The 57,447-nt window shown below is 70.4% G+C and carries 49 protein-coding genes (2 of these 49 running past the window's edge); 26 read left to right on the top strand and 23 right to left on the bottom strand.

The features are described from left to right. Positions 1–85, bottom strand: partial view of a hypothetical protein gene (locus MOTC310_RS13655; RefSeq protein WP_331293366.1) — the beginning only. 251 nt of this gene lie to the left of the window's left edge; only the first 85 of its 336 coding nucleotides appear in the window; its start codon is at positions 83–85; its stop codon lies beyond the left edge, outside the window. 131 nt (positions 86–216) lie between these two features. Beyond that, entirely contained in the window at positions 217–705 is a 489-nt protein-coding gene (locus MOTC310_RS13650) for a phasin (protein WP_331293367.1), read from the bottom strand. Positions 706–964: 259 nt separating this feature from the next. Here MOTC310_RS13650 and MOTC310_RS13645 point away from each other — a divergent pair, with 259 nt between their 5' ends. From MOTC310_RS13645 to MOTC310_RS13620, 6 genes are all read left to right on the top strand, one after another. Further along, complete coding sequence (locus MOTC310_RS13645) at positions 965–3,421, top strand: PAS domain-containing protein (protein ID WP_331302137.1); 2,457 nt, start codon at positions 965–967, stop codon at positions 3,419–3,421. Between the two features lie 309 nt (positions 3,422–3,730). Beyond that, positions 3,731–5,677: an acetate--CoA ligase gene (gene acs, locus MOTC310_RS13640; RefSeq protein WP_331302136.1), complete on the top strand. Its 1,947-nt coding sequence runs from the start codon at positions 3,731–3,733 to the stop codon at positions 5,675–5,677. Positions 5,678–5,813: 136 nt separating this feature from the next. Beyond that, entirely contained in the window at positions 5,814–6,185 is a 372-nt protein-coding gene (locus MOTC310_RS13635) for a DUF485 domain-containing protein (RefSeq protein WP_331293370.1), read from the top strand. Next, entirely contained in the window at positions 6,182–7,864 is a 1,683-nt protein-coding gene (locus tag MOTC310_RS13630; protein WP_331302135.1) for a cation acetate symporter, read from the top strand. The genes MOTC310_RS13635 and MOTC310_RS13630 overlap by 4 nt, the downstream gene beginning before the upstream one ends. Before the next feature lie 294 nt (positions 7,865–8,158). After that, positions 8,159–9,793, top strand: coding sequence for an MFS transporter (locus tag MOTC310_RS13625; protein ID WP_331293372.1), 1,635 nt, complete (start codon positions 8,159–8,161; stop codon positions 9,791–9,793). Between the two features lie 455 nt (positions 9,794–10,248). Continuing rightward, positions 10,249–10,389: a hypothetical protein gene (locus MOTC310_RS13620; RefSeq protein WP_331293373.1), complete on the top strand. Its 141-nt coding sequence runs from the start codon at positions 10,249–10,251 to the stop codon at positions 10,387–10,389. 6 nt (positions 10,390–10,395) lie between these two features. Here MOTC310_RS13620 and MOTC310_RS13615 read toward each other — a convergent pair whose 3' ends face one another. From MOTC310_RS13615 to MOTC310_RS13600, 4 genes are all read right to left on the bottom strand, one after another. Beyond that, on the bottom strand, positions 10,396–10,635 hold the full coding sequence (locus MOTC310_RS13615) for a hypothetical protein (RefSeq protein WP_331293374.1): 240 nt from the start codon (positions 10,633–10,635) through the stop codon (positions 10,396–10,398). A gap of 398 nt (positions 10,636–11,033) precedes the next feature. Further along, positions 11,034–12,632: a bifunctional phosphoribosylaminoimidazolecarboxamide formyltransferase/IMP cyclohydrolase gene (gene purH / locus MOTC310_RS13610; RefSeq protein ID WP_331302134.1), complete on the bottom strand. Its 1,599-nt coding sequence runs from the start codon at positions 12,630–12,632 to the stop codon at positions 11,034–11,036. Positions 12,633–12,704: 72 nt separating this feature from the next. After that, on the bottom strand, positions 12,705–14,453 hold the full coding sequence (locus MOTC310_RS13605) for a heparinase II/III family protein (protein ID WP_331302133.1): 1,749 nt from the start codon (positions 14,451–14,453) through the stop codon (positions 12,705–12,707). A gap of 176 nt (positions 14,454–14,629) precedes the next feature. Continuing rightward, on the bottom strand, positions 14,630–15,592 hold the full coding sequence (locus MOTC310_RS13600; RefSeq protein WP_331302132.1) for a metal ABC transporter substrate-binding protein: 963 nt from the start codon (positions 15,590–15,592) through the stop codon (positions 14,630–14,632). A 154-nt stretch (positions 15,593–15,746) separates the two neighbouring features. On the opposite strand from MOTC310_RS13600, the gene MOTC310_RS13595 reads away from it, so the two are divergent. The 7 genes from MOTC310_RS13595 to MOTC310_RS13565 all read left to right on the top strand — a co-directional run bounded on the left by MOTC310_RS13595 (position 15,747) and on the right by MOTC310_RS13565 (position 25,603). After that, positions 15,747–16,292, top strand: a complete 546-nt coding sequence (locus MOTC310_RS13595) for a Spy/CpxP family protein refolding chaperone (protein ID WP_331293378.1) — start codon at positions 15,747–15,749, stop codon at positions 16,290–16,292. Between the two features lie 92 nt (positions 16,293–16,384). After that, positions 16,385–18,145, top strand: coding sequence for an ABC transporter ATP-binding protein (locus MOTC310_RS13590; protein ID WP_331302131.1), 1,761 nt, complete (start codon positions 16,385–16,387; stop codon positions 18,143–18,145). 91 nt (positions 18,146–18,236) lie between these two features. Beyond that, positions 18,237–19,325 (top strand): branched-chain amino acid aminotransferase, encoded by a 1,089-nt coding sequence (locus MOTC310_RS13585; RefSeq protein ID WP_331302130.1) that lies wholly within the window; start codon positions 18,237–18,239, stop codon positions 19,323–19,325. 183 nt (positions 19,326–19,508) lie between these two features. Further along, complete coding sequence (locus MOTC310_RS13580) at positions 19,509–21,314, top strand: DEAD/DEAH box helicase family protein (RefSeq protein WP_331302129.1); 1,806 nt, start codon at positions 19,509–19,511, stop codon at positions 21,312–21,314. Between the two features lie 134 nt (positions 21,315–21,448). Beyond that, a complete protein-coding gene (oxlT, locus tag MOTC310_RS13575; protein WP_331293382.1) occupies positions 21,449–22,735 on the top strand; it encodes an oxalate/formate MFS antiporter in 1,287 nt (428 codons plus the stop codon). A gap of 145 nt (positions 22,736–22,880) precedes the next feature. Beyond that, entirely contained in the window at positions 22,881–24,626 is a 1,746-nt protein-coding gene (oxc, locus tag MOTC310_RS13570) for an oxalyl-CoA decarboxylase (RefSeq protein ID WP_331293383.1), read from the top strand. Positions 24,627–24,907: 281 nt separating this feature from the next. Next, positions 24,908–25,603, top strand: coding sequence for an alpha/beta hydrolase (locus tag MOTC310_RS13565; RefSeq protein WP_331302128.1), 696 nt, complete (start codon positions 24,908–24,910; stop codon positions 25,601–25,603). Between the two features lie 3 nt (positions 25,604–25,606). On the opposite strand, the gene MOTC310_RS13560 is transcribed toward MOTC310_RS13565, so the two are convergent. The 3 genes from MOTC310_RS13560 to MOTC310_RS13550 all read right to left on the bottom strand — a co-directional run bounded on the left by MOTC310_RS13560 (position 25,607) and on the right by MOTC310_RS13550 (position 28,649). After that, positions 25,607–26,785: an HPP family protein gene (locus MOTC310_RS13560; protein ID WP_331302127.1), complete on the bottom strand. Its 1,179-nt coding sequence runs from the start codon at positions 26,783–26,785 to the stop codon at positions 25,607–25,609. Between the two features lie 84 nt (positions 26,786–26,869). Continuing rightward, positions 26,870–28,120 carry a formyl-CoA transferase gene (gene frc / locus MOTC310_RS13555; protein ID WP_331293386.1) on the bottom strand — a complete coding sequence of 417 codons (1,251 nt, stop codon included), beginning with the start codon at positions 28,118–28,120 and terminating at the stop codon, positions 26,870–26,872. Between the two features lie 55 nt (positions 28,121–28,175). Then, positions 28,176–28,649: a PAS domain-containing protein gene (locus tag MOTC310_RS13550; protein ID WP_331302126.1), complete on the bottom strand. Its 474-nt coding sequence runs from the start codon at positions 28,647–28,649 to the stop codon at positions 28,176–28,178. A gap of 396 nt (positions 28,650–29,045) precedes the next feature. Between MOTC310_RS13550 and MOTC310_RS13545 the strand changes: the two genes are divergently transcribed. Then, a complete protein-coding gene (locus MOTC310_RS13545) occupies positions 29,046–29,699 on the top strand; it encodes an ABC transporter ATP-binding protein (RefSeq protein ID WP_331293388.1) in 654 nt (217 codons plus the stop codon). Positions 29,700–29,839: 140 nt separating this feature from the next. After that, positions 29,840–31,081: a KpsE/RkpR family capsule polysaccharide export protein gene (locus MOTC310_RS13540; protein ID WP_331302125.1), complete on the top strand. Its 1,242-nt coding sequence runs from the start codon at positions 29,840–29,842 to the stop codon at positions 31,079–31,081. A gap of 38 nt (positions 31,082–31,119) precedes the next feature. Here MOTC310_RS13540 and MOTC310_RS13535 read toward each other — a convergent pair whose 3' ends face one another. Then, positions 31,120–31,716 (bottom strand): hypothetical protein, encoded by a 597-nt coding sequence (locus MOTC310_RS13535; protein ID WP_331302124.1) that lies wholly within the window; start codon positions 31,714–31,716, stop codon positions 31,120–31,122. A 237-nt stretch (positions 31,717–31,953) separates the two neighbouring features. On the opposite strand from MOTC310_RS13535, the gene flhA reads away from it, so the two are divergent. Next, positions 31,954–34,101 (top strand): flagellar biosynthesis protein FlhA, encoded by a 2,148-nt coding sequence (flhA, locus tag MOTC310_RS13530; protein ID WP_331302123.1) that lies wholly within the window; start codon positions 31,954–31,956, stop codon positions 34,099–34,101. Between the two features lie 205 nt (positions 34,102–34,306). Here flhA and MOTC310_RS13525 read toward each other — a convergent pair whose 3' ends face one another. From MOTC310_RS13525 to fliI, 3 genes are all read right to left on the bottom strand, one after another. Continuing rightward, a complete protein-coding gene (locus MOTC310_RS13525) occupies positions 34,307–35,374 on the bottom strand; it encodes a lysylphosphatidylglycerol synthase domain-containing protein (RefSeq protein WP_331302122.1) in 1,068 nt (355 codons plus the stop codon). 143 nt (positions 35,375–35,517) lie between these two features. Next, positions 35,518–35,925, bottom strand: coding sequence for a flagellar export protein FliJ (fliJ, locus tag MOTC310_RS13520; protein WP_012322462.1), 408 nt, complete (start codon positions 35,923–35,925; stop codon positions 35,518–35,520). 149 nt (positions 35,926–36,074) lie between these two features. Continuing rightward, positions 36,075–37,427 (bottom strand): flagellar protein export ATPase FliI, encoded by a 1,353-nt coding sequence (gene fliI, locus MOTC310_RS13515; RefSeq protein WP_331302121.1) that lies wholly within the window; start codon positions 37,425–37,427, stop codon positions 36,075–36,077. A gap of 419 nt (positions 37,428–37,846) precedes the next feature. Between fliI and ctrA the strand changes: the two genes are divergently transcribed. After that, complete coding sequence (gene ctrA, locus MOTC310_RS13510) at positions 37,847–38,548, top strand: response regulator transcription factor CtrA (RefSeq protein WP_010683835.1); 702 nt, start codon at positions 37,847–37,849, stop codon at positions 38,546–38,548. A gap of 82 nt (positions 38,549–38,630) precedes the next feature. On the opposite strand, the gene MOTC310_RS13505 is transcribed toward ctrA, so the two are convergent. After that, complete coding sequence (locus MOTC310_RS13505) at positions 38,631–39,410, bottom strand: trypsin-like serine protease (RefSeq protein WP_331302120.1); 780 nt, start codon at positions 39,408–39,410, stop codon at positions 38,631–38,633. Between the two features lie 119 nt (positions 39,411–39,529). Continuing rightward, on the bottom strand, positions 39,530–40,927 hold the full coding sequence (gene cysS, locus MOTC310_RS13500; RefSeq protein ID WP_331302119.1) for a cysteine--tRNA ligase: 1,398 nt from the start codon (positions 40,925–40,927) through the stop codon (positions 39,530–39,532). 310 nt (positions 40,928–41,237) lie between these two features. Between cysS and MOTC310_RS13495 the strand changes: the two genes are divergently transcribed. Beyond that, positions 41,238–41,585, top strand: a complete 348-nt coding sequence (locus MOTC310_RS13495; protein WP_331302118.1) for a hypothetical protein — start codon at positions 41,238–41,240, stop codon at positions 41,583–41,585. Positions 41,586–41,647: 62 nt separating this feature from the next. Here MOTC310_RS13495 and MOTC310_RS13490 read toward each other — a convergent pair whose 3' ends face one another. After that, complete coding sequence (locus tag MOTC310_RS13490) at positions 41,648–42,160, bottom strand: CreA family protein (protein WP_331302117.1); 513 nt, start codon at positions 42,158–42,160, stop codon at positions 41,648–41,650. Between the two features lie 159 nt (positions 42,161–42,319). Here MOTC310_RS13490 and MOTC310_RS13485 point away from each other — a divergent pair, with 159 nt between their 5' ends. From MOTC310_RS13485 to MOTC310_RS13470, 4 genes are all read left to right on the top strand, one after another. Then, positions 42,320–43,402, top strand: coding sequence for a DUF2865 domain-containing protein (locus MOTC310_RS13485; protein WP_331302116.1), 1,083 nt, complete (start codon positions 42,320–42,322; stop codon positions 43,400–43,402). Between the two features lie 453 nt (positions 43,403–43,855). After that, positions 43,856–44,791, top strand: a complete 936-nt coding sequence (locus MOTC310_RS13480; protein ID WP_331302115.1) for an OmpA family protein — start codon at positions 43,856–43,858, stop codon at positions 44,789–44,791. Positions 44,792–44,882: 91 nt separating this feature from the next. Then, positions 44,883–46,091 (top strand): MFS transporter, encoded by a 1,209-nt coding sequence (locus MOTC310_RS13475; RefSeq protein WP_331302232.1) that lies wholly within the window; start codon positions 44,883–44,885, stop codon positions 46,089–46,091. A 16-nt stretch (positions 46,092–46,107) separates the two neighbouring features. After that, positions 46,108–46,884, top strand: a complete 777-nt coding sequence (locus MOTC310_RS13470) for a class I SAM-dependent methyltransferase (RefSeq protein WP_331302114.1) — start codon at positions 46,108–46,110, stop codon at positions 46,882–46,884. 4 nt (positions 46,885–46,888) lie between these two features. On the opposite strand, the gene MOTC310_RS13465 is transcribed toward MOTC310_RS13470, so the two are convergent. Beyond that, positions 46,889–48,229: a glutamate--tRNA ligase gene (locus MOTC310_RS13465; protein WP_331302113.1), complete on the bottom strand. Its 1,341-nt coding sequence runs from the start codon at positions 48,227–48,229 to the stop codon at positions 46,889–46,891. A gap of 148 nt (positions 48,230–48,377) precedes the next feature. Between MOTC310_RS13465 and MOTC310_RS13460 the strand changes: the two genes are divergently transcribed. Further along, the gene (locus tag MOTC310_RS13460; RefSeq protein ID WP_331302112.1) at positions 48,378–49,655 is read left to right on the top strand and encodes an NAD(P)/FAD-dependent oxidoreductase; all 1,278 of its coding nucleotides are present in this window, start codon (positions 48,378–48,380) and stop codon (positions 49,653–49,655) included. A gap of 24 nt (positions 49,656–49,679) precedes the next feature. Here the strand turns inward: MOTC310_RS13460 and MOTC310_RS13455 are convergent, their stop codons facing one another. Together MOTC310_RS13455 and MOTC310_RS13450 are read right to left on the bottom strand one after the other, a co-directional pair. Further along, complete coding sequence (locus MOTC310_RS13455) at positions 49,680–50,150, bottom strand: hypothetical protein (RefSeq protein WP_331302111.1); 471 nt, start codon at positions 50,148–50,150, stop codon at positions 49,680–49,682. Then, the gene (locus tag MOTC310_RS13450; RefSeq protein ID WP_331302110.1) at positions 50,147–50,557 is read right to left on the bottom strand and encodes a hypothetical protein; all 411 of its coding nucleotides are present in this window, start codon (positions 50,555–50,557) and stop codon (positions 50,147–50,149) included. The genes MOTC310_RS13455 and MOTC310_RS13450 overlap by 4 nt, the downstream gene beginning before the upstream one ends. A 238-nt stretch (positions 50,558–50,795) precedes the next feature. On the opposite strand from MOTC310_RS13450, the gene MOTC310_RS13445 reads away from it, so the two are divergent. Genes MOTC310_RS13445 through MOTC310_RS13435 form a run of 3 tightly spaced genes read left to right on the top strand, consistent with a single transcriptional unit; the run spans position 50,796 to position 53,729 of the window. Continuing rightward, the gene (locus MOTC310_RS13445) at positions 50,796–51,407 is read left to right on the top strand and encodes a TadE/TadG family type IV pilus assembly protein (RefSeq protein ID WP_331293404.1); all 612 of its coding nucleotides are present in this window, start codon (positions 50,796–50,798) and stop codon (positions 51,405–51,407) included. Then, positions 51,386–52,045, top strand: coding sequence for a TadE/TadG family type IV pilus assembly protein (locus tag MOTC310_RS13440; RefSeq protein WP_331302109.1), 660 nt, complete (start codon positions 51,386–51,388; stop codon positions 52,043–52,045). Before MOTC310_RS13445 ends, MOTC310_RS13440 begins: the two co-directional genes overlap by 22 nt. Beyond that, a complete protein-coding gene (locus MOTC310_RS13435; RefSeq protein ID WP_331293406.1) occupies positions 52,023–53,729 on the top strand; it encodes a TadE/TadG family type IV pilus assembly protein in 1,707 nt (568 codons plus the stop codon). The genes MOTC310_RS13440 and MOTC310_RS13435 overlap by 23 nt, the downstream gene beginning before the upstream one ends. 43 nt (positions 53,730–53,772) lie before the next feature. Here the strand turns inward: MOTC310_RS13435 and dksA are convergent, their stop codons facing one another. From dksA to MOTC310_RS13415, 4 genes are all read right to left on the bottom strand, one after another. Next, complete coding sequence (gene dksA / locus MOTC310_RS13430) at positions 53,773–54,192, bottom strand: RNA polymerase-binding protein DksA (RefSeq protein WP_012322444.1); 420 nt, start codon at positions 54,190–54,192, stop codon at positions 53,773–53,775. 182 nt (positions 54,193–54,374) lie between these two features. Beyond that, complete coding sequence (locus tag MOTC310_RS13425; RefSeq protein WP_331302108.1) at positions 54,375–55,382, bottom strand: hypothetical protein; 1,008 nt, start codon at positions 55,380–55,382, stop codon at positions 54,375–54,377. Between the two features lie 2 nt (positions 55,383–55,384). Then, entirely contained in the window at positions 55,385–56,758 is a 1,374-nt protein-coding gene (locus MOTC310_RS13420) for an MBOAT family O-acyltransferase (RefSeq protein WP_331302107.1), read from the bottom strand. A 149-nt stretch (positions 56,759–56,907) separates the two neighbouring features. Continuing rightward, positions 56,908–57,447, bottom strand: the final stretch of a protein-coding gene (locus MOTC310_RS13415) for an Hsp70 family protein (protein ID WP_331302106.1). Its footprint extends 708 nt past the window's final position; 540 of the gene's 1,248 nt are visible here — the last part of the coding sequence; its start codon lies beyond the right edge, outside the window — the gene reads right to left on this strand; its stop codon occupies positions 56,908–56,910.

Raw genomic sequence — 57,447 nt, 5'->3', positions numbered from 1 at the left:
GAACGACGGCGGCGAGTGCCAGAGCGGCGACGGCCAGACGGAGAGATCCACGCAGGCCGGATCGGCCGGAAACAGTGAGGCGCATCCCTGAACCCTTCACTCGGCGCGGACTAAAACCCGTCCGCCCGGCGGCTCTCGGCGGCAATACCGGCGAAAACGAGACGGCCCGCCCCCGGATACGGGAGCGGGCCGGAGTCCCCTTCGCCGACGCGAGGCTCAGTGCGTCGCGCGCTCGGCGGCGTCCTGGGCGTTCTGGGCCGTCTGCTTCGCGGCGTCCTGGCCCTGCTCCATGGCCTTGCGGGCCTCGTCGGCGCCCTGCTGCATCGCCGACTTGGCGCGCTCGGCGCCCTGCTGCATCGCGCTCTGGGCGAGGCCGCTGAACTCCTTGGCCTGGGCCTGGATGGCGGCGAACTGGCTGCGCACGAATTCGGCCTGGTGCTGCATCGCCTCTTGCATGTCCCTGGAGCGGACGAGCTTCTGGGCGAGGTCGAAGGCCGCGTTCACGTTCTGCTCGGCATATTCGAAGCCGCGCGAGGAGGTTTCCAGCGCGTTCGAGCGGGCCAGTTCGGCCGAACCCTGTACGGTGTCGGCGGTGCGGCGAGCCGCGCCGATGAAGCTGTCGAACGCCTTGCGGGCCTGCTCGACGCTCTTCTCGGCGAAATCGCGCATCTCGGCCGGAACTTCGTAGTTCGGGGGGTTGCTCATACGTCGTCTCCTCTCTTGATTGGCCTGTGGATGGCGCTTTGTGCGGTGCACAATAACCGATTCGCTGCCATATGCCACCCGCGCTCAAGGCGTTAAGGTTGACATAACGTAAACGTGTGACGGATGCGCCCAGAGTCCAGCGTCGCGGCGCGCGGGAGTTTACAATAGGGCTACGGTCGCGGGTGTTTCTCGGGCAGAGCGAGACCGCGGGGCGTCAGGGTCGGGTTTGGGTTCGAGGTCGCGGGCTTTGGAGACGACAGTGACACCGACGGCCGCTGATGCCCGGTCCGGGTTCGCGACCGCCCTGGCGGCCTGGAAGCGACTGCCTGTCCTGGCGGCCGCGCTGGACGCGTGCGACGCCGTGTATCTCGTTGTCGACCCGTCGGACGCGCGGATCCTGCACGCGTCCGAAGCGGCGGCGGATCTCGCAGCCGCGCTGGCAGGCCCCGCTCTCGCCGGGCTGATCCACCAGATCGGGACGGCGGCGGCCGGCGACGCCACGCCCCGCCTCGCCCGCCTGCGCCTGGATGCCCGCCGGATCGCGCCGCCGGTCCTGTGCTGGCTGGCGCGCGGCGACCTGGCCGATGGCCGGCCGGCGATCCTCGTCGTACCGGTCCGGCGCGACGACCGCTTCCTGTGGCGCATCGATGCCGCGGGGGTGCTGACGACCCTCACCGGCCCGGAGGCTCTCGCCGGCCTGGTTGGGCAGCGCTGGCAGGATCTGGCCGCGAGCGGGCGCCTGTCCGGCGCCGACGCCGTGCTGGCGGCCCTGCGCGACCGGCGCACCTTCCGCGGTGAGCCGGCGGTGCTCGATGCCGGCGCCGGGGCGTTCCGAGTCGACCTGTCCGGCGCCCCGCTCGGGCGGGGCGACGCGGCCTTCTCCGGCTTCGGCGGCTTCGGCCTGATCCGAACCATGCCGGCTGAGAGCCACGCGCCCTTCGCGTCGCCGGTCGCGCTGCCCGCCGCATTGCCGGTCTCGTTGCCGGAACCGGCGCCCGAGCCGGCAGCAGGAGAGGAAGACGGGACCGTCCCCGTCCCCTCCGACGCCGCCGCCGCCGCCGCCGGCGATGGCGAGATCCCGACCACCGTCGACGCGGAGCCCGTCGCCGCCACGTTGTCGAACGATGAGCACGCCGCGTTCCGCGAGATCGCCCGGGCACTCGGCGCCCGCTACGCCGGTGACGAGGCCGACTCCGGATCCGGCGCGCCGAAGGCCGAGAGCGGGGCGGTGATGCCGTTCCCCACCCCGCAGGCCAACGCTGCCGAGACCGCCGCGGTCGCCGACGGTGCCGGTTCGGAGACCGGTACCGCGGATCCCGAGCCGCTCGCCGATGCGGGACCGTCTCCCGAGTCCGATCTCCTCGGCGGGTTGCCGCTGCCGGTGCTGGTCCATCGTGGCGGCACGATCCTCGCGGCGAACCGCGCCTTTCTGGACCTGACCGGCCATCCCGACCTGCCGAGCCTCGCGCGCGTCGGGCTCTCGGGATCGCTGCCAGGCCTGACCCTGGGGGCGATGCCGGATTCGTCCGCGCGCCGGACGACCGTCATGACGGCCGACGGCGGCGCCCGTCCCGTGGAGCTGTTGGCGGGTGCGCTCGCCTGGTCGGGAGCGAGCGCCGCGTGCCTGGTCGTGCGGCCGGTCGCGGAAACCGACGTCGCGGATGCGCTCACGGCCGAGCGCCTCGCCCGCGCCGCGCAGACCGAGCGGACGGCCAGCGCCGAGGCGGCCCTGGACGCGCTGGAGACGGGCGTCGTCACGGTAGACGATGCCGGGCGCATCATCGCGCTGAACCGCGCCGCGGCCAGCCTGTTCGGCTGCGATCCGCGCGAGATCGTCGGCAGCAGCCTCGTCGCCCTGTTCGACCGGCAGAGCGTCCTGACGGTCGCCGACGCCCTGCGGGACGCGGTCCCCGGGCGGCGCACCGTGCGCCTCGCCGGCGCGCCCGTGTCGCTGACCGTGGTCGCGGCGCAGGTGCAGGGACGACGCGTGGCCCTGATCGCGCGCGCCGAGAGCGAGGCCGCGGCGCGCGACGCGGATGGCGGCCCGGACCCAGGGCCGGGTCGCGCGGACGCCCTCGGACGGCTCGACAGCGCCGTCCGCGAACCCCTGACCGGGATGATCGACCTCGCCGGCGCGATGCTGAAGGAGCCGTTCGGACCCCTCGGGGACGCGCGCTACAGGGGCTGCCTCGCCGAGATCAAGGCCTCGGGCGAGGCGATGCTGGAGCGCGTCGGGAAGCTGCTGGACCTCGCCGCCGTCGAGGCCGGATCGCTGCACCTGGAACCGCGCGCCCTCGACCTCAACGACGTCGTGGCCGGCTGCGTCGCCCGCCTCCAGGGCGAGGCGGCACGGGGCCGCATCGTCATGCGGACGAGCTTCTCGACCGATATCGGCGACCTGGAGGCCGACGAACGGTCGGTCAGCCGGGCGGCCAGCCTCGTGATCGAGAACGCGATCCGACGGTCGGTCGCCGGCAGCCAGATCATCGTGTCCACCGGCTCCGCGGAGCGTGCGGCGATCGCCGTGCGGGTGCGCGGCACCAGTGCCGGGCACGCTCCGCCGGCAGAGGCTCCGCGGGGCGATGTCGAGGACGGGCTGGCTCTGCCGCGGGCTCTGGTGGAGGCCAATGGCGGGCGCCTGCAGCTCTCGGCCAGGCCGGAAGACGGCACGCTCGTCGAGATCATCATGCCCACCCATCGCGCGGCCAACGGGTAGCGCGCCGGGGCGACCGCGGCCCGGCGCGTCCGGGAAGCGCCGCCCGAGGGGCGACGGTCGTCGCGGGCGGCCGAAACAGAGGGCTGCCGGTGATAGTCGGCCCGGGCGAGCGCGCTTGACAGCGCAGCATCGAAGCCTCAATCAGCTCTTACATTGCGCCCAATCTATTCACGGGAATTGAGCTGCTCAGGCGCGCGCCAAACTGCGATGATATCGTCATCGTAGATTGTCGGCTACGTTACTTTGGAAGTCCTGGCTGCGCGGCGGAGACCGCGATACGATCGGGCACCAAAACAGGGATGGGACGCCATGGAAGGCAGGGTGATCGAGGTGCAATCCGCGTGGCGCGAGGGCGCACACGTCGATGATGCCAAGTATCGGGAGATGTACGCGGCTTCGGTCGCCGATCCCGACGCGTTCTGGGCCGAGCACGGCAAGCGCATCGACTGGATGAAACCGTTCTCCACGGTGAAGAACACCAGCTTCGAGCCGGGCAAGGTCTCTATCAAGTGGTTCGAGGACGGCACGACCAACGTCGCCCATAACTGCATCGATCGCCATCTGGAGACCCGCGGCGACCAGACCGCGATCATCTGGGAGGGCGACAACCCCGACGAGTCCAAGCACATCAGCTACCGCGAGCTGCACGCGCAGGTCTGCCGGATGGCCAACGTCCTGCGCAACCGCGGCGTCGGCAAGGGCGACCGCGTCACGCTCTACATGCCGATGATCCCGGAAGCCGCCTACGCGATGCTCGCCTGCGCGCGGCTCGGCGCGATCCACGCCATCGTGTTCGGCGGCTTCTCGCCGGATTCTCTCGCGTCGCGCATCCAGGGCTGCGGCTCGAAGGTGGTGATCACCGCCGACGAGGGCCTGCGCGGCGGCCGCAAGGTGCCGCTGAAGGCCAATGTCGACGAGGCGATCAAGCGCCTCGGCACCGACCTGGTCGACCACGTGATCGTCGTGCGCCGCACCGGCGGCAGCGTCGCCATGGAGGCGGGTCGTGACGTCTACTACGACGAGGCGGCCGAGCAGGTGACCGACGAGTGCCCCGCCGTGGCGGTGGAGGCCGAGCACCCGCTCTTCATCCTCTACACCTCGGGCTCGACCGGGCAGCCGAAGGGCGTGGTCCACACCACGGGCGGCTATCTGGTCTACGCTTCGATGACGCACGAATACGTCTTCGATTATCGCGAGGGCGACGTGTACTGGTGCACGGCCGATGTCGGCTGGGTCACCGGCCACAGCTACATCGTGTACGGGCCGCTGGCGAATGGCGCCACGACGCTGATGTTCGAGGGAATCCCCACCTATCCCTCGACGTCGCGCTTCTGGGAGGTGGTCGACAAGCACAAGGTCAACATCTTCTACACGGCGCCGACCGCCATCCGCTCGCTGATGGGCGGCGGCGAGGGGCCGGTGAAGAAGACCTCGCGGGCTTCGCTGCGCGTGCTGGGCTCCGTCGGCGAGCCGATCAACCCGGAAGCCTGGGAATGGTACTACAACGTCGTCGGCGACAAGCGCTGCTCGATCGTCGACACGTGGTGGCAGACCGAGACCGGCGGCATCCTGATCTCGCCGCTTCCGGGCGCCACCGCCCTCAAGCCGGGTTCGGCCACCCGTCCGTTCTTCGGCGTGAAGCCCGAGATGGTCGACGCCGAGGGCAAGGTCCTGGAGGGCGCCTGCGAGGGCAACCTCTGCATCGCGGATTCCTGGCCGGGCCAGATGCGCACGGTCTACGGCGACCATGAGCGCTTCGAGCAGACCTACTTCTCGACCTACCCGGGCAAGTACTTCACCGGCGACGGCGCCCGGCGGGATGCCGACGGCTATTACTGGATCACCGGCCGGGTGGACGACGTCATCAACGTCTCGGGCCACCGCATGGGCACCGCCGAGGTCGAGTCGTCGCTGGTCGCGCACCCGAAGGTCGCCGAGGCGGCGGTGGTGGGCTACCCGCACAACGTGAAGGGCCAGGGCATCTACGCCTACGTGACCCTGAACGACGGCGAGGAGGGCGACGACGCCCTGCGCAAGGAGCTCGTGACCTGGGTCCGCAAGGATATCGGGCCGATCGCCTCGCCGGACCTGATCCAGTTCGCGCCCGGCCTGCCCAAGACCCGCTCGGGCAAGATCATGCGCCGGATCCTGCGCAAGATCGCAGAGGACGATTTCGGCTCGCTCGGTGACACCTCGACGCTGGCCGAGCCGACCGTCGTCGACGATCTGATCGAGAACCGGCAGAACCGGGCCTGATCGCACCCGCGCCGCCACGGCGGCGCGGGTCCGGACCGGGGCGGGTGCCGGGGCGGCGCCCGCCTCCAACAAGAACCATCGATTGCAACGCGACGAACCGGGGGGCCGAGAGCATGCCCTCGCGGGAGGAACAGCCATGAGCGGCACGACACTCGACCTGCGAGGGCGCACGGCGCCCCCGGGAACACGCCCACTCGGAACCGACGTCGATCCGCAGGTCGAGCGGATCGTCCGGGCACCGGAATTCCAGCAGCTCGTTCACGAGCGCACCCGGTTCGCCTGGACCCTGACGATCCTGATGCTGGTGGTCTATTTCGGCTTCATCGGCCTAATCGCCTTCGACAAGTCGCTGCTCGCCGTGAAGGTCGGCGGGACCGCCTCCCTCGGCCTGTTCGTGGGCGTGTTCGTGATCCTGTTCGCCTTCGCGCTCACGGGCATCTACGTGGCCCGGGCCAACACGCGCTTCGACGCGCTGAGCGACGCCCTGAAGCGGAGTGTCGCGCGATGAACCGGCTGTTCCTCGGCCTGACGCTCGCCGTGATCGCGGCGAGCGCGGCCTACGCCGCCGGCCCGGATCTCGGCGCCGTGCAGCAATCGGCCACGAACTGGCCGGCCATCCTGATGTTCCTGTTCTTCGTGCTGCTGACGCTCGGCATCACCTACAAGGCCGCCAAGGGCACCAAGTCGGCCGCCGACTTCTACGCGGCGGGCGGCGGCATCTCGGCCGGCACGAACTCGCTGGCGATCGCCGGCGACTACATGTCGGCGGCCTCGTTCCTGGGCATCTCGGGCCTCGTCTACACTTCGGGCTTCGACGGGCTGATCTACTCGACGGGCTTCCTGGTCGGCTGGCCGATCGTGCTGTTCCTGATCGCGGAGCGCCTGCGCAACCTCGGCAAGTTCACCTTCGCCGACGTGGCGAGCTTCCGCCTCGACCAGACCTCGATCCGCATCATCTCGGCGGTCGGTACCCTGGTGGTGGTGGCGTTCTATCTGATCGCCCAGATGGTCGGCGCCGGGAAGCTGATCCAGCTCCTGTTCGGCCTGCCCTACCTCTACGCGGTGATCATCGTCGGCGTCCTGATGATCGTCTACGTCGCCTTCGGCGGCATGAAGGCGACCACCTGGGTGCAGGTGATCAAGGCCTGCCTGCTGCTCGGCGGCGCGACCTTCATGGCCGGCGCGGTGCTGCTGAAGTACGGCTTCAACCCGGAGGTGCTGTTCGCCAGCGCCGTGCAGGTCCACCCGAAGGGCGACGCCATCATGGCGCCGGGCGGCCTCGTGTCGAACCCGGTGGAGGCGATCTCGCTCGGCGTCGGCCTGATGTTTGGCACCGCCGGCTTGCCGCACATCCTGATGCGGTTCTTCACGGTCTCGGACGCCCAGGCCGCGCGCAAGTCGGTGTTCTACGCCACCGGCCTGATCGGCTACTTCTACATCCTGACCTTCATCATCGGCTTCGGCGGCATCGCCCTGCTGATGTCGGATCCGGTCTACTTCAAGCTCGGCCCGGCCGGCGCGTTCGACAAGCTGAAGGACATGATCGGCGGCACCAACATGGTGGCGGTGAACCTCGCCAACGCGGTGGGCGGTCCGTACTTCCTGGGCTTCATCTCCGCCGTGGCCTTCGCGACGATCCTGGCGGTCGTGGCCGGCCTGACGCTCGCCGGCGCCTCGGCGATCAGCCACGACCTCTACGCCCAGGTGATCGCCCGCGGGCGGACGACCGAGAAGCACGAGGTCAACCTGTCGAAGATCTCGGCCGTGGTGATCGGGATCGTAGCGATCTACCTCGGCTACGTGTTCGAGAACCAGAACGTGGCCTTCATGGTCGGCCTCGCCTTCGCGGTGGCGGCGAGCTGCAACTTCCCGGTTCTGGCCATGTCGATCCTGTGGCGCGGCACCACGACCTGGGGCGCGCTCGCCGGCGGCCTCGTCGGCCTGCTGACGGCGGTGGTCATGGTCGTGCTGTCGAAGGCCGTTTGGGTGACGACGCTGGGCAACCCCGCCCCGCTCTTCCCCTACGACAACCCGGCTTTGTTCTCGATGCCGCTCGCCTTCGCGACGATCTGGGTCGTGTCCCTCATGGACAAATCCCGCCGAGCCCAGCGCGAGCGGGCCGCCTTCGAGGCGCAGTACGTGCGCTCCGAGACCGGGATCGGGGCGGCCGGCGCGCACGCGCACTGATCCCGGTCCGGAGCATCGAACAGGTGGAGGGCGCGGCGCGAGCCGCGCCCTTCTTCATTTCCGGCACACCCGCGTAAGCACCCGTGTTGATAGGGTTCTTCACGTTCGCTTTACCGGTTGACCTCCCCGGCCCTTGCGATAACGCATATGTGATCTGCGCTGCGCGCAGGGCCGTCCGCGAGAACGGGCGGTGAAGGGGCGATCCGGGTCCCGGTGCGCCCGCATGCGTCTGGGAGGACCTGTTTCATGGCTGTGGCAACCGCGATCCCGCGGACCGGAGACGCCGCGAGGCCGATGACGTCGGCCGAGAAGCGCGTGATCTTCGCGTCCTCGCTCGGCACCGTGTTCGAGTGGTACGACTTCTATCTCTACGGCTCGCTGGCGGCGATCATCGGCGCGCAGTTCTTCTCGGCCTACCCGCCGGCCACGCGCGACATCTTCGCGTTGCTGGCCTTCGCAGCCGGCTTCATCGTCCGGCCCTTCGGCGCCCTGGTCTTCGGCCGCGTCGGCGATCTCGTCGGCCGCAAGTACACCTTCCTCGTCACGATCCTGATCATGGGCCTGTCGACCTTCATCGTCGGCATCCTGCCCAACGCGGCGACCATCGGCATCGCGGCGCCGATCATCCTGATCGTCCTGCGCCTCGCCCAGGGCCTCGCCCTCGGCGGCGAGTATGGCGGCGCCGCCACCTACGTGGCCGAGCACGCCCCCAACGGCCGGCGCGGCTTCTACACGAGCTGGATCCAGACGACCGCGACGCTGGGCCTGTTCCTGTCCCTCCTCGTTATCCTCGCGACCCGGACCTTCACGGGCGAGGCCGCCTTCGCCGAGTGGGGCTGGCGCATCCCGTTCCTGGTCTCGGTGCTGCTGCTCGGCATCTCGGTCTGGATCCGCCTTCAGCTCTCCGAGTCCCCGGCCTTCCAGAAGATGAAGGACGAGGGCAAGACCTCGAAGGCGCCGCTCACGGAGGCGTTCGGCCAGTGGCGGAACGCCAAATTCGCCGTCATCGCCCTGTTCGGGCTCGTCGCCGGCCAGGGCGTGGTCTGGTACACGGGCCAGTTCTACGCGCTGTTCTTCCTGCAATCGATCCTCAAGGTCGACGGCTACACGGCGAACCTGCTGATCGCGTGGTCGCTGCTCCTCGGCACCGGCTTCTTCGTGGTATTCGGCTGGCTGTCCGACAAGATCGGCCGTAAGGTCATCATCCTGGCGGGCTGCGCCATCGCGGCGGCGACGTTCTTCCCGATCTTCAAGGGCATCACCTCCACGGCGAACCCGAAGCTCGAGGCGGCGATCGAGAACGTGAAGGTGACGGTGACGGCCGATCCGGCCGCCTGCGGAACCCTGTTCAACCCGGTCGGGACCCGGGTATTCACCCAGCCCTGCGACCTCGCCCGCGACTTCCTGTCGAAGTCGTCGGTCCGCTACACGACCGTGCCCGGCGCGGCCGGCCAGCCCGCCACGATCCGGGTCAACGATACCGAGATCGCCTACCCGCAGGGCGGCAACGCCGAGGCCAACAAGGCCACGGCCGCCGCGCTCCAGGCCGCGGGCTACCCGAAGGCTGGCGACCCCGAGATCGTCAAGATGTCGAACCCGTTCGACATCTTCCGGCCGCAGGTCGCGCAGGTGATCGGCCTGCTGTTCATCCTCGTGCTCTTCGTCACGATGGTCTACGGCCCGATCGCCGCCATGCTGGTGGAGCTGTTCCCGACCCGGATCCGCTACACCTCGATGTCGCTACCCTACCATATCGGCAACGGCTGGTTCGGCGGCCTCCTGCCGGCGACCGCCTTCGCCATGGTCGCGCAGACCGGCGACATCTATTTCGGCCTCTGGTACCCGATCGTCATCGCGGTCGCGACGGTGATCATCGGCGTGTTCTTCGTGCCTGAGACCAAGGATCGCGACATCTTCGCCGATACCTGATCGGTCCGTTTCGACCGTACCGCGGTCCGCCCCGCATCACCAGCGCCCAGGCAGCTCACGCTGCCTGGGCGCTGCAGTTCGGAGCCGTGACCCGGCACCGTCCCGCTTGTGTCGAGCCTGCAACGCCGCTGCGAAATAGCGATCCGTGCGGTTCATCACGGATTGCGCTTGGTCCGATCTTATACGGAGGTGGCCAGTATCGAGACCCGGCACAAGCGCGGCTCCATCAGACGGAGCCGCGACGCCAATTGTCTTCGAGCCAATTTTGCACGTTGTATGAGGCGAGTTGTTGCAACTTGAAGTGAATTATCGGGCAAACCCCGACTTTCCGAGGGGCGCGCCAAATGTATCATCCTGTACAAAATTTAACCTGCCGACAATCGGCCCGGTGGAACCCTATGCGGTACAAGGCCGTATCAGATTTCCCTTCGCCACGGGCTTCTGGGATCTCGAACGTGAACAACGTCCTGGCACATCTGCGCCGCAAGCCCGGCACGAAGCCACCGCTTCTATTTGTGATTATCTGGTCTCTCGCCGCCGTCGGGATTTGGATTCTTATCAACAGTCTCGCCGGCCGGCTGGTCTGGTGGTGGTGATGCGGTTCAACTGCTCCGGTTGTCCTCGGGGTGGCCGTTGAGGTAGGCGCCGAGGAGATAGCCCGCCTGATGCGCGGTCAGATATCCCCCCACGATCAGCACGCGCACCAGGTCGAGCCCGTAGACGGCCATGAACATCGTCATGGCGGCGAGCAGGATCACCGATGAGGTCATGCCGACGATGATCACCGAGTAGGATCGGCCGATCAGCCATCCCACGAGAAACAACAGCGCTGCGACCACCATCTCGTCACCGAACCCGGACTTGTTCCAGGAAGTTCTTCACACGAGCTTCCGGCGCATATCCGCGCGATGATGGCGTGCGTTCGAGAGAATTTCAACCCGCACGGCAAATGCCGAACATATTCGCAAAGACGGGAATATTACACCGGCAATAATGCCCAAAAAATAGCATTCCCGGATGTCGGCCATCCATTGCCGAGCTTCCCTCGCACTCGGACCTGTTCACGGCGATGCTGGGCAGAATTGTGCGCAGGCCGGAAAATCGGCCCGGCCGGTACGATCACGGCGGATCGTTAACGGAGCGCGCCGGCGCAACGGCGAGACCTCCGCCGCGTCCCAGCCTATCCGGACGCGGCGGAGGTCTCGTGCCGTCACCGCAACCCGGAAGGCGGCCAGGCGGCTCAGTGTCGGAAGTGGCGGTGCCCCGTCAGGACCATGGCGAGACCGGCCTCGTCTGCGGCCGCGACGACGTCCGCGTCGCGCATCGAGCCGCCGGGCTGGATCACCGCGGTGGCGCCCGCCTCGGCCGCCGCCATCAGACCGTCCGCGAACGGGAAGAACGCGTCCGAGGCCACCACCGAGCCGACCGCGAGGCTCTCGGAGAGCCCGAGACGCTTCGCCCCCTCGGCCGCCTTCCAGGCGGCGATGCGCGAGGAATCGACCCGCGACATCTGACCCGCGCCGATGCCGACCGTGGCGCCCGCCTTCGCGTACACGATGGCGTTCGACTTGACGTGCTTGGCCACCCGGTAGGCGAACCGGAGATCTGCCAGCTCGGCCTCGCTCGGCGCACGCTTGGTCACGACCTTGAGCGGCATGTCGTCGACGACCGCCGCATCCCGGCTCTGGACCAGCAGCCCGCCCGCGAGCGTCCGCACGGTCTCGCCGACGGCCCGCGGGTCGGGCACGCCGCCGGCCAGCAGCAGGCGCAGGTTCTTCTTACCGGACACGATGGCCGCCGCCTCGGGCGTGGCGTCGGGGGCGATGATCACCTCGGTGAAGATCTCGACGATCCGGCGGGCCGCCTCGGCGTCGAGCGTGCGGTTCAGGGCGACGATGCCGCCGAAGGCGGAGGTCGGGTCGCAGCTCAGAGCCCGCTCGTAGGCGTCGAGCAGGCTGGCCCCCTCGGCGACGCCGCAGGGGTTGGCGTGCTTGATGATCGCCACGGCGGCGGTTCGAGCCGGATCGAACTCGGCCACGCACTCGTAGGCGGCGTCCGTGTCGTTGAAGTTATTGTAGGACAGCTCCTTGCCCTGGACCTGGCGGGCGGTGGCCACGCCCGCCCGGACCTTCCCGGGGGCGCGGTAGAAGGCGGCCGACTGGTGGGGGTTCTCCCCGTAGCGCAGCTCCTGGCCCAGGGCGCCGCCGAAGGCCCGGAACCGGGCCGGCGCATCGGCGCCGAAGCGGCCGGCCATCCAGTTGGCGATGGCGGCGTCGTAGGACGCGGTGCGGGCGAACGCCTTCTGGGCCAAGCTCCGACGCAGATCCGCGCCCAGCGCTCCGTCCTGCGCCTCCAGGGCGGCGAGAACGCCGGCATAGTCCGAGACGTCCGTGACGACGGCGACGTCCGCGTGGTTCTTGGCCGCCGCCCGGATCATCGCCGGACCGCCGATATCGATGTTCTCGATGCAGTCCGCATCCGACCGGTCGGCCGCGATGGTGGCCTCGAACGGGTACAGGTTCACCACGAGGAGATCGATGGCGCCGATACCGTGCGCGGCGAGCGCGGCCTGGTGCTCCGGGTTGTCGCGGATGGCGAGCAGGCCGCCGTGGACCGCCGGGTGCAGCGTCTTGACCCGGCCGTCCATCATCTCCGGGAATCCCGTCAGGTCGGCGACCTCGGTCACCGGCAGGCCGGCCTCCTGCAGGGCCCGGTGGGTGCCCCCGGTCGAGACCAGCGCGATGCCGCGGGCGTGGAGCGCCCGGGCGAAGTCGACGAGGCCGGTCTTGTCCGAGACCGAGAGGAGCGCGCGGGAGACCCGCACCTGATCGTGCGCCATAGCTTCGTGCCGAAAGTTCGAGATTTCCCGGCGCGGTAGCATGGAAACGGTGAGCCGGGCCAGTCGGCACGGTCAGGGGGCCACCCCGCGAAGCGGCGCCGAGGCCCGGCGCTCGAAGCTCCACCGGACCTCGACATCGTCGGACACCCGCAGATGGAGGGCGATCTGGTCGGTCCGGCGCGGCCCGGTCAGGCCCGAGAAGTAGACGCTCTCCTCGATGGCGATCTCGGCGTTCTCGGCCCGGAACACCCAGACCTCCCCGAGCGCCGAGGCGAGTTCCAGTCCGTCGGGGATGCTGCGCACCGCGATGCCGGGATGGAGGTGAAAGCGGATCGCCACATCCTGCGGGCGCAGCCGCCGTCCGCGGCTCAGCCCCTTGCCCTGGCGCAGGAAGGCGTCGCGACCCTCCAGGCGCGCCGCCGCGTGGAACAGCTGCCAGCGGCGCTCGTGCACGATGCCGAAATCGGGTCCGTAGCCGTCGTGCCGGGCCGCGAGGACGACGCTGTCGGACTCCTCGGCCCGCTCGGCGGCCACCGCCGACGGACCGCTCAGCACCACCGGCCCGCGCCGGCGGATCAGCCAGTCGGCCAGGAGCCGCTCGCCCCACCACCCGGTGCGCGTGAGGAACCGGCAGGACGAGGCGTGGGCCACCGAGGCCGTGGAATGGGCCGGCGTCGAGCGGGCGAGGAGGCGCAGGTCGGCCCCGCTGGCCGGCAGGCCGCAATTGACCACGATACGCTGCGGCCCGCTCGACATCTCGAAGGCGAGGCATCCCGCGCCGGCATTTACCGAATAGGGCAGCGGCGGGCTCGCGCCGACATCGGCCACGATCACGACCCGGCCGCCCTCCAGGCGTTCGTAGCCCGAATTCGGCGCGTGCATCAGCGGCCGCGCGAGCGCGCCGTCGTAGACGAGCAGGGTCGCCAAGTGGTCCGCGTCCGTGGCGCCCATGCCGTTGAAGTGGCTGAGCGAGGCGTCCGGGTGGCGCAGGAGCCGCAGCAGCGGCAGCATCCGGTCGACCGCGCGCAGGAGCGCGAGCGGCGGCTCGACGCTGCGGCTCAGGTAGCTCTGGCGCAGGGGCAGCAGGTCGAGGAGGAGCTCCATGGCGAAGCGCGGATCGCGGGAGCGGTGGCCGCCGTCGGTCAGGATCTGCCGGTCGAGCTCTCGTGTCAGGATGCGGGTCGCCCGGCGCAGGATCGGCTGGATGCCGTCGCAGCACAGCCCGGCGTAGCAGAGCGCCACCGCGGCGTTCAGGCGCCATTGCGGCGGCACGCCTCGCCGGAGGTCGCGCTCGAGCTGCTGCGCGTTGCGGCCGATCGCCTTCAGGAAGCTCTGGTAGAAGCCGTGGTCGGCGCCCTCCAGCACGAGGGGCGACTGGCACAGGAACGAGATCAGCCGGCGGGCCGCCACCGGTGTCTGCCGAGCGAGCACCGCGTCGCCCCGGCCGGCGATGAAATCCGCCACGAAGGCGCGGGCATTGGCCCGGGCGAGCGCGGTGTCGGCGGCGCGCAGGTGGCGCAGCCAGCCGAATCCGTAGAGTTCGTCGGCCCATTCCGGCGAGGGCGCCGCGTAGTCGAAGGGCGATCCGCCGCTCGCCGCCAGCGACCGGCCGGCGAACACGAACAACCCCGCATAGATGTCGTCCGCGAAGGTCGCGTCGGAGGTGCGCAGGTCCTGCGGCGCGATCACCAGCCCGGCCACGCGCATCCGGGCGAGGATGTCGGGCGGGGCAGTGACTTTGGCCCCGGCGGCGCGGACCGCGCGCGCGGCCTCGCGCGCGACGAGCCGATAGAAGCGCCAGCGGTCAGGCCCCCAAGCCACGCGATCTCCGAGCTACGCGTTCTGACAAGGCCCCAAGGCCTTGAGCCCTCGCGTACGAGGATCGGCTGGCACCCGTTTCGTAAGGCTAGTGGGGGCCTCTTAACCGGCGGTTTACGCTATGTCATGTCCGACGCCGTGAAGGCGAACGGTGCCGGCCGCCCGCCTCCGCGGCGGGGCTAGCCCGGCATCAGCGCGGCGTCGAACGCCCGCAGATTCGACCGCATCAGGTCGAGATAGGTCGGGGCCGGACCGTCAGGCGCCGAGAGCGCGTCGGAATAGACCTTGCCGCCGATTCGGGCGCCGCTCTCGCGGGCGATCTGCTGCATCTGGCGCGGGTCGCTGATGTTCTCGAGGAACACCGCCGGCACGCGCTCCTTCCGGATCTGGCGGATGATCGCGGCCACGTCCCGCGGGCTCGCCTCGCTGTCCGTCGACACGCCCTGCGGCGCGATGAAGCGCAGACCGTAGGCCGCCGCGAAGTAGCCGAAGGCGTCGTGGGTCGTGATGATCCGCCGCCGCTCCGGCGGGATGCGGGCGATCGCCGCCCGGACGTCCCGGTCCAGCGCATCGAGCCCGGCGAGGTAGTCGGCCGCCGCCTCGCGGTAGAAGGCGGCATGGGCCGGATCGACCTTGGCGAGGCCGTCCCGGATGTTCGCCACGTAGATCCGCACGTTGGCGACGTCCTGCCAGGCATGTGGGTCCACGGCGCGGTCTCCGTGCCCATGCCCGTGGTCGCCGTCGCTCCCGCCGTCGCCGTCGCCGTGGGCGTGCTCGTCCTGGGCCGGGATCGGCTTCACGCCCGCGGAGGCCGTCACCACGGGGGCGCGCGTGCCGGAGGCCCGGATCAACCGGTCGAACCAGCCCTCCAGACCGAGGCCGTTGACGAACACGATGTCGGCTTCGGCGAGCTTGCGCGCGTCGGCCGGGGACGGGCTCAGACCGTGGGCGTCGGAGTCCGGACCGACCAGCGTCGCCACCGCCACGTGCGATCCGCCGACCTGCCGGACGAGGTCGCCCAGGATCGAGAAGGTCGCGACCGCCCGGACCGGCGCGGTTTCCGCCGCGACCGCCGCCGGACCCGCGAGGGCGAACCACAGGGACAGAACCGCGAGCGCCGTGATCCGGAATGTTGTCGTCACGCCCCGCACCGCTCCGCCTGCCCGCACCCACCTCGCGCCTGCCAGTAATGTAACATTGTTACATACACAAGCGGGATACATGCCGGGCGCTCCATGAGGGGCATCGGGCGCCGTCGCGGGCCGCGACGCAGCCCGAGCCTAAACGGAGATGTCCATGTCCCGACGTTTGAGAGCGGCCATCGTCGTCAGCGGTGCCCTCGGCCTGGGGCTCGCCGGCGCGGCCTTCGCGCATGATCACGGGCCCGGCGGGTTCCGAGGCCACGGGCGCTGGAGCGCGCTGAGCCCTGAGGACCGCGCCGCCTTCACGGATGCCCGCATCGCGGCCCTGCATGCCGGCCTCAAGCTCAATCCCGACCAGGAGAAGCTGTGGCCGCCGGTGGAAGCGGCGATCCGCGACATGGCGAAGCTGCGCCAGCAGCGCCGCGAGGCGATGCGCGACCGGCCGAAGTTCAGCGACGACGCCCCGGCGGCGTTGCGCGCGATGGCGGACGCGGCGAGCGCGCGCGGCGACGCCCTGCGCAAGCTCGCCGACGCGTCCCAGCCGCTCTACGCAAGCCTCGACCCGGATCAGAAGCGGCGCGCCATGATCCTCGCCCGGCCCATGGGTCCGATGGGCGGCCACGGCATGCGGGGCGGCTGGCACCGCGACCGCGGCGACGATCACGGCGACGATCGCGGGCCGCGCGGCGACGACCGCTGAGCAAAAGCCTTGATCCGCGGCGGCGGCGGCGGCACACCGCTGCCGCCGCGCCTCCTGCCCGAGGGCGGCACTGACCCGACCCGGTAGGTTTCATGGCGCGCCTTCCCGGCGACACGGCCCCCCTCCTCGCCCGGCTCTGGCGCACCTGGCTGTACCCGCACCGGGCCACCCTGGCGGTAGTGCTGGTCCTGATCGCGCTGGTGGGCGCCTCGACCGGGCTCTACCCGGCGCTGATCAAGGCCGCCTTCGACGCCTTCGACCGCAAGGACGCGGCCGCCATCGCGTACGGACCGCTGGTGGTGATCGTGGTCACGGCCACGCGCGGCTTCGCCCTTTACGGGCAGACGGTGCTGACCAACCGCGTCGTGACCCGGGTCGAGGCCGACATGCAGGCGGCGCTCTACGGGCACCTGATCGAGTCGGATCTCGCCCAGCTCGGCCGCGAGAGCCCGGCGGCCCTCACCCAGCGCTTCACCACCGACTTCGCCTTCATCAAAGAGGCGCTGACCCGAATCTCGACGGTGCTGCTGCGCGACATCGCCATGCTGATCGGGCTCGTCGCGGCGCTGATCTGGATGGATCCGGTGCTGACCCTTGTGGCCGGCGTCACGGTGCCGTTCGTGGCCGGGCCGATCGGGCGGATCGGCCGGAAGCTCCGGCGGGTCTCGACCTCGACGCAGGAGCAGATGGGCGCCACCGCCAGCCTCATTTCCGAGAGCCTGCAGGGCGCCCGGGTCGCCAAGACCTACGCGATGGAGACCTACCTCAAGGGCCGTGCCGCCGCCGCCCTCGACGAGGTGCGCCGCCTCAAGATGAAGGCCGCCAATGCCCGCGGCCGCCTCGACCCGCTCCTGGAGATCGGAGGCGGCATCGCGGTGGCGGGCGTGCTGGTGCTGGTCGGACAGCGTGTGCTGGCCGGGGAGAAGACGGTCGGCGACTTCACGGGCTACGTGGCGGCGCTGCTGCTCGCGGCGCAGCCGGCCCGCGCGCTGGGCAATCTCAACGCCATCCTGCAGGAGGCCGCCGCCGCGCTGCGGCGCTACTTCGACGTGATGGACGAGATGCCCACGATCCGCGAGGCGCCGGACGCCCGGCCGCTGGCCGTCACGGGCGGCGCGATCCGGTTCGCGGACGTGCGTTTCCGCTACCGGCCGGACGCGCCGGCGCTGGAGGGCATCGACCTCGCGGTTCCGGCCGGCTCCGTGACGGCGCTCGTCGGGCGCTCGGGCTCCGGGAAATCCTCGCTGCTCAACCTGGTTCCGCGCCTCTACGACGTCACCGGCGGCGGCGTGACCATCGACGGCCAGGACGTCCGGACCGTGACGCTGGCCTCGCTGCGCGCCGCGGTGGCAGTGGTCTCGCAGGAGGTCGTGCTGTTCGACGACACGGTCGCCGCCAATATCGGCTTCGGCCGGCCGGGGGCGACGCGCGCGGAGATCGAGGCGGCGGCCGAGGCCGCCGCGGCCCACGGCTTCATCTCGGCCCGGCCGGAGGGCTACGCGTTCCGGGTGGGCTCGGGCGGCGGCCGGCTCTCCGGCGGCGAGCGGCAGCGGGTGGCTCTCGCCCGCGCCTTCCTCAAGGACGCGCCGATCCTGCTCCTCGACGAGGCGACCTCGGCCCTGGATTCCGAATCGGAGCGCCTGGTCCAGGAGGCGCTGACCCGGCTGATGCGCGGCCGGACCACGCTGGTGATCGCCCACCGGCTCTCGACGGTGCGCGAGGCCGATCAGATCGTCGTGATGGACGCCGGTCGCGTCGTCGAGACGGGGCACCACGACGACCTGCTCGCGGCGGGCGGCGCCTACGCACGCCTCCACCGGTTGCAGCTGTCGGAGCCCGCGCCCGCCGAGTGACTCGCATATGCGGCGACGCCGTCATGCGCCGGCTCCGTAGATTCGCGCGCCGGAGCGCGCCATAAGGGCCTCAGTCGATGAGGACCACACCGTGAGCGACCTGACGTTCGAGTTCCAAAGCCATCCCGCGCCGCGGACCGCCGAGGAGCGGGCCGCGCTGATGGCGAATCCTGGCTTCGGCAAGGTGTTCACAGACCACATGGTGGTGGCGCGGTACACGGCCGGTCGCGGCTGGCACGACGCGCGGATCCAGGCCCGCGAGGCCATCCCGCTCGATCCCGCCGCCGCGGTCCTGCACTACGCGCAGGAGATCTTCGAGGGTTTGAAGGCTTACCGCACCGCCGACGGCGGCGCGGCCCTGTTCCGGCCGGAGGCCAATGCGCTGCGCTTCCGCCGCTCGGCCGAGCGCATGGCGATGGCGCCCTTCCCCGAGGACGCCTTCGTGGAGGCGATGCGCAAGCTCGTCGAGATCGACCGGGCCTGGATTCCCGACACGCCGGACGGCAGCCTCTATCTCCGCCCGTTCATGATCGCCAGCGAGGCGTTCCTCGGGGTCAAGCCGGCCTCGGAATACCTGTTCGTGACGATCGCCTCTGCGGTGGGATCGTACTTCAAGGACCCGACCGGGACCGTCACGGTGTGGATCTCGGAGCACTTCACCCGCGCGGCCCCGGGCGGAACTGGCGCGGCGAAGTGCGGCGGCAACTACGCCGCGAGCCTCGCGGCGCAGTCGGAAGCGGCGTCCCAGGGCTGCGAGCAGGTGGTGTTCCTCGACGCGGCCGAGCGCCGCTACGTCGAGGAGCTCGGAGGCATGAACGTGTTCTTCGTCTTCGAGGACGGCACGCTGGTGACGCCGCCGCTCTCGGACAGCATCCTGCCCGGCATCACCCGCGACTCGGTGATAACCCTGGCCCGGGAAGCCGGCCTGACCGTCAGGGAGGAGCCCTACACGATCGACGCGTGGCGCGCCGACGTGCGGGAGGGCCGCCTGACCGAGGCCTTCGCCTGCGGCACCGCCGCGGTGATCACGCCGATCGGCACCGTGAAGGGCCGGGAGGAGAGCTTCACGATCGGGAACGGCAAGGCCGGCCCCGTGGCCCAGCGGCTGCGGAGCCTGCTGGTCGACATCCAGCGGGGCAACTCCAATGACGCCCATGGCTGGTTTCAGAAGATCTTCTAGGAGCCTTCGCCCGCCCGCGGCGGTGTGGTCGACGTCGGAACGGCTGGGTTCGCCACTCGGACCCGGCACGCGCCTGTCCAGCTCTCATCCTGAGCGCACGGCCGCCTCCGGGGCCGCCGTGCGGCCCCGCGGCTTTAGGCGCACCGACCGGAGCGTCCGGCTCGCGATACGGCTGCCGCGCGCGTGACGGACGCGGCAGTTCCTCCTCCTGAACCCGCCATCGGTCCCTGGAACCCGGGCGTCCGGTCGGATCTGCCGTCCGCGTTCCTGCCCCTCGTCACCGTCTACCGTCCCGAGCACGTCGAGACGCCGCTCCGCGACGCCCTGGACCTGAGCGACCTCTGCGGGCTGCCCGCCCGCCAGCTCACCCGGTTCCGCGCCGGCCGCCTCGTCGTCCACGAGGTCCTGATCCGGGTCATGTCGGACCTGTCCGTGCCGGTCGGCGCGGTCTACGCCGATCTCGGCGTGAACTTCCGGGCCATCGTCGCCACGATCCTGCGCGAGGGCGTCGAGCCCCGCCTCGGCGAGGTCGAAGCCGCCCTCGCCGGGCTCCGCGCCGAGGCCGACGCGGTGCTCGCCCGCGAGGTCGCCGCCATCCTGGACGAGCGGCCGCCCGCCCCGCAGCCCGAGCCGCGCTGGCTCGACCGCCTCTTCGGCCGCCGTCCCCCGGCGACCGAGACCCCGCGTGAGGATCTCGCGACCCGCGCCCTGCGCCATCTCGAGACCTGGCAGCGGCGCGCCGCTGAAGCCGGCGACGGCCTGGAGATCGCGGCCTGCGAGGCCCTGCGCACCGTCGTGTCCGGCCTCATCGCCCGGCAGAACGCGGTCATCCGGGACGCGGCCCTGCTGCGGACCATCGCGGGGACGCTGGTCTCGAACGGCTACGGCAGCCGCCGCATCGGCGAGCAGATCGAGCCCTGGATCGCCGCGGTCGTGGAGGCGCGGAGCTACCGGCGGCTGGCGCCGCAGCATCACCCGGTGGTGATGAACGTGAAGGGCGCCTCCGCCTCCGGAAAGAGCACGATCCGTCCCTACCAGCTCGGCCTCGCCAAGCGCCTCGGCATGGCGTGGTCGGACTTCGCGGTGATCACTCCCGATGTCTGGCGCAAGTACCTCCTCGACTACGACAGCCTGGGCGCCGCCTCCCGCTACGCCGGGACGCTCACCGGCTACGAGGTCGAGATCATCGACATGAAGCTCGACCGCTACGTCACCCGCAAGGCGGCGGAGCGGCGGATCTCGAACTTGCTGATCGACCGGTTCCGGTTCGACAGCTTCCAGGCCGAGGCCGGATCCGACGGCGGCGGCCAGCTGCTCACCCGGTTCGGCGACCGGGTCTACATGCAGTTCATGGTGACACCCCCGGCCGACACCGTTGAGCGCGCCTGGATTCGCGGCGAGCTGTTCGGCCGCTACAAGGCGGTTGAGGACCTGCTCGCCCACAACGTCGAGGCCTATACCGGCATGCCGCGCCTGTTCTTCAACTGGGCGCTCGCCCGGGACAAGAAGGTGGTCTGCGAGTTCCTCGACAACAGCGTGCCGCTGGGCGAGCGCCCGCGCACCATCGCGTTCTGGGCGGACGGGATCCTCAACATCCTCGACGTGAAGGGGCTGATCGATATCGACCGATTCCGAAAGGTCGACATCTTCGCCCGCAGCGCCGAGGCGGTGTTCGAGAATGCCGACCTCTCGGCATCGGCCAACACCACCTTCCTGCGCGAATGCCTGCGCCGGATGGCGGTCGTCCGCTTCGTGCAGGCCGAGACCGGCCGGGCCATCCTGCGCCTCGACCGCGGGCGCATCACGGCGCTGGATCCGGCCACCCTGGCGGCGGTCAAGGCGGGTTCGGACTGGGAAGCCGCCTGCGCGGTCATCGGCTTCCCGGCCGATCCGGCCTCGATCCCCGCGCTCGATGAGACGCTGCACCCGGCCGACGCGCCGACGCTCGGTGCCTGGGGACCGGTTCCTCCGGCCGGCCAAACGGAATAATATCGCCGCCCTGACAGTTCACCCCGTCCGTCTCACGCTGGTATATTGCATACCTGGAACGGATGTGCATGATCTTAGGTGCACGAGAGACGCCGCCATAGCAAGGCCGCGCCGCCCAAGAGAGAGGCTCAGGGATGGAACGCCAGGATTCGCCCTCGGCGAAATGGTGGCAGCTCGCCTTCGGCGTGATCTGCATGGCCATGATCGCCAACCTTCAATACGGTTGGACCTTGTTCGTGGACCCGATCGACCAGCGCTACCATTGGGGCCGCGCGGCGATCCAGCTCGCGTTCACGCTGTTCGTCGCCACCGAGACGTGGTTGGTCCCGGTCGAGGCGTGGTTCGTCGACCGCTACGGTCCGAAGATCGTGGTCGCCTTCGGCGGCGTGATGATCGCCCTCGCCTGGACGATCAACGCCTACGCCGACAGCCTGTTCATGCTGTATCTCGGCGCCGTCATCGCCGGCATCGGTGCGGGCTCGGTCTACGGCACCTGCGTGGGCAACGCGCTCAAGTGGTTCCCCCACCGCCGCGGTCTCGCCGCCGGCGCCACCGCGGCCGGGTTCGGCGCGGGTGCCGCCATCACGGTGGTGCCGATCGCCCGGATGATCGCCTCCAGCGGCTACCAGGACGCGTTCCTGTACTTCGGCATCGGCCAGGGCGTCGTGGTGCTGGCCCTCGCCTTCCTGCTGCGCAAGCCGTCGACCAGCACGCCGGTCCAGCGCAAGAGCTCTCGCCTGCCGCAGACCAAGGTCGACCGCAGTCCCCGCGAGGCGGTGCGCACCCCGGTCTTCTGGGTGATGTACGCGATGTTCGTGATGGTCGCCTCGGGGGGCTTGATGGCGGCGGCGCAGATCGCCCCGATCGCCCACGACTTCCAGGTGGCCGGCGTGCCGGTGAACCTGTTCGGCCTCCAGATGGCGGCCCTGACGCTGGCGATCTCGCTCGACCGGATCTTCGACGGGTTCGGGCGGCCGTTCTTCGGCTACGTCTCCGACAACATCGGCCGCGAGAACACGATGTTCATCGCCTTCTCGACGGCGGCGCTCGCGGTGATCGTGCTCCTGACCTACGGGCACATCCCGATGGTCTTCGTGCTGGCCACCGCGGTGTATTTCGGGGTGTTCGGCGAGATCTACTCGCTGTTCCCGGCGACCTGCGGCGACACGTTCGGCTCCAAGTATGCCGCCAGCAATGCCGGCCTGCTCTACACCGCCAAGGGCACCGCGGCGTTCCTCGTCCCCTTCGCCAGCATCCTGTCGGCGGCCTACGGCTGGTCGGCGGTGTTCACGCTGATCATCGTCCTCAACGTGACGGCGGCCGCGATGGCGATGTTCTTGCTCCGCCCGATGCGGGCCCGCTACCTCGCCGCGACGGAGCACCCCGCGGCGCTGAGCGCCCAGCCGATCCGGGCGGCCTGATCGGCCCCCGTCTCACGACGTCGCCCAAGCGACGCGCCACCGCCACGGATCTCCCGCCCTCCCCCTCTTCGGGAGCGCGGGGGATCCTCCAGCCAGCCGGCGCCGAGAGCCGCCCGTACACACCGATCCTCCGGGAGAAACCGTGATGACCGCACTCGCCAAGATCGTCCACACCACCCCCGAGGTCGAGGCGGAGCCCGAGCTGACCGACGGCTTCCACCTCGTCATCGACGCGCTCAAGCTCAACGGCATCGAGACGATCTACGGCGTCCCGGGCATCCCGATCACCGATCTCGGCCGCATGGCGCAGGCCGAGGGCATGCGGGTGATCTCCTTCCGCCACGAGCAGCATGCCGGCAACGCCGCGGCGATCGCGGGCTTCCTCACCCAGAAGCCGGGCATCTGCCTCACGGTCTCGGCCCCGGGCTTCCTGAACGGCCTGACCGCGCTCGCCAACGCCACCACCAACTGCTTCCCGATGATCCTGATCTCGGGCTCCTCCGAGCGCGAGATCGTCGACCTGCAGCAGGGCGACTACGAGGAGATGGACCAGCTCGCCATCGCCAAGCCCCTGTGCAAGGCGGCCTTCCGGGTGCTGCACGCGGCCGATATCGGCATCGGCGTCGCCCGCGCGATCCGCGCGGCCTGCTCGGGCCGCCCGGGCGGCGTCTACCTCGACCTGCCCGCCAAACTGTTCGCCCAGGTGATGGACGCCGAGGCCGGCCAGAAGTCGCTCGTCAAGGTGATCGATCCGGCCCCGGCCCAGCGCCCGGCCCCCGAGGCGATCGCCCGGGCGCTCGAGGTCCTGAAATCCGCCAAGCGGCCGCTGATCGTGCTGGGCAAGGGCGCCGCCTACGCCCAGGCCGACGAGGCGATCCGTTCGCTGGTCGAGACCAGCGGCATCCCCTACGTGCCGATGAGCATGGCCAAGGGCCTCCTGCCCGACACCCACCCGCTCTCCGCCGGCGCGGCGCGCTCGACGGCGCTGAAGGACTCGGACGTGGTGCTGCTGATCGGCGCCCGGCTGAACTGGCTGCTGTCGCACGGCAAGGGCAAGAGCTGGGGCGAGCCGGGCTCGACCAAGTTCATCCAGATCGACATCGAGCCGCGCGAGATGGACTCGAACGTCGAGATCGTGGCCCCGGTGGTCGGCGACATCGCCTCCTGCGTGCAGGCGCTGCTCGACGGCATGGGCAAGGGCTGGCAGCAGCCCCCGTCCGACTGGATCGAGACGCTCAAGACCAAGCGCGAGGCGAACATCGCCAAGATGGCGCCGAAGCTCATGAGCAACGCCTCGCCCATGACCTTCCACGCCGCGCTCGGCGCGCTGCGCACCATCGTCAAGGAGCGGCCGGACGCGATCCTGGTCAACGAGGGCGCCAACACCCTCGACCTCGCCCGGGGCATCATCGACATGTACCAGCCGCGCAAGCGCCTAGATGTCGGCACCTGGGGCATCATGGGCATCGGCATGGGCTTCGCCGTCGCGGCCGCGGTCGAGACCGGGAAGCCGGTTCTCTGCGTGGAAGGTGACAGCGCCTTCGGCTTCTCCGGCATGGAGGTCGAGACGATCTGCCGGTACGGCCTGCCGGTCTGTATCGTGGTGTTCAACAACAACGGCATCTATCGCGGCACCGACACGGATCCGACCGGGCGCGACCCGGCCACGACGGTGTTCGTGCAGGATTCCCGCTACGACAAGATGATGGAGGCCTTCGGCGGCGTGGGCTACCACGTCACCACGCCGGACGAGCTGACCCGCGCGGTCAACGAGGCGATGAACTCGGGCCGCCCGGCCCTGGTCAACGCCGTCATCGACCCGGCCGCCGGCAGCGAGAGCGGCAACATCGGCAGCCTGAATCCGCAGAGCGGGATCAAGAAGAAGAAGTGAGGCCGAGACCCTCGCGAGATCTCTGATCCGAGACCATCGAAGCCGGGCTCGCGTGTCGAGCCCGGCTCTCTGCCTTGAATGGAACGGGGTCGCGGGTCTGCGCGGGGTGGCGTTCCGCCGAAGCTCCCGGCCACCGGGAGAACGTCGCCCGCACCGTCATCGCGAGCGAAGCGAAGTGACCCAGGGCAGCGCGGTCAGGTTCCGCGTGGAGCGACTGGCTCGCATCGCTGCGCTCGCGAGGACGGCGCCGGACCCGTCATCCGCTCGGTGACGGTGCATCCATGATCGATCCAGACCTCGCCGGCCGCCTGCATTTTCGCCACCGGCTTCCCGCCCGCGAGCCGCTGCCGCCAGGCCGGCACGATCTCGGCCTGTTCGTCGAGCGCGACGCGGTTCTGGTCGTCCCCGAGGGCCTCGATCCGCGCCGCCCCTGCCCGCTCGCGGTGCTGTTCCACGGCGGCGGCGGCAGTGCCGAACGGATCCTGCCGATGCTGGAGGAGCACGCCCGGACCGAGCGCTTCCTCCTCCTCGTCCCGCAATCGCTGTTCCCGACCTGGGACATCGTCATCGCCGGCCACGGGCCGGACCGGGAGCGGGTCGCGGCAGCCCTCGCGGCGGTGGCGGACCGATTCCTGATCGATCCGGGGCGGCTCTGCTTCGCCGGCCATTCCGACGGCGGCAGCTACACCCTCTCCCTGGGGCTCGCGAACGGCGACGTGGCGAGCCATCTGATCGTCTCGTCGGCCGGGTTTCTGTCGGTGCACCTGCAGGTCGGCGCGCCGCGCATCTTCCTGTCACACGGGACGCAGGATGAGCAGATCCCCATCGACCGGAGCGCCCGGGTCCACGTGCCGGCTCTGCGCGAGGCCGGCTACAAGGTCACCTACGTCGAGTATGACGGGCCGCACGCCCACCAACCGGACGTGGTGGCGCGGGCGGTCGCGTTCTTCCTGGGGGATCCGCCCGGCTGCGCCTGAGCCTCAGGCGAGAGCGGACCGGGCCGGCGCGCGCCCGCGGACCGGGGCTGCCGGAGCGTCGGCCTCAGACAGAAGGGCCGGGATCAGGTCCGTCTGCGAGACGATCCCGACGAGGCGGCCGCCAGCGTCGACCACCGGCAGGTGGTGGACGCCCGCCTTCGACATCCGCGGCACGAGTGCGGCGATGGGCGTGTCGGGACCGACCGGGTCGACCGCGCTCATGATGTCGGCGGCGCAGCCGTGGGGCGCCCGGCCCCGCTCGGCGGTGAGCCGCAGGCGGCGGCCGAGGCCGAGGCGCGGCCCGGCCCGATCCCAGGCGGCCTTGTCGAGGAGATCGGTCTGCGTGACGATGCCGAGGACGCGCGCGCCCTCGTCGGTGACCGGGAGCGCCTTGACCCGGTGACGGCGCAGCAGCCGCAGGGCCTCGGCCAGCGGTGCGCCCGGCGCCACCGCGATCACGTCGCGCGACATGATCGCCGCGCAGGTGATCGGTCCCGAGTGGCGGCCGTAGACCCGCATCTGCACGCGCCGCAGGATTTGCTCCAGATCGCTCCGGTCGACGTCGAGGAGCTGGTCGAAATCCTCCAGCGCGGCGTCGAGGTCCGAGGCTCGAAACCCCACCCGGGCGCCGGAGGGCGGATCGGCCGTCCGGGGCCCGGCCGGGCGGAGGTGCGGGTAGGCGCGCCCGGTGAGATTGTTGAACAGCAGGGCGGCCGTGAACAGCAGCAGCGAGTTGGCCGCGACCGGCCAGAGCACGAAGCCGTAGCCCAACTCACGGATCGCCGAGCCGCCCAGCACCGCCGTCAACGCCACGGCCCCGCTCGGCGGGTGCAGGCAGCGCAGCGCCATCATCAGGGCGATCGCCACCCCGATGGCGCAGGCAGCGGCGACGAACGGGTCGGCCACCAGTTGCGCCGCCGTGACCCCCACCAGCGCCGCCACGATGTTGCCGCCGAGGATCGACCAGGGCTGCGCCAGGGGGCTCGCCGGCACGGCGAAGAGCAGCACCGCCGAGGCGCCCATCGGCGCGATCAGGACCGGCAGCGCCTCGGCCGGGACGGAAGCCCGGCAGACCAGGCCGGTCGCCAAGATCCCCACGAGCGCGCCGGCGGCCGAGCGCAGGCGCTCGCGCTTACTGATCGGGGTCAGCTCCGGCAGGAAACGGCTGAGGAAGGCGCGCATCGGATCCGGGGCTCGCACATGAAAAGGACGGCGCCCAGGGGAGCGCCGTCCTGTCTCAGGAATGCTGACGTCGGACTATGTCTATCAGACCGCGCGGGCCTCGTGCATCGCCCGGATCTGCTCCTGCGTGTAACCCAGGTCTGCGAGCACCTCATCGGTGTGCTCGCCCAGCAGCGGCGACGCCTTCACCTCGACCTTCATGTCCGAGAACTTGATCGGGCTTCCGACCGTCAGATACTTGCCGAGCTTCGGGTGCGCCACCTCGACGACGGTGCCGCTCTCGCGCAGGGACTTGTCCTCGGCGATCTCCTTCATCGACAGCACCGGCGCGCAGGGGATGTCGTAGGTGCGCAGGATATCCACCGCCTCGAACTTGGTCTTGTCGGCGAGCCACTCCTCGATCGTCTTGAAGATGTCGAAGATCTTGTCCTGGCGGGCCCGCGGGGTGTTGTAGCCCGGATCGGTGATCCACTCCTCCTTGCCGAGCGCCTTGCAGATCGGCGCCCAGGCGTGGCCCTGGATCGTGAAGTAGATGTAGGCGTTCGGGTCGGTCTCCCAGCCCTTGCACTTCAGCACCCAGCCCGGCTGGCCGCCGCCGCCCGCATTGCCACCGCGCGGCACGACGTCGGAGAACTCGCCGTGGGGATACTGCGGGTACTCCTCGAGGTAGCCGAGGGCGTCGAGGCGCTGCTGGTCGCGGAGCTTCACGCGGCAGAGGTTGATGACCGAGTCCTGCATCGACACGGCGACCTTCTGGCCCTTGCCGGTCTTGTTCTTCTGATGGAGCGCCGTGAGGATGCCGATGGCGAGGTGCATGCCGGTGTTGGAATCGCCGAGCGCGGCGGCGCTGACGGTGGGCGGCCCGTCCCAGAAGCCCGTGGTCGAGGCGGCACCGCCGGCGCACTGGGCGACGTTCTCGTAGACCTTCAGGTCCTCGTAGTGGTGACCGTCCGAGAAGCCCTTCACCGAGGCGAGGATCATGCCCGGGTTCAGCTCCTGGATGCGGGCCCAGGAGAAGCCCATCCGGTCGAGGGCGCCGGGGCCGAAATTCTCGACCATGACGTCGGAATCCTTGATCAGCTTCTCGAGGACTTCCTTGCCGGCCTGGGTCTTGGTGTCGAGCGTGAGCGACCGCTTGTTGGAGTTCAGCATCGTGAAGTAGAGCGCGTCCGCGTCCTCGACGTGGCGCAGCTGGGTGCGGGTCACGTCGCCGGCGCCGGGGCGCTCCACCTTGATCACGTCGGCGCCGAACCAGGCGAGCAGCTGCGTGCAGGCGGGGCCGGCCTGGACGTGCGTGAAGTCGATGATCTTGATGCCTTCCAGCGGCTTGCTCATTGGGCGTTCTCCCTGTGCGGTTTGGTGATCGGGCCCTTCGGATCGTCCGGCGGGCTCAAGGCGCCCGGCGGGCCGGATCCGAGGAAACTTCGAGTTCGGACACGCGCTGGCGCAGGCGCTTCTCCTCGGCCCAGCGCTCAGTCTCGTCGCGGATCACGGCGACGATCCCGGTCACGTGGTCGGAGGCGTCCCGCACCATGCCCACCGTGAAGGCGATGGAGAGCTGGCGGCCGTCCTTGTGGAGCGCCGGCACCCTCAGGGTCTCTGCCCCGTAACGGGTGACGCCGGTGCGCATGGTCTTCGCGTAGCCGTCCCAGTGGCGGCGGCGGTGCCGCTCGGGCGTGATCAGATCGAGGGTCTGCCCCAGCGCCTCGGCGGCTGTGAAGCCGAAGATGCGCTCTGCGGCCGGGTTCCAGACCGTGATGGCGCCGTCCGGATCGGACACCACCACGGCGTCGCCGATCGCCTGGACCAGCCCGTGGAGATCGGAGGGACCGGGCACGGCCAGGGTCGGCCCGGTCGCCATCATCGGCGCCACCCGGTCGGCGGAGCGGAAGTGAGGTGGCTCGCGGCAGTCCGGCGCCTTGTCATGGGGGCGGCCCTTCCTGATCATCGCTCGCGAGGCCGGCGGTAAAGTTCCGGTCCCGCATCCGTGAAGGGCCGTCACCCGGCCTCGTCGGTTGGTATTTGGTATGCCAAATATGGAATGTCGTCAACCGAGGCGGTGACAGGTGGAACTTTTCTTCAAGTCAGCGCGGCGTTGCGGAAGCGAAGCCGCGCTCGGGCCGCGGGTCAGCCGACTGGCCCGCCGCGGCCCGGCAAGGCGCTCATGTCCTTCTCAGATTTGCCGCTTTCCGCGAGCAGGAGATCGCCCGTCAGGCCGCTCGGACCGAGGGTCCGGCGATCCGCCCTGGAGACCATTTCGGTGATCCGTTTCGAGAAAGTCAGCAAGGTCTACCGCACGGAGGGTCACCGGCGGACGATCCTGGAGCAGGTGTCGTTCACCCTGAAGCCGGGCGTGTCCTACGGCATCCTCGGCATCAACGGCGCCGGGAAGTCGACCACCATGCGGCTGATCGCCGGCACCGAGGACGCGACGCGCGGTCGGATCCATCGCGGCCTCAGGGTCTCCTGGCCCCTCGGCTTCGCGGGCGGCTTCCACCCCAAGATGACCGGGCGCGACAACGTCACGTTCGTGGCGCGCATCTACGGCGAGGACCCGCGCAAGGTGCTCGAGTTCGTCGAGGACTTCTCGGAGCTTGGAAGCTACCTCGACGTGCCGATCTACACGTACTCGTCGGGTATGGGCGCTCGGCTCGCCTTCGGCATGAGTATGGCGATCCCGTTCGATTGCTACCTGATCGACGAGATCACCTCGGTCGGCGACGCGCGGTTCTCGAAGCGCTGCGACGAGGTCTTCTCGCAGCGCCGGAAGAACGCCGACATTATCATGGTCTCCCACTCAATGGAGACGATCCGGCAGTGGTGCACGCAGGGGCTGGTCCTGCTCAACGGTCGCGCGATCATCTACGAGGACGTGAACGACGCCATCGAGGTGTACCGGCGCCTGAACGCCTGACCGTGCCGGTGTCGACCGGACCGTGACGACATGCTTTTGCCGCCTCGCCGTGCGAGAGACGATCGCAGCGCGGAGTGCGGCGCGGTCGAGATCCCCGTGACGGATCGACCTTCGAGGCCGGGGAGGCCGGGAATCAGGCCATGAACATGGAGATCCGGAAGGCCGAGGGGCAGCCGGTCACGCCCGCGGACCGCCAGCAGGCCGTCAGCGAGTCGCTGCGGCAGATCGCGCGCATGTCGCGCTTCGCCGACCGCAAGAAGGGCATCCGGTCGTATCAGGCCGACGCCAAGAACGATCCCTGGATCCCGATCCTGTTCGTCGTCTGCTTCCTGCTGCCGACGCTCGCCGGGGCGATCTATTACGGCCTGATCGCGTCGGACCGCTACGTCACCGAGGCGCGGTTCGCGATCCGGCCAGCCCTCGGCTCCGCCGAGAAAACGTCCTCCGAGACCGGCGGGACGAATTCCGGCATGGCGAACCAGATGGTGGCGCAGGACACGCAGATCACGCGCGAGTTCATCCTGAGCCGGCCGATGCTGGAACTCCTCGAGGCTCAGTTGCCGCTGCGCCAGTGGTTCAGCAGCGACTCGATCGACTACTTCTCACGGTTCGATCCGGAGAAGCCGATCGAGAAGTTCGTCCGCTACTGGAAGCGGCGCGTCGGCGTCGAGGTCGAGGGCGGATCCGGCATCATGTCGGTCGAGGTCGAGGCCTTCGATCCCGAGGAATCCCTCGCCATCGCCAAGGCCATCATGAAGGAGGCCGAGCGCAAGGTGAACGACCTCAGCGTCAAGTCGCGCGAGGATGCCCTCGCCGAGAGCACGCGCGAGCTGCGGCTCGCCGAGGAGCGCATGACCAAGATCCGCCTCGCGACGCGCGATCTGCGCAACCGCGAAGGCGTGCTCGACGCTCAGAAGACGAACGACATCAACGTCAAGATGATCGCCGAAATGCGAGCCTCGCGAATCAACCTCGCGCTCCAGCTCGCGATCGGGCAGCGGGACCTTGGTCCCGACGCGCGCCGGATTATCGACATCAAGCAGCAGATCAAGGACCTCGACGAGAATATCGCCCGGATCGAGCGGCAATCCGCCAGCCAAGATCCGGAGCAGAAGCGCCTGCTCTCCGACGCGCTGACCCGATTCGAGGTCCTGGAGAACGACCGGAAGAACGCCGAGAAGTACTATCAGCAGGTGCTGACCGCGCATGAGCGCGCCCGCATCATCGCCGCCCGGCAGATCGAGTTCTTCAGCCCAATCGTCGAGCCAGTGAAGGCGGAATCCTCCACCGAGCCGCGGCGTCTCCTGATGATCGGGCTGATCACCGCGGGCGCCGGCATACTGTTCGGCGCCGCGATGTTCGCCCGGAATATGATGGCCTGAGCGCAGTCCCGGCGGGCTTGGCCGGCAGACCGGACTCGTCAGCGTCCAGCTCCGGCGCCCCTGTCGTCGGCCGCCGGGCCGATCGTGCCGCCGGTCCAGCCCTGCGCCCGCCAGCCCTCGGCGCGCTCGTCGAGATCGATCGATCCCGCATGGTCGAGAATGGCCAGGGCGCGCTCGGCCCGGGACTCGTCGGCGCGCACCGTCACCAGGGTCCCGCCGCGGCGCAGGCCCTCGGCATAAGTCTCGGCCTCGTCGGCGCTGAGACCCGCCGCTGTCAGGCCGCCGATCAGGCCGCCGGCCGCGGCCCCGACTCCGGCCCCCGTCACGGTCGCCACGAGCCAGCCCGCCGCCACCACCGGGCCGAGCCCCGGGATCGCCAGCAGACCGAGGCCGGCGAGCAGGCCAGCGCCGCCGCCCAACACCGTCCCCACCGTGGCCCCGGTGCCGGCGGAATCCGCCGTGTCCACCGGTCGGGGGACGGCGGTGCCGGGCGCCCGCGGCGGGGCCGCGGGCTCGTTGCGATTCGCGATGATGCTGATGTCCGCGTGGGGGATGCCGGCGGCCTCCAGCCGGTCCACCGCACCTGCGGCGGCGTCGTAGTCGTCGAACAGGGCCGTCAGGGCGCGCAGGGCCATCGAACTCTCCCGGGATGCCCGGGCCTGGGCCCGGAGACGTGGCGGCCGCGCGTGCGGCCCGGAAGCGGGCTCGGTCGGATGCCGGATCGACGCGGTCGCCGTCCGATCAAGCGATCGCGGCGGCCCGGGTTCCCGTCGCTGAAGGCTCCATCTTAACGCCGCGCTAACCATCCGCTCGGCAGATCTTGCCGGGTACGTCCCGGGCCAGTCCCGAGCGAACGGCAGCGGGTGGGATCGATGGCGGAGACGGCGAGCGCGCCGGCACAGGCAGGAGCGGCGGCGGTCCTCGGTCAGCTGACGCTGCCGACGCGCGGCGACCTGCAGGCCCTGTCGAAGCGGTCAGACCTGCTGTTCGCCACGGGCGTGCTGGGGATCCTGGCGGTCCTCATCTTCCCGCTGCCGGCGATCCTGCTCGACCTGCTGCTGGCCGTGTCGATCATCATGTCGGTGCTGATCATGATGACCGGCCTGTCGATCGACAATCCGCTGGAATTCACAGTCTTCCCGACGCTGCTGCTCATCGCCACGATGCTGCGGCTCGCCCTCAACCTCGCCTCGACGCGCCTGATCCTCGGGCACGGCCACGAGGGGACCGCGGCGGCCGGCCACGTGATCGAGGCCTTCGGCCACTTCGTGATGGGCGGCAACTTCGTCATCGGGATCATCGTCTTCGCGATCCTGATCATCGTGAACTTCGTGGTGATCACGAAGGGCTCGGGCCGCATCGCCGAGGTCGCGGCCCGCTTCACCCTCGACGCCATGCCCGGCAAGCAGATGGCCATCGACGCCGACCTGTCGGCCGGCCTGATCGACGAGAAGGCCGCGAAGGCCCGGCGCGCGGCGCTGGAGGAGGAATCCTCCTTCTTCGGCGCCATGGACGGTGCCTCCAAATTCGTGCGCGGCGACGCGGTGGCGGCCCTGCTGATCACCTTCATCAACGTGGTCGGCGGCATCATCATCGGGGTGGCGCAGCAGGGCCTGAGCTTCGGCGATGCCGCCAAGAGCTACACCCTGCTAACCATCGGCGACGGCCTCGCGAGCCAGGTCCCGGCGCTGATCGTGTCGACGGCGGCGGGCCTGCTGGTCTCGAAGGCCGGCGTGCGCGGGGCCGCCGACAAGGCGCTCGGCAAGCAGCTCGCGCATTACCCCAAGGCGCTGGGCATGTCGGCGGCGGTGATGCTGCTGATCGCCCTCCTGCCCGGCATGCCGATGCTGCCCTTCGTCCTGCTGGGCGGCGGGGCCGGCTACGCGGCGTGGCGCATCAACAGGACCGCCAAGCTGGCGCCGCCCCTCGACGCCCAGGGCGTCCCGATGGATGCGGCCGCGGTCGCCGCGGCCAGTGCCGCGAAGGAGGAGACGGTCACCGACCTCCTGAAGCTCGACGACCTCAAGCTCGAGATAGGCTACGCGCTCCTCGCCCTGGTCAACGGCGAGGGCCAGGACCGGCTCACCGACCAGATCAAGGCGCTGCGCCGCCAGCTCGCCGCGGAGCTGGGCTTCGTGATGCCGTCGGTGCGCATCCTCGACAACGTCCAACTCGACGCCAACGCCTACGTGGTGCGGGTCAAGGAGATCGAGGCGGGTACCGGCCGGATCTTCCCGGGCCAGTTCATGGCGATGGACCCGATGGGCGGTCAGGTCCAGCTGCCCGGGCAGCACATGCTGGAGCCGACCTTCGGCCTGCCGGCAACCTGGATCGACGCGGCCCTGCGCGACCAGGCCCAGCTCAAGGGCTACACGGTGGTCGATGCCGCCACCGTCGTGTCGACGCATCTCACCGAGGTCATCAAGGCCCACGTCTCGGAGCTCCTCAACCACGTCGAGGTCTCGAAACTGCTCCGCGAGTTGCCCAAGGAGCACGCCGACCTGCTCAAGGAGATCGTGCCGTCGCAGATCTCCACCACCGGCGTCCAGCGCGTGCTGCAGTTCCTGCTCGCCGAGCGGGTCTCGATCCGCGATCTCGGCGCGATCGTGGAGGCGATCGCCGAGGTCGCGGGCGCCGTGAAGAACCCCCGCGACGTGGTCGAGCACGTCCGGGCGCGCCTCGGCCGGCAGATCTGCGCGCAGTACCAGGATCCGAACGGCATGCTGCCGATCATCACCCTGTCGCCAGCCTGGGAGCAGGCGTTCATGGAGTCGATCGTGGGCGAGCGCGAGGAGCGCTACCTCGCGATGCAGCCGTCGAAGCTCAGCGAGTTCGTCAACACCGTGCGCGACCGCTTCGAGTCGGCGGCGCGCCAGGGCGAGATGCCGGTTCTCGTCACATCGGCCCAGACGCGGCCGTTCGTGCGCTCGATCATCGAGCGCTTCCGCCGCGAGACGCCCGTGATGAGCCAGGCCGAGATCCACCCGCGGGCGCGGCTTCGGACGGTGAACTCGATCTGAGGCCTGATCGGCCGCGCCGCCCGCTCCGGCGCGGGCGCATCCGCCCCGCCGCAGCCGCCAGCGCGGGTCATCGGACGGATCGGCGCGGGCCGAACAGCCACGCGCGGCGGAGCAATCCCGGGCGTGCCCGGGCGTGCGCGTTCGGAAGCCCGTGGGAGGAGGCGCGACGGCGTCACCCAGCCGGGGGACGGTGCGTCGAGCCCTCTCAGATCGCCTTGTGCTTCAGTTCCCGCTCCAGCTCGTGGGCGTCGAGGCCGGGGACGATCACCGGCGGCTCCGGGACGGCGGACGCCTTGTGCCCGTGCGCCGACGAGCCGATCGCCGCGGCCAGTCGCGAACGCTCGAAGGCGATCACCACGACCACCGAGATCAGCGCCGGCAGCCAGAAATAGAAGATCCGGAAGATGATCACCGCCGCGATGATCGCGTCTTTCTGCGCTTCGTCGGTGATGTGCATCGCCGTGATGAACACGATCTCGAACACGCCGAGACCGCCCGGCGCATGCGAGGCCAGCGCCACCGAGAACGAGGCCAGGAAGATCGCCAGCACCGGGATGAAGCCCGGATTCATCGCTTCGGGGAGCGCGAAGTAGATGATTCCGGCCGCCCCCAGCAGCTCCAGCGGCGCAGCCAGAAGCTGGCGGCCCATGATGCCGGGCCTGGGATATTCGAGCTTGAAGGAACGGATGTGAAGCGGGCGCAGGTGCAGGATCGAGCCGATCACGTACAGGCCGACGAAGCCCAGCATGCCGATGCCGACGATCAGCGCGGTTTTCGGATCGGTGAGGAAGCCCGGCAGCTTGCCCTCAAGCCGCGACAGCAGGTTCGGGTCGACCACCAGCGTGAAGCCGCCGAGCAGGATCGTGCCCAGGAAGAACGTGAACGAGCAAAGGGCTACCAGCACGGCGACCTGCGCGGCGGTCAGGCCCTTGGCCGTGTAGGCCCGATAGCGGACGAGCGCGCCGGAGAAGACCGAGGCGCCGATATTGTGCGAGAGCGCGTAGGTCGTGAAGGAGCAGAGCGAGACGAACAGCCACGAGATGTGGCGGACACCCAGGTGCAGCAGGGCGATCCGGTCGTACCAGGCGAGCGCCGCGTAGGCGACCAGGGTCGAGAGCGCCGCCAGCAGGATGCGGTGCGGCGGGATCGCGAGAACCGCTGCCCAGATCGCCGAGAGCGAGGTCGTCTTCAATTCCTGGTAGAGGAAGTAGCCCGATATCACGACGGCCGCGAGGCCGATCAAGGGCCAGATGAACTCGCTGATCTTCTTCATGAACACCGACGCCCTGGGGAGAGCCCCTGATGCGCCGGCACGCGACGCGCTGCAAGCGGCATGACACCGCCGCGATCCCCCTTGTCAGGTGATCGTGACGGTTTCGTGCCGCGGGAGCCGGCCGAGCGGTCCGACGGACTGCGTCAACCCCGAGCGCGGTTGAGGCCGATCCCGTCCATGGCAGCCTGGTCGCGCGCCGATTCGGCCGCGCGCTCGGCGGTCCGCTCCCGGTCGTTCAGGATCTCGACCTTCTTGAGCTCCTCGAACGCCTCGCCCAGCTCGGCCTTCGCCTCGGCGAGCTGGCCTTCGAGAGCCTGGGCAGATTGAATCATGTTGTCCCGGCGCGTCGCCGCGGCGCGGGCGTAGGTCGGGTAGGCGAAGTGACCGACATCAGTGATTCCGGCCCGCGCCTCCTCGACGGCGACCTCGCGATCGAGCTCCACCGCCATGCGCTGGAAGTCGGCCATCATCATCTCGATCTGGGTCACGCGCCGGCGCTTCTCGTCGACCTGGAAGCGGCGCAGGCGGATCAGCGTGTCACGCGATTTCATCAGGACGCTCACTCCACGCAACGCTTGAGGCCGCGCCCGGGATCGTGCCCGGACCGAGCCTGTGCGCGAGCCTGCCCACGGCAGACCCGCCCGGATCCCCCACGTGCACCATGATCGCGCCGAAGCGTTAACGCCCCGGCCCATGGTGCCTAGGCCCCGCCGATGATCTCGGAGAGCCGTGCGTAACCATCGCCGATGGACGTTGCTTCTTCCTTACCCTGCCCCAGAAAAGCCTCAAGATGGGGCATGAGCGCGACCGCCTCGTCGACCTCCTGGGAGGAGCCGGCCCGGTAGGCGCCGAGCCGGATCAACTCCTCCATGTCGGCGTAGGTCGACAGCAGCCGCCGCGCCCGCCGCACCACCGGCAGGTAGGCCGGATCGCAGGAGCGCGGCATGGTCCGCGAGACCGAGCGCAGCACATTGATCGCCGGGTAGCGCCCGCGCTCCGCGATGGCGCGCTCCATGACGATGTGGCCGTCGAGGATGCCCCGAACCGCGTCGGCCACGGGCTCGTTGTGGTCGTCGCCCTCCACGAGGACGGTGAACAGGGCCGAGATCGTCCCCTGCCCCACGCCGGGGCCGGCCCGTTCGAGCAGGCGCGGCAGTTCCGAGAAGACGGTCGGCGTGTAGCCCTTGGCGGTCGGCGGCTCGCCGGCGGCGAGGCCGATATCGCGCTGGGCCATGGCGAAGCGCGTGATCGAGTCGATCATGCACAGGACCTTGGCGCCCTGGTCGCGAAAATACTCGGCGACCGACAGGGTCACGTAGGCCGCGTTCCGGCGCATCAGGGCCGGCTCGTCGGAGGTCGCCACGACGACCACCGAGCGTGCGAGGCCGGCGGCACCCAGATCGTCCTGGAGGAATTCCTGCACCTCGCGGCCGCGCTCGCCCACCAGGCCGATCACCGCCACGTCGGCGGCGGTGTAGCGGGCCAGCATCGACAGCAGCACCGATTTGCCGACGCCGGAGCCGGCGAAGATGCCCATCCGCTGGCCGGCGCACATGGTGAGGAACGTGTTGATGCACCGGACGCCGAGATCCAGCGGACCGCCGACCCGCGTGCGGGCATGGGCGGGAGGCGGGTCCGCGCGCAGGGCATAGACGTCGCTCCCCTGCGCCAGGGGGCCGAGCCCGTCGACCGGCCGACCGAGAGCGTCGATCACCCGGCCGAGCCACGCACCGGAGGGCCGGATCGCGCCGGCCGATTCGTCGCGGACATAGGCCGGACAGCCGCGCCGCACCCCCTCCAGCGAGCCGAACGGCATCGCCAGCGCCCGATCGCCCTGGAACCCGATGATCTCGCAGGGGACCAGCCCGTGGCCGTTGGCGCCCTCGACGTCGACCCGGCCTCCGAGTCGCATCGCGGCCACAGGGCCGGCGACTTCGACCAGCAGGCCGCGGATCGCCACGACCCGGCCGAACGTCTCCAGCACCTCGACCCGGTCCAGGGCGGCCCGCGCCGCCGCGAGGGAAGCAACGGATCTTGCCGGATCCTGTGTCATCGGCCTGGCTCTCAACGCTTCGTTTACCGGCCTCCTTAACACTGCGGGTCACGGGCTCGTAGCGGCTCGATCCGGGTCGCGGTCACCGCCGCGCCCGACGAAGTCGTACCGGTGTGTCCCTCGGACAACACCGGGGATCGAATCGTTACGGAGGAAGTACTTACGCCGAAGGGGGCGAGCGACCTGGACGCAGGCGGATCGGAATCGGGGCCGAGGGCGAGACCGGAGGAACGGTGTTTCTCCTGTCAAGCTCGCGGAACTTCGAACGAGACGCTTGCGGGCAGGAATCAGGTTTTGTTAACGATTAATCCATAGCGTTCCACGTCAAGAGCGACGGAGCGCCCGTCCACAGGCCGGTGGCGGGCGAAGGCTGGGACGTGTCTGCGCGCTGATGCGGCCGGCGGGGCTGGGGACCGACGATGCGGGTACTTTTGATCGAGGACGACAGCGCGACCGCGCAGAGCATCGAGCTGATGCTCAAGTCCGAGAACTTCAACACCTACACCACCGACCTCGGGGAAGAGGGTGTCGATCTCGGTAAGCTGTACGATTACGACATCATCCTCCTCGATCTGAACCTGCCCGACATGTCGGGCTACGAGGTGCTCCGCTCGCTCCGCGTGGCGAAGGTGAAGACGCCGATCCTGATCCTCTCCGGCATGGCCGGCATCGAGGACAAGGTGAAGGGTCTCGGCTTCGGCGCCGACGACTACCTCACCAAGCCGTTCCACAAGGACGAGCTGGTGGCGCGCATCCACGCCATCGTGCGCCGCTCGAAGGGCCACGCCCAGTCGGTCATCACCACCGGCGACCTGATCGTGAACCTCGATCAGAAGACCGTCGAGGTCGGCGGCGCCCGGGTGCACCTCACCGGCAAGGAGTACCAGATGCTGGAACTCCTCTCGCTCCGGAAGGGCACGACGCTCACCAAGGAGATGTTCCTCAACCATCTCTACGGCGGCATGGACGAGCCGGAGCTGAAGATCATCGACGTCTTCATCTGCAAGCTGCGCAAGAAGCTCGCCAACGCCAGCCAGGGCAAGAACTACATCGAGACCGTCTGGGGCCGCGGCTACGTGCTGCGCGAGCCGATGGACGGCGAGGAGCGCATGGCGGTCTGACCCGCCGGGCGCACCGTCCCGTGAAAAACCCCGCGCGGTCCGGCCGCGCGGGGTTTTCGCGTTCCCGCGGTCTTCCCAGGCCTCACCGCGTCCCGGAGGCGGAGAAGACCTGCGCGGCCGGCGCGATCACCACGTAGCCGCCGCAGGGCGCGGCCCGGCTGATCACCGCGCTGGCCACGCCCCAGATGTAGGTTCCGCGGCGATCCTGCGCGACGACCGGGCCGCCGGAATCGCCGAAGCAGACGCGGGCGCCGTTGGCCCGGGCGATGGTCAGCCCGGTGCTGCTCGCCGCGACCGGCGTCAGCGTGGCGGTGCGCAGGCGCCCGACCGTCCGGCCGGAGAGGCCGGCTCCGGCGATGCGCAGGCTCTTCGGGACGCGGCCCGGATCCGCCGCGAGCGGCACCGGCCGCCGGTCGCGCACCGGCTCGGTCAGGCGCAGGACCGCCAGGTCGAGGGAGAGATCGGAGAGGCTGACGCCCGACGCCTCGTTCGGCAGCATCTCCCCCGGATCGGGGCTGTAGCGGGCGACGACCCGTGCCCCGTAGACCGGCCGCGCCGGCTCGCTGCCCCGGAAGAACACCACGAGCGCGCCCAGCGGATCGCCGTTCACGCAGTGGGCCGCCGTGAGCACGAGATCCGGCGCGATGAGCACGCCGGTGCAGCGGGTCAGGTTCAGCGCCTCCTCGGGCTGGGTGATCGTGCCGATCGCCACGGTGGCCTGCGCCAGGGCATCCAGCCCGGCGGCCGACCCGCCATCGATCGCGGCGGCCGGCCCGGACAGGCCCAGCCCGAGGGCCAGGGCCGATGCGGCCGCGGCGCATCGCGCCCCGATGGTCCCGTATGTGGTCCCGAAGCTGGTCACGTGCTGCTCTTCTCCGGCGCGAGCCCCCGGATCACAGATGCCGCCCGGGCCGCGCCGCGCAAGCGGGCGCATGGCCGCGGCCGCCGTCACATCCGTGTCATCGACGGCCGGCTCAGCAATCAGCGCGCCACGGTCCAAGTCGTGGTGCCGTCCTTGTTGTCCTTCACGGCGACGCCCATCGCCGCGAGGGCGTCGCGCGCCCGGTCGGAGGCGGCCCAGTCCTTGGCGGCCCGCGCCGCGCGGCGCTCGGCGATCAGCGCCTCGACGGCCGCGACGTCGACGCCGGAGGCCGCGACCTGATCCTGCTCGCGGTCGCTGCGGGTGCGCGCGAGAAACCCGAGAAGATTCGCACCGGCCCTCAGCGCGCCGGCCTGCGCCTCCGCGCCGCTCGCGAGCCGATGCAGCTCGTTGATCGCCGCCGGCGTGTTGAGGTCGTCGCAGAGCGCCTCGACCACCCCGGCGGGGACGTCGCCCGCGGCGGGCGCGTCGGCGGCGGCGTTGTACCAGCGATCGAGCACGCGGCTCGATTCCTCCAGGCCGCGCAGGGTCCAGTCGATCGGCTGCCGGTACTGGGTCTTGAGCATGGTGAGGCGCACGACCTCGCCCGGCCAGTCGTTCAGCACGTCGCGGATGGTGATGAAGTTGCCGAGCGACTTCGACATCTTCTCGCCCTCCACCTGGAGGAAGCCGTTGTGCAGCCAGACATTGGCCATCACGGGCGTGCCGAAGCAGCAGCGGGACTGCGCCACCTCGTTCTCGTGGTGGGGGAAGATCAGGTCGATGCCGCCCGCGTGGATGTCGAAGGTCCGGCCGAGATGCTTGGCCGACATGGCCGAGCACTCGATGTGCCAGCCCGGCCGTCCCGCGACCGCGATCCCGGCCGGCGACGGCCAGGACGGCTCGCCTGGTTTCGCCGGCTTCCACAGGACGAAGTCGAGGGGCGAGCGCTTGTAGGGGGCGACCTCGACCCGGGCGCCCGCCTCCATCTCGTCGAGCGGCCGCTTCGACAGGCCGCCGTAATCCGGCATCGACGGGACGTCGAACAGCACGTGGTCCGCCGCCACGTAGGCGTGTCCGGTCCGCACCAGCGCCTCGATCATGGTGACCATCTCGGCGATGTGGTCGGTCGCCCGCGGCTCCATGAAGCGGGGCCGCGCGCCCGGCACGTTCACGTCCTCGGGCATGAGCACGCCGAGGTCGCGCACGTCGCGGTGAAACTGCGCGAGCGTCCCGTCGGTCAGCTCGCGGATGGTGATGCCGCGCTCGGCCGCCCGGGCGTTGATCTTGTCGTCCACGTCCGTGACGTTGCGCGCGTAGGTGACGTGCTCCGGCCCGTAGAGGTGGCGCAGCAGGCGGAACAGCAGGTCGAAGACGATGATCGGCCGGGCGTTGCCGATATGGGCGGCGTCGTAGACGGTCGGGCCGCAGGCGTAGACACGGACATGCTGCGGGTCGATCGGAGCGAAGGCCTCCTTGGCGCCCGTCAGCGTGTTGTAGAGCCGCAACATCGGCGCCATGAAACCCATCCCTTTTCCGGCGCCGGGGATGACGTCCGGCCCGGAGCCGTGGCCGGAAATCCGGCCCTGCCTTCAACGACCTGAGAGCCCCGCGCGGCGAAGAGCGGCCGAAACGTGGCGGATCCGCCAGCCCCGGCACAGCACCCTGTTGCATTGCGGCGACGGCGCGGCCCGCGCGATGGGGCTAACCCAAAAGCGTGAGGAATTCGAGATGGCCTGCGCGCCATGCGGGTAAGGCTTCCTTAACCGCGCCGTCGGACCGTCCGGGCCACGATCCTCACGCCACAGATCCTGTGCCCAAGGACAATCCATGCGACGCTCGGCCGCCGGTTCCCTCGCTCTCGCCACCGTTCTCGCCTGCGCGGGCCTGACCCACGCCGCGCTGGCCGGCACGGACGGCGAGACGCCCGCGAAGGCCCCGGCCCATGTCGAGAAGACCTTCCTGATCCCGTCGAGCGACGGCTACGGCGTCGGCGAGTGCCTGACGACGCCGGGCAGCGACTGCGGCCAGGTGGTCGCCAACGCGTGGTGCGAGGCCCAGGGCTACGCCGCCGCGAATTCCTACGGCGTCGCCGCCGCCGACGAGTATACCGGCGCGATCAGCCAGCCGGTCCCGGCGCCGTCCGAGCGCCCGATCCGGATCACCTGTCAGGACTGAGCAGGCCGCGGGCGGCCCGCCGCCGAAACGACGCGCGGACAGCGCACGTCACCGAGCGCCGCTCACTTGATGAAGTCGGCGCATTTCTGCGCCGGTTCGGTTCCCCAGGGCGCCAGCGGCACCGTCGAGGTCGAGTTCTTCGGCGAACCCTGGATGACCCTGTCCGAGTAGACCATGTAGATCAGCGTGTTGCGCTTCGCGTCGCAGCCGCGGACGATCTGCATCGACTTGAAGATCAGCGACCGGCGCTCGCTGAACACCACCTCGCCCTGGCTGAACTTGCCCTTGAAGGTGATCGGCCCGGTCTGCCGGCAGGCCAGCGAGATGTCCGAGACATCCTCGGCCAGGCCCAGCGTGCCCTTGATGCCGCCCTTCTCGGGCTGGGTGTACCAGCAGGCCACGCCCGAGACCGCCGGATCGTCGACGCCGTAGACCACGAGCTTGTCGTTGGGCGTCAGCGGGCGCCAGACCGTCGACTTGTCGAAGATCCGGTCCGGCTCCTGCGCCGAAGCCGGCCCGGCGGCCGACAGGCCCAGCGCCAGAAGCCCAACATAGGTGAGACTCCGAAACAACATCGCCAGTCAATTCCCCCTCACGCTTGCCGGCCGGATGTAGGAGGGGTGTCGCGGTCTTGCGAGGGGGCGTAGAATGGCTCCGCTTCCGTTCCGAAGCGCGGATGCGCGCGGGCCTGGATTCTTCGGATCTCCGCGCACCCGATCAACGCGATGCAGCCTATGCCTCACCGCCCGATCGTCCGTACGCTCGGCCGCCTCATCCTGAGCGCGGCCATAGCCCTCGGACTGTCCTACCCGCTCGCCACCTCCGCCATCGCGCAGGAGGCCGGGTCCGGCCCGCCGCCCGCCGAGGCGCGGCCGGCGCCGCAGCTGCCGTCGCCCCAGTGCCGGCGGTACCGGGCGGAGCTGGCCTCGCTCCAGAGCGGCGCCAGCACGACGCGCGCCCTGAACGACGAGATCGGGCGGCTCGAAGCCTATTTCCGCGGCCTGAACTGCGAAGGCGGCAAGTTCCTGTTCTTCGACACGCGGCCGCCCCAGTGCGGCGCGGTGGAGCAGCGGATCCGCGCCCTAAAGGCCACCTATGGCGGCGCGGTGATCGACGACAGCGGCGCCCGGAAGCGCGAGCTCCAAGGTCTGGTCGCCTCCACCTGCCCGCCGCGCGAGGCCTCCGCGGCCTCCGGCGAGGCCTACGGACGAGGCGGCCCGCAGATGGTCTGCGTGCGCACCTGCGACGGCGGCTACTTCCCGATGAAGAACCTGCCTGAAGGCCGCGGCGGCGCCGACGAGATGTGTCAGGCCCTCTGCCCGGGGACCGAGGCGCAGGCCTATTCCATGCCGTACGGCGACGATGCCCTGAAGCACGCCGCCTCGGTGAAGGGCAGCCGCGCCTACGCCAACCTCGCCAACGCCTTCAAATTCCGCAAGGAATTCGTGCCGAACTGCTCGTGCAAGCCCGAGGGCAAGACGTGGGCACAGTCCCTCGTGAAGGCGGAGAGCATGCTGGTCCGGCACAAGGGCGACATCTTCGTGACGCCGATGCAGGCCGAGGCCCTGTCGCGGCCGAAGGTGCGCCTGACCCTGGTCGGCCGGGCCGACCGGACTGCGGCGGAACTCGCCGCCGACGCCGCCGGCCGCGCGGGCGTCGACACGAAGGGCGGCGCGGGACTCGGCCGCGACGACGCGGCGAAGGCCGATGCCGCCGCGGCCGACGGCGCGAAGGCCGCGGAGCCGAAGCCGGATCACGTTGCCGTGCGCATCATCGCGCCCGACGTGATCGCGGTGCCCCAGCGCCTCACGCCCTGAGGCCGGTTCCGCGTCCGAGCACGCGGAACCAAACGCGACGCGCGGTGTTCGGCTCGGCCTGAAGCGAGACGAGACCGCGATGCGCCTGCTCCGCCTGATTCTCCTCACCGGCACGGTGCTGCCGGGCATCACCCTCGTGCAGCTCGCCGATGCCGCACCGGGCCCGATCCAGGTGGCGCAAGGTGGTKCCGACGAGCGCGGCCCCCACGGCGGCGAAGCCCCGCACGGCGGCCCCACATGGCGCCGGGAATCCCGGGACGGCCGTTCGTGCCGCCAGGACAGGCGCCCACCCCAGGGCAGGCCCCGCCGCCAGGCGGGCCGCAGCCGGGACCGGCGCCGGGACAACCGGGACAACCGCCCGCGGGCGGCCCCGGCCGCCCGGCCGATCCGAACGCCTTCAACCGGCCAGGCCAGCCGGGCTACGTCCCCGGCGGGTTCCGCCAGAACGACGCCGTGCGCGACTTCGAGCAGGTTCGCACCGACCGTCGCGAGTTCAGGGAGGATGGCCGGACCTATTACCGGGAGCCGGGCCGCATCATCGTGCAGGACCGCGACGGCTACCTGATCCGCCACGACGAAAACGAGCGCTTCCGCTCTCTCGACCCGCGCGGCTACCGGTTCGAGCGTCAGGGCGCGGATTTCTACAGCTACGTCGACCGGCCCGGCGGCGAGCAGATCGTCACCGTGACAAACGACGACGGGCGGATGCTGCGCCGCTATCTCCGCTATCGCGACGGCCGCGAGCTCATCCTGATCGACAACAGCTACGCCGGCCCGCTCCGCCCGGTCTACGAGGACGTGGTGGTGCTGCCGCCTCCGGAGATCCGTATCCCGCGGGACCGCTACATCGTGGATTATGCCCAGGCCGACGAGGCGGAGGTCTATGAGGCGCTGACGGCGCCGCCCGTCGTGCAGGTCGATCGCCGGTACACGCTCGATCAGATCCGCTACAGCCCGGACCTCCGCGCCCGCCTGCGCTCGGTCGACATCAACACGATCACCTTCGACACCGGCTCGTTCACCGTCACGCCCGATCAGGCGGCCAAGCTGTCGGTGATCGCCGCCGCGATGAACCGCGCCATCCGGGCCAACCTGCGCGAGGTATTCCTGATCGAGGGCTTCACCGACGCGGTCGGCTCCGCGCTGGACAACCTGTCCCTGTCGGACCGGCGCGCCCAGTCGGTGGCGACCGTGCTGACCGAGCAGTTCCGCGTGCCGCCGGAGAACCTGACCACCCAGGGCTACGGCGAGCAGTACCTCAAGGTGAACACGCAGGGCCCGTCGCGGGAGAACCGCCGCGTCGTCGTCCAGCGGATCACGCCGCTGCTGCAGCAGGGGCAGGATCAAGGACAGGCCGCGCCGCCGTCGCCGCCTCCGCAGCCGCGGTGAGGCGGCCACCGCGCGGGCATGTCCCGCGCGGCAGTTGACCGTTCAGCCCCAGCGCCCCACCACCGGTTGAGGAAAGCGGCATGGGACAATGATGGACAGCGAGGCGGATGGCGCGCTCATCCGGTCGGGCACACCGGTCTTCCGCCGCACGGCGCTGGCCCTGGCGGCCGCCGGCTTCTCGACCTTCGCGGTGCTCTACGCGGTCCAGCCGCTCCTGCCGATCTACGCGGAAGATTTCGGCGTCTCGCCGGCGGTGAGCAGCCTCGCCCTGTCGCTGCCCTGCGGGCTGCTCGCGGTGGCGCTGCTCGTCGTCAGCCCGCTCTCGGAGATCTGGGGGCGCAAGCCGGTGATGCTGGCCTCGCTGGTCGCTTCGGCGGTGATCACGGTCGTGGCCGCCCTGGTCCCCGGCTGGTACGGCTTCCTGGCTTTGCGCGCGCTCACCGGGCTGACGGCCAGCGGACTCCCGGCCGTCGCCATGGCCTATCTCGCCGAGGAGATGGACGCCAAGGCCATCGGCCTGTCGATGGGTCTGCTCGTCGGCGGCAACGCGCTGGGCGGCATGTCGGGCCGCCTGATCAGCGGCGTCATGGCGGATTTCGTGAGCTGGCGCGCCGGTCTCGCGGTGATCGGGGGCCTCGCGCTGGCCGCCGCGCTGGCGTTCTGGCGGTGGCTGCCGCCCTCGCGCCGCTTCGTGCCGCGCCGGCTGGCCTGGGCCGAGGTGCCGGGCAGCTTCACCCACCATTTCCGCGACGCCGGCCTGCCCTGGCTCTTCGCCGAGGCGTTCCTGCTGATGGGCGGCTTCGTCTGCATCTACAATTACATCGGCTTCCGCCTGCTCGAACCGCCCTACGCGCTCAGCCAGGCGGTGATCGGGCTGATCTTCTCCGTCTACCTCGCCGGCATGGTCAGCAGCCCGGTCACCGGCGAGCTGGCGAGCCGCTTCGGCCGCCGCCGCGTCCTCTGGGTCGCCACGGCGGTCGGACTGACGGGGATCGTGATGACGCTGGCGGACAACCTGCCGCAGATCCTGGCCGGCATCGTGGTGACGACGGTGGGCTTCTTCGGCGCCCACGCGGTCGCGAGCAGCTGGGTCGGGCGGCGGGCCCTGCGCGACCGGGCCCAGGCCTCGGCGATCTATCTCGGCCTCTACTATCTGGGCTCGTCGGTCCTCGGGACCGCGGGCGGCTGGTTCTTCGCCCATTCCGGGTGGAACGGCGTGGTGCTGTTCGTGGGCGGGCTGTACGGTCTGGCGCTGACGATCGCCCTGCGGCTGTCCCGCCTGAAGCCGCTCGCGACCTGAACCGGGAGATCCGCCGATGAACGCCCGCAGCCACGCCCGACACGTCGTCGACCAGTTCGGCGCGCAGGCCTCCGCCTACGTCACCAGCGCCGTGCACGCCGCCGGCGCCGACCTCGACCGGATCGGCGAGCGGGTCCGCGCGCGGCCGGGGCTGCGGGTGCTCGATCTCGGCTGCGGCGGCGGCCACGTCGCCTTCGCGGCCGCCGCCGCCGGCGCCGCCGTCACGGCCTACGACCTGTCGGCCGAGATGCTGGCGGCGGTCTCCGCCGAGGCGGCCCGGCGGGGACTCGACCGGATCGAGACCCGTCAGGGCGGCGCCGAGGCCCTGCCCTTCCCGGACGCGGCTTTCGACGCGATCCTGACCCGCTACAGTGCCCACCACTGGCGCGACGTGCCGGCCGCCCTGGCGGAGGCGCGGCGGGTGCTGCGGCCGGACGGGTTCCTCATCGTCAGCGACATCGTCGCGCCCGAGGATCCGCTGCTCGACACGCACCTGCAGGCGGTGGAGCTGCTGCGCGACCCCTCGCACGTCCGCGACTACCGGGTGTCGGAATGGCGGGCCCTGCTGGAGGCGGCCGGCTTCGAGCCCGGTTCCGCGACGCCGAGTCGGCCGCGCATGGAGTTCGCGAGCTGGATCGCCCGGATGCGGACGCCGGAGACCCACGTCGCGGCGATCCGGGCCCTCCAGGCCGCGGCAGCCGCGGAAGTCACCGCCCATTTCGGCATCGAGGCCGACGGCAGCTTCCTGCTCGATGCCGCGCTGATCGAGGCGCGCCCGAAGCCCGGCCGCTGATCGCTCAGGCGGCCGCGCCGGAGAGCCGGCGCGCCGCCCGCTCCCGTCCGATCAGCGGCAGCAGGCCGGCGAGGTCCGGCCCGTGCTCGAGACCGGTCAGCGCGAGCCGCAGCGGCATGAACAGGCCGCGCCCCTTGGCGCCGGTGCGGGTCCGGATCTCGGCCGTCCAGGCCTTCCAGGTCTCCGGGCCGAACGGCTCGGGCGGCAGGGTCTCGCGGGCGGCCGCGATCACGGCGGGCTCGGTGAGCACCGGCTCGACGGGACCGGCCACGACCCGCCACCAGTCGGCCGCCTCCGGGACCCGCCCGAGATTGGCCCGCACCGCGAGCCAGAAGGCCTCGGCCCGGTCCTCCGGGATCCCGAGCACCGCGAGGCGCGCCGCCGCCTCCGGGTACGGCATGGCGTGGATCAGGCGGGCGTTGAGGCCGTCGAGCTCCGCCGGGTCGAACCGGGCGGGCGCCCGCGAGATCTCGCCGAGATCGACGAGGCCCGCGAGGGTGTCGAGGTCGGGCACCGCCCGCACCGATTCGGCCGAGCCGGTGAGCACCGCCAGCGAGCGCACCGCCGCGGGCTCGTAGCCGGCCTCGCGCAGGCCGCGCAGCGACAGGTGGCCGAGGCGCTTCGACAGCCCCTCCCCGTCGGCGGTCGTCAGCAGGTTGTGGTGACCGAAGATTGGGACGGCCGCGCCCAGGGCCTCGAAGATCTGCACCTGCACGCCGGTGTTGGTGACGTGGTCCTCGCCGCGGATCACGTGCGTGATCCCGAGATCGGCGTCGTCCACGACCGAGGGCAGCGTGTAGAGATAGCTGCCGTCGGCGCGGATCAGCACCGGATCCGACAGGGACGCGCAGTCGACATGGGCCGGTCCGCGGACGAGGTCGTCCCAGGTGACGGTCCGCGCCTCCAGCAGGAAGCGCCAGTGCGGCCGGCGGCCCTCGGCCTCGAGCGCGGCCCGCTCCTCGGCGGTGAGCCGCAGCGCCGCCCGGTCGTAGATCGGCGGCTGGCCGCGCCCGAGCTGGCGCCTGCGGCGGCGCTCCAGCTCCTCCGGCGTCTCGTAGCAGGGATAGAGCCGGCCCGCTTCGCGCAGGCGGTCGGCGGCAGCGTCGTGCTGCGCCTTGCGGGCACTCTGCCGCGCGAACAGGTCGGGCACGATGCCGAGCCACGCGAGATCCGCGCCGATCGCCTCCGCGAAGGCCTCCGTGGAGCGTTCCGCGTCGGTGTCGTCGAGGCGCAGCAGGAAGCGGCCGCCGGTCCGGCGGGCGAACAGGGCGTTGAGCAGGGCCGGCCGGGCATTGCCGATATGGAGATAGCCGGTCGGCGAGGGAGCGAAGCGGACGAGGGTCATGGTCCGCTCTCTAGCCGATCTCCGCGGGAATGTGCGCGGGACTTCGCGATCCCACCGCCCCGACGCGCGACCCTGCGGGGGCCCGCTACCCAGGACACCGGAAACCGGTCAGAAGGGCGCGGTTGGTGCGGTGCGGGAACTGAGCGGCATGGCGACGGACGAGACGGCCGACATCGTGGTGGTCGGCGGCGGGATGGTCGGCCTCGCCAGTGCGATCGCGCTGAGAGACAGGGGGCTCGACGTGGTCCTCTGCGATCCGGGCGAGGCGCGGGCCCGGACCTCCTACGGCAATGCCGGCGTGGTCAGCCGCGGCTCGATCCTGCCGATGTCGAGCCCCGCGCTGTGGGGCAAGCTCCCGGCCTACCTGCGGAACGCCGATCGCGGCCTGCGGCTGCACTACGCGCATCTCCCGCGGATCATTCCCTACACCGCGCATTTCCTCGCCGCCGCGCGCGCTTCCCGCTGGCGCCGTGCCGCCGCGGCGCTGCTGCCGCTGACCAGCGCCGCCTATCCGGCCCACGAGCGCCTGGCGGCCCGGGCCGGAACCGGAGACCGGCTGCAGCGGTCGGGCTGGATCAAGGCCTACCGCACCGAGGCGGCCTTCGCGGCCGCCGCCCTGGAGCGCGAGATCCTGGCCGGGCACGGGGTCGCCTTCGACATTCTCGACACGGCGGCCCTGCAGTCTCTCGAGCCGGCTCTGGTCCGGCCCTACGCGCGGGCCATGCTGCTCACCGAGACCGGCTCGGTGCGCGAGCCCGGCCGGCTCATCGAGTCGTGCGAGGCCCTGTTTACCGGCCTCGGCGGCCGTCGCCGTCGGGGCAGCGTCGCCCGCCTGGAGCCCGAGGCGGGCGGCTGGCGCGTCGATCACGACACTGGTGCGGTGCGGGCCCGGCAGGTTGTCCTCGCGGCCGGCGCGGCCTCGGGGACGCTCGCCCGAACCCTCGGCTACCGCTTCGCGGTGGCCGCCGAGCGCGGCTACCATCGTCACTACGCCCTGCATCCGGACAGCCCGCCGCTGACCCGGCCGGTCCTCGACACGGGCGCGGGCTCGATCCTGTCCCCGATGGGCGATCACCGGGTGCGGGTCCTGTCCGGCGTGGAACTCAACGCCCGCACCGCCACCCCCGACCATACCCAGATCGAGGCGGCGTCCCGGGAGGCGGCCGAGACGCTGCGGCTCGGCGGGCCGCTGGACAACGCGCCGTGGCTGGGCTCCCGCCCGTCCACGCCCGACGGGATGCCGGTGATCGGCCGAGCGCCTCGCCACGACGGCCTGCTCTTCGCCTTCGGCCACGGGCATATCGGCCTGTCCACCGGCCCGATCACAGGCGAGATCGTCGCCGACCTCGCCACCGGACGAACTCCGGCGGTGCCGGTCGCGGCCTTCGCGCCGGAGCGGCTCCTGCGCTGGCCGCGGCTGCTCTGAGGGCCGCTCCGGCGGCTTACGCCCTCAGCGCCAATCGTAGGGGTTGAAGGGCTCGAGCGCGGCCTCGACCTTGCGCAGGAAGTTCGGCTGGCGCAGGAGATCGGCCTCCCGGGCGAGCGCCCGGAGGAACGCCTGCGGGCCGTGCTCCAGATCGCGCGTCAGGCCGTTGTAGCGGTCGGCCGGCTCGACATGGGCGGGGTTGACCGCGACGCGGTAAGCGAGGCCGCAGGTTGGCGGGTCGAGTCCCAGGCGGTAGCAGATCCGCACCCGGGCGAAGGGGACGTCCGGGCGGTAATCGACGCGGTACCCGCCGAGCCGGAAGGCGCCGCCGGTCGCGCGCTCGGCGTAGGCCAGCGTCCGCGCCACGGTGGTGAAACCGGCGGTGCGCCGGTCGCGCACGAGGTCGATCGCCGCCCGCTCGGTGGGCACGAAGGATTGCGCGCCGGCGGGGCCGGACACCAGCGCGGCCAGGAGAGCGGGGACGGCGAATCTCATGGCTTCTTCATGCAGACCGCGACGGGCTGGGCATCCTTGGCGGCCTTGGCGGTCATGTCGAGGCAGCCGACCGTGGACACGCCGTCCGTGACGGTCACGGACGGCAGAACCGCCATGCCTCGGCAGTAAGCGCCAATCAATTCCTCGTCACGGCGGCACGCCACGTCGAGGCGCACTTGGCTGTTCAGGGACGGTCCCGGCGGCCCGGAAGGTCCGGGCGGCCCCGTCTCGCCCGCGGGCCCCCGGGCGCCAGTCGCTCCGTTCACCCCCGCGGGCCCTGCCGGCCCCGCCGGTCCCTGATCCCCCTTCGCGCCGGGCGGCCCGGCCGGCCCCGGCTTCGGCGCGTCGCAGGCCGCGAGCGCGACGGCCGTCGCGCCGACCACGAGCGCGATCAGGGGAAGTCTCATGCGTTTCTCCGGCCAAGCCCGCGCGCGAAGAACTGGTGCGCGCCGCCGGGGCGTCAACGGCGCGACGCCGGCCGGCGCGCGCCCACACAACCAAAAGTAGCAGTCGTTTGATAAGCCTGCTCTAGTCGATCGGATTAAGGGTTTTGCAAAAGCTTGGCGTCACATCGGTCCAGATGGCTACTTCTGACTGATCTGCTCGCTCATGAACGTCCGAGGACTTTTACGCGCGCAGGTCAAAGTGACATCAGGTGGTCTCCTGAAGCGCCTCGCGCGCGACACCGGCGGCGCGGCTGCCGTGGAATTCGCCCTCGTGGCCCTGCCGTTCCTGGCGCTGTGCGGCGCGATCATTCAGATCGTGTTTCAGATTTGGGCGACGCAGAACTTCGATCGCGCGCTCCAGAACGCGGTCCGGACGATCTTTACTGGCCAGTTCCAGCTCGACACCGCGGGCCAGACCAATCCCGCGACCGTGCTCGCGGCTCTGAAGGCGCGGATGTGCGGTCCGGCCAGCAGCCCCGTCGCCACCGTGTTCAACTGCCAGAACGTCAAGATCGACGTCTCCACCGCGAGCAGCTTCTCGGGCGCCACCGCCGCCAAGCCGATCGACACCGCTACGGGCACGTGGAGCACGAGCTTCGGCTCCAACTACAAATGCGCCTCGCCGGGGACGATCGTGATCGTCACGGCGGCGGTGCCGTTCCCGACCTTCTTCAACCTGATGGGCCTGAACACGCGGCAGTTCACCAGCGGGTCCGCGGAGGGATCGAGCCTGCTGACGTCCACGGCGGTGTTCCGCACCGAGCCTTACCAGATCGTCGGAGCGAGCCCGTGCCCGTCCTCACCGTCCTAGCCCGGCGGACGGCGCGGCTGCGGCACGACCGGCGCGGCGGCGCCGCGGTCGAGTTCGCCGTCATCCTGCCGGTCCTGCTCGCGATCTGGGCGGGCATGACCGAGATGGCGCACGCCATCGACGAGTGGCGCAAGCTGACGCAGCTCGGCCGCACCGTCGCCGACCTGACGGCGCAGGGCGACACCCAGAACCCGATCAGCGCCACCGTGATGAACGACATCCTCGCGTCCGCGACGGCGGTGATGCGCCCGTTCGACACGTCGAAGGTCAAGATCGTGGTCAGTGCCATGGGCATCGACGCGAAGAATCCGAGCGGCCCTCCGCTGGTCTGCTCCAGCGTCGCCAACGTCAACGGGACTCCGCGGAGCCAGGGCTCAGCGGCGGGCCTCACCGTGCCGGACGGCTACCGGATGCCCGGGATGCGCTACGTCCTGGCCGAGGTCAGCATCAGCTACACGCCGATGATCGGCAGTGCCCTCGTCAAGCTCGCTAAGGGCGTGAGCAATACGATCACGTTCACCAGCAGCGCACCGTGGCCGACCCGCGGCGGACAGGCCTACGGCACCAGCACCTACACGGAAGTCGTCCTGCCGGACGACCAACACGCGAACTGCGATGGCACGAAGATCGTCCGCTAGTCCTGACGGCCGCCGCCAGCGGCGCCGCGACATCCTGCGCGACCGCGGCGGCAACGTCGCCCTGCTGTTCGCGTTCCTGAGCGTGCCGATGGTGATGGTCGGCGGCGCGGCGATCGATTACGGCTTCGCCACGCGGCTGGAGACGAAGCTCCAGGCCGCGACCGACGCCACGGCGCTCCTGCTCTGCCAGACGCCGCTGACGACGTCGGAGGCCGACCTTAACGCGATGGCGCAGACGACGCTGGCCGGCGCCATGGGCGCCGCGAACCTCGCGGTCGATCGGCTGGCCATCACCAGCAACCCGCGCAAGATCACCCTGACCGCCCACAAGCAGTCGACGACCTTCTTCGGGGGGCTGACGGGCACCCAGCGCATCAACCCGGGCGCCGTCTCGCAATGCGCCACGCCGCTGCCGAAAACCTTCGAGATCGCGCTGGTGCTCGACAATACGGGGTCGATGGCCGCGTCGAGCGGAGGGCAGTCGAAACTTCAGGCCGTGCAGACGGCGGCGACCGATTTCGTCAACTACGTCTACACCAGCCCGGCTTTCTCCAGTGCGACCAAAGTCGCGATCGTCCCCTTCGCGGCCGCCGTGGCGGTCGATCCCATCGCCTACCGTTACGCGCCCTGGATCGATCAGAACGGTCTGTCCAGCTACCACTGGACGAATATCGTCCCGTCGAATCCGGCCCCGTTCAAGAACCGCTTCGATGTGTTCGCGAAGCTGCAGGCGGTGAACCGGAACTGGGGCTGGGCCGGCTGTCTCGAGGCGCTCCCCTACCCGTTCAACGTCCAGGACGGTGCACCGACGACCAAGGATTCCTACTACGTGCCGCTGCTCGCACCCGACGAGCCGGGCGACGGCACGTCGGGCGTCGCGCCCTTCCCGGTCGGGAGCCAGAGGACGACGGCCTACAGCTACAACAGCTACATCGACGACGAGACCGGCCCCGCGTGCCAGAACAGCAATTCCTACAACACCGCGCTCGGCCAAGCCTGCAAGTACATCAATCCGAAGGACGCGGCGTCCGGCGCGCCCCTCGGGATCCCGAACGGTCCGAATTTCGGCTGCACGACCCAGCCGCTTCAGCGGCTGACCAACAACACGAACGCGTTGAAGACCCTCATCGACAAGATGGCGCCGTCCGGATCGACCAACATCCACGAGGGATTCATGTGGGGCTGGCGCACGCTCTCGCCCAACAGCGTCTTCGCGGACGGGCAACCCTACGCGTCGAGCGCGAACAGCTCGAATGCCACGACCATCAACAAGATCATCATCCTGATGACCGACGGCACGAACAGCTGGGGTACCAATTCGAACGCGCCGACCGGCTCGCTCTACTTCGCGTCCGGCTATTTCAGGAACGCCAACGGCACGACGCCGAACCCGCGCCTGACCACGGCGTATCAGAACACCAACATCGCCGACGGCAATACGGCGCGGAAGGCGCTCGACGCGCTCACCGCGGAGGCGTGCGCGAACGTGAAGACGGTCAACATCTCGATCTACACGATCGGGTTCAGCATCCCGACCGACCCGATCGATTCGGCCGGGCAGACGCTGCTGCGAAACTGCGCCTCGTCGCCGGACCAGTTCTACCTCGCCAACTCGTCCGACGACCTGATCAAGGCCTTCAAGTCGATTCAGGCGAGCATCGGGGCGCTGCGGCTCACGCAGTGAGCGGCGCGCCGGCCACAGGATCCGGCGCGCGGCCGGGTCCCGGTCAGTCGTCGCGGTAGACGCGCTCGCGGCGCTCGTGCCGCTCCTGGGCCTCGAGCGACAGGGTCGCGATCGGCCGCGCGTCGAGGCGGCGCAGGGAGATCGGCTCGCCGGTCTCCTCGCAGAACCCGTAAGATCCGTCCTCGATCCGGGCCAGCGCCGCGTCGATCTTGCCGGTGAGCTTGCGCTGGCGGTCCCGGGCCCGCAGCTCGATCGCCCGATCCGTCTCGGACGACGCGCGGTCGGCGAGATCGGGGTGGTTCTCGTTCTCGCTCTGCAGCGCCACCAGGGTATCCTGCGCCTCGCGCAGGATGTCGTTCTTCCAGCTCAGCAGCTTGCGCCGGAAATATTCGCGCTGCCGGTCATTCATGAAGGGCTCGTCGTCGGACGGGACGTAGCCGTCCTCCAGCTGCACCTTCGCCATGCGTCACCCTCGCTGGATGGTAAACCGCCCACCAGGGGATGGCCGGTGTGCGGCGATAACGTGAGGTGCCGTATAGTCGAGGTGCCTCAGCGCCACAACGCACACGGATGCAGGGGCTGTAACTGGCTGTCACTGCATCGGCGCGTGCGGCAAACAGGCCACGGTACAGATGTTTTACGCTGTCATCTGGTCCGCAACCGTACGATGGCGTCGCCGATCTCGGTCGTGAGGCCTCGGGCGATCGGCAGCCTGTAATGGGTCTGGTCGAAGAACTGGTCGGGATCCGCCGCCGCGGGGCGGCCGTCGCGCCAGTCGACCACCGTGCTGAGGGCGTGCGCCGCCAGCACGGCGCGCACCTCGGCCCGGCAGGTCGCCTCGGCCCGCGCCCGGGGGCTGCCGGGCGGCGGCTCGCCGCGACGATAGACCGGCGGGAAGACCACCACGACCGGCGTCTCCGCCGGGATCCGCGTCAGCTCGGTGCGCAGGCGCGCCGCGATCGGGAACGGCCCGCCGTGGCGCGGCTCCGGCTCCGGCCCGACCGGCTTCTCCAGGGCCGCCTTCTTGGCGGGATCGACGCCGAACCCCTGGCTCAGGTAGTTGCGCTCGTAATCCCACCAGCCGTCGGCGGCGGCGGTCTTGTGGCGCGAGTTCAGGAGCCAGCCGAGCCGGTTGATCGTCTCCTGCGCGGCCGAGAAGCGGATGAGCCCCCTCAGGTAGGCCGGCCAGTCGCCCACGAGCCAGTACGGGAATCCGTGCTCGCTCGGGAAGGCGGGGTCGTCCGCGCACCAGAACGAATCGGCCGAGAGCACGATCGCGGCCGGGCGGGCATGGTGCTGCAGGTACCAGCCGAGAAGGGCGAACTGCTCGGAGGGACCGGTGGCCGGCACCGAGAGCTGGAGGAACGGGATGCCGGTGAGCCGGGTCAGGGCCGCCGGCTCGATGAGCTGGATGTGCGAGTTGCCGATCACGACGCCCGTGTAGGCCGGATCGCGGCCGCGGACGGCCGAGGCGGTGCGCGGTCCCTGCGGCCGCACGGCGCCCCGGGAGAGCAGCGTCGAGCGGCCGGTATCGTAGGGGTCGACCAGCACCGCGAGGGCCAGGTAGCCCGCGAACAGGCCGGCCATGGACAGGGCCAGGGTCCGGGCGAAGCCGCGCCAGGTCCGGTCGGTCTTGGGGTTTGCGGGCGCCATCCTCAGAACTGGAAATAGATGAACTCGTAGTTCGCATCGTCGCCGATCTTGAGAAGGACGAGCACGAACAGCAGCGCGAAGCCGAAGGCGAGGAGCCGCCGCGGCGGCAGGCGGTGCACCGCGTTCCAGGCGGTGGGCCCGACCGTGGCGACCAGGGCGGCGATGGCGATCGTGCGCCACTTGAAGCCGGAGCCCCTGGGCGCCAGCCCGAACAGCCCCTTGAAGATCACGAGGGCCGCATCGAAGCTCGTCGCCCGGAACAGCACCCAGGTCAGCACGACGAACAGGCTGGTGAGCGCCCAGCCGAGCGGCGCGGGGATCGCGACCCGGGCGCGGCGCGCCAGGACCCCGGCTCCGAGGCCGATCCCGTGGAGCGCCCCCCAGGCGAGGAAGGTCAGGCCCGCCCCGTGCCAGAGGCCGCCGAGCGTCATCGTGGCGACGAGCGCCCCGACCTGCCGCGGCAGCCCGCGGCGGCTTCCGCCCATCGGGATGTAGAGGTAGTCGCGCAGGAACCGCGACAGGGTCATGTGCCAGCGCCGCCAGAAATCCTGCAGCGACGTGGCGCGGTAGGGGACGTCGAAATTCTGCGGCAGGACGAGGCCGAACAGCAGCGCGATGCCGAGCGCCATGTCGGTGTAGCCGGAGAAGTCGAAATAGATCTGGAAGGTGAAGCCCAGCGTCGCCTGCCAAGCCTCCACCACCGTGACCGCCTTGCCGGCGGCGGCGGCCTGGAAGACCGGATTTACGTACTCGGCGAGTGGGTCACCGAGGAACACCTTCTTGGCGAGGCCGACCGTCAGCAGCATCAGCCCGCGCGCGAAGCGCTCGGCGGCGTCGGGCCGCGCGTAGGGCGCCTCGTCGAACTGGTGCATGATCTCGCTCCAGCGCACGAGTGGGCCGGCGAGAACCTGCGGGAAGAAGGCGATGTAGAGGGCGTATTTCACGAGCCCGAAGCCCGGCGCCCGGCCGGCCCGCAGGTCGGCGAGATACATGATGTGGTGGAAGGTGAAGAACGAGATGCCGAGCGGCAGGGCGAGGCCGAGGCGCTGCGCCTCCAGGCCCGGGATCAGGTTGGCGAGGTCGGCCGCGAAGTCGAGGTACTTGAACACGCCGAGCAGCGCGAGGTTGGCGGTGATCGCCGCCGGGATCAGCCAGCGGCCCGGCCACCGACGATAGGCCCGGGCCACGCACCAGTTCGCCAGGATCGACCCGGCGAGCAGCGGCACGAATCGGATATCCCACCAGCCGTAGAAGACGAAGGACAGGCCGACGAGGAGCGGCAGCCGCCACGCCGGTGCGGCGCGCGCCACAAGCGCGTGCAGGATCAGCGCGGTCGGCAGGAAGGCGAGGAGGAAGACGAAGGAGTTGAACAGCATCGGGCGAGGCGGCGCGGAGGAGCCCGGATGGGCCGCCGTTGTCTCCGAGCGGGAGGGACGGCCTTGTCGGGGATGGGGGCCGGCCCGTCAATCGCCGCGCCGCGTGCAGGGCGATCCCGCGGTGGCCCCGGCAGGCGCCGCGCGCGGCCTCAGGCCCCGCGCCGGGCCGCCTCGATGGTCAGGCCCAGCCCGACCGAGCCGAACGTGTCGCCCTCCACCACCCGGGCGGATGGCAGCGCGGCCGTCAGCGCGGCGCGCAGGTGCGGCAGGCCGGTCGAGCCGCCGGTGAGGAACAGGGCATCGACCCGGTCGGCCGTCAGGTCCGCCTGCGCGAGGCAGCGCGCGATCCGGGCCGCCACGGCCCGGGCGAGGTCGCCGGTCTGCGCCGACAGGGAGGCGCGATCCACCGGGACCGCGAGCCCGGGCTCCAGGAGTCCGAGGTCGAGCACCGTCGCGTCCTGCTCGGAGGCCGCGATCTTGGCCCCCTCCACGGCTCCGGCAAGGGCGTGACCGCGCTCGCCCTCCACGGCCTCGCGCAGCCGCGCGAGCAGGTCGGGCCGGGCGCCGTCGCGGATCACCTCGTCGATCTCGCGCAGGGTCTTCTGATTGTAGAGGCGGTTAATCGCCGACCACGTGGCGAGGTCGTGGTAGTAGGCGTTCGGCACCGCGAGATCGCCGCGGCGCATCGG

Source organism: Methylobacterium oryzae, assembly GCF_036441375.1.
Lineage (GTDB): Bacteria > Pseudomonadota > Alphaproteobacteria > Rhizobiales > Beijerinckiaceae > Methylobacterium > Methylobacterium oryzae_A.
Note: the sequence above shows the minus strand (reverse complement) of the source record. Positions and strands in the feature narration are given on the sequence as shown.

Bases quoted from the DNA above. Each gene is read 5' to 3' on its own strand.
- MOTC310_RS13650 (WP_331293367.1), bottom strand. From the start codon at position 705: ATGAGCAACCCCCCGAACTACGAAGTTCCGGCCGAGATGCGCGATTTC.
- acs (WP_331302136.1), top strand. From the start codon at position 3,731: ATGGAAGGCAGGGTGATCGAGGTGCAATCCGCGTGGCGCGAGGGCGCA.
- MOTC310_RS13635 (WP_331293370.1), top strand. From the start codon at position 5,814: ATGAGCGGCACGACACTCGACCTGCGAGGGCGCACGGCGCCCCCGGGA.
- MOTC310_RS13630 (WP_331302135.1), top strand. From the start codon at position 6,182: ATGAACCGGCTGTTCCTCGGCCTGACGCTCGCCGTGATCGCGGCGAGC.
- MOTC310_RS13625 (WP_331293372.1), top strand. From the start codon at position 8,159: ATGACGTCGGCCGAGAAGCGCGTGATCTTCGCGTCCTCGCTCGGCACC.
- MOTC310_RS13615 (WP_331293374.1), bottom strand. From the start codon at position 10,635: ATGGTGGTCGCAGCGCTGTTGTTTCTCGTGGGATGGCTGATCGGCCGA.
- purH (WP_331302134.1), bottom strand. From the start codon at position 12,632: ATGGCGCACGATCAGGTGCGGGTCTCCCGCGCGCTCCTCTCGGTCTCG.
- MOTC310_RS13595 (WP_331293378.1), top strand. From the start codon at position 15,747: ATGTCCCGACGTTTGAGAGCGGCCATCGTCGTCAGCGGTGCCCTCGGC.
- MOTC310_RS13590 (WP_331302131.1), top strand. From the start codon at position 16,385: ATGGCGCGCCTTCCCGGCGACACGGCCCCCCTCCTCGCCCGGCTCTGG.
- oxlT (WP_331293382.1), top strand. From the start codon at position 21,449: ATGGAACGCCAGGATTCGCCCTCGGCGAAATGGTGGCAGCTCGCCTTC.
- oxc (WP_331293383.1), top strand. From the start codon at position 22,881: ATGACCGCACTCGCCAAGATCGTCCACACCACCCCCGAGGTCGAGGCG.
- MOTC310_RS13565 (WP_331302128.1), top strand. From the start codon at position 24,908: ATGATCGATCCAGACCTCGCCGGCCGCCTGCATTTTCGCCACCGGCTT.
- MOTC310_RS13560 (WP_331302127.1), bottom strand. From the start codon at position 26,785: ATGCGCGCCTTCCTCAGCCGTTTCCTGCCGGAGCTGACCCCGATCAGT.
- frc (WP_331293386.1), bottom strand. From the start codon at position 28,120: ATGAGCAAGCCGCTGGAAGGCATCAAGATCATCGACTTCACGCACGTC.
- MOTC310_RS13550 (WP_331302126.1), bottom strand. From the start codon at position 28,649: ATGATGGCGACCGGGCCGACCCTGGCCGTGCCCGGTCCCTCCGATCTC.
- MOTC310_RS13540 (WP_331302125.1), top strand. From the start codon at position 29,840: ATGAACATGGAGATCCGGAAGGCCGAGGGGCAGCCGGTCACGCCCGCG.
- MOTC310_RS13535 (WP_331302124.1), bottom strand. From the start codon at position 31,716: ATGGCCCTGCGCGCCCTGACGGCCCTGTTCGACGACTACGACGCCGCC.
- flhA (WP_331302123.1), top strand. From the start codon at position 31,954: ATGGCGGAGACGGCGAGCGCGCCGGCACAGGCAGGAGCGGCGGCGGTC.
- MOTC310_RS13525 (WP_331302122.1), bottom strand. From the start codon at position 35,374: ATGAAGAAGATCAGCGAGTTCATCTGGCCCTTGATCGGCCTCGCGGCC.
- fliJ (WP_012322462.1), bottom strand. From the start codon at position 35,925: ATGAAATCGCGTGACACGCTGATCCGCCTGCGCCGCTTCCAGGTCGAC.
- fliI (WP_331302121.1), bottom strand. From the start codon at position 37,427: ATGACACAGGATCCGGCAAGATCCGTTGCTTCCCTCGCGGCGGCGCGG.
- ctrA (WP_010683835.1), top strand. From the start codon at position 37,847: ATGCGGGTACTTTTGATCGAGGACGACAGCGCGACCGCGCAGAGCATC.
- cysS (WP_331302119.1), bottom strand. From the start codon at position 40,927: ATGGCGCCGATGTTGCGGCTCTACAACACGCTGACGGGCGCCAAGGAG.
- MOTC310_RS13495 (WP_331302118.1), top strand. From the start codon at position 41,238: ATGCGACGCTCGGCCGCCGGTTCCCTCGCTCTCGCCACCGTTCTCGCC.
- MOTC310_RS13490 (WP_331302117.1), bottom strand. From the start codon at position 42,160: ATGTTGTTTCGGAGTCTCACCTATGTTGGGCTTCTGGCGCTGGGCCTG.
- MOTC310_RS13485 (WP_331302116.1), top strand. From the start codon at position 42,320: ATGCCTCACCGCCCGATCGTCCGTACGCTCGGCCGCCTCATCCTGAGC.
- MOTC310_RS13475 (WP_331302232.1), top strand. From the start codon at position 44,883: ATGGACAGCGAGGCGGATGGCGCGCTCATCCGGTCGGGCACACCGGTC.
- MOTC310_RS13470 (WP_331302114.1), top strand. From the start codon at position 46,108: ATGAACGCCCGCAGCCACGCCCGACACGTCGTCGACCAGTTCGGCGCG.
- MOTC310_RS13465 (WP_331302113.1), bottom strand. From the start codon at position 48,229: ATGACCCTCGTCCGCTTCGCTCCCTCGCCGACCGGCTATCTCCATATC.
- MOTC310_RS13460 (WP_331302112.1), top strand. From the start codon at position 48,378: ATGGCGACGGACGAGACGGCCGACATCGTGGTGGTCGGCGGCGGGATG.
- MOTC310_RS13455 (WP_331302111.1), bottom strand. From the start codon at position 50,150: ATGAGATTCGCCGTCCCCGCTCTCCTGGCCGCGCTGGTGTCCGGCCCC.
- MOTC310_RS13450 (WP_331302110.1), bottom strand. From the start codon at position 50,557: ATGAGACTTCCCCTGATCGCGCTCGTGGTCGGCGCGACGGCCGTCGCG.
- MOTC310_RS13435 (WP_331293406.1), top strand. From the start codon at position 52,023: ATGGCACGAAGATCGTCCGCTAGTCCTGACGGCCGCCGCCAGCGGCGC.
- dksA (WP_012322444.1), bottom strand. From the start codon at position 54,192: ATGGCGAAGGTGCAGCTGGAGGACGGCTACGTCCCGTCCGACGACGAG.
- MOTC310_RS13425 (WP_331302108.1), bottom strand. From the start codon at position 55,382: ATGGCGCCCGCAAACCCCAAGACCGACCGGACCTGGCGCGGCTTCGCC.
- MOTC310_RS13420 (WP_331302107.1), bottom strand. From the start codon at position 56,758: ATGCTGTTCAACTCCTTCGTCTTCCTCCTCGCCTTCCTGCCGACCGCG.